The 57,671-nt window shown below is 27.8% G+C and carries 48 protein-coding genes, 1 tRNA gene and 1 riboswitch; of the genes, 11 read left to right on the forward strand and 38 right to left on the reverse strand.

The genetic code is table 11. The features are described from left to right. The 5 genes from EGD97_RS07900 to EGD97_RS07920 all read left to right on the forward strand — a co-directional run. A partial coding sequence (locus EGD97_RS07900) for an N-6 DNA methylase (protein ID WP_164850180.1) occupies positions 1–350 on the forward strand: 350 nt, incomplete at its 5' end. Continuing rightward, positions 347–1,540, forward strand: coding sequence for a restriction endonuclease subunit S (locus EGD97_RS07905; protein WP_127836995.1), 1,194 nt, complete (start codon positions 347–349; stop codon positions 1,538–1,540). The genes EGD97_RS07900 and EGD97_RS07905, both read left to right, overlap by 4 nt. Then, on the forward strand, positions 1,537–4,638 hold the full coding sequence (locus EGD97_RS07910) for a type I restriction endonuclease subunit R (protein WP_127836996.1): 3,102 nt from the start codon (positions 1,537–1,539) through the stop codon (positions 4,636–4,638). The genes EGD97_RS07905 and EGD97_RS07910 overlap by 4 nt, the downstream gene beginning before the upstream one ends. 73 nt (positions 4,639–4,711) lie before the next feature. After that, the gene (locus EGD97_RS07915) at positions 4,712–5,170 is read left to right on the forward strand and encodes a RipA family octameric membrane protein (RefSeq protein ID WP_101303879.1); all 459 of its coding nucleotides are present in this window, start codon (positions 4,712–4,714) and stop codon (positions 5,168–5,170) included. A gap of 78 nt (positions 5,171–5,248) precedes the next feature. Next, a complete protein-coding gene (locus tag EGD97_RS07920; protein WP_127836997.1) occupies positions 5,249–5,647 on the forward strand; it encodes a TIR domain-containing protein in 399 nt (132 codons plus the stop codon). Positions 5,648–5,777: 130 nt separating this feature from the next. On the opposite strand, the gene EGD97_RS07925 is transcribed toward EGD97_RS07920, so the two are convergent. From EGD97_RS07925 to groES, 17 genes are all read right to left on the reverse strand, one after another. Beyond that, positions 5,778–8,114 carry a YhgE/Pip domain-containing protein gene (locus tag EGD97_RS07925; RefSeq protein ID WP_127836998.1) on the reverse strand — a complete coding sequence of 779 codons (2,337 nt, stop codon included), beginning with the start codon at positions 8,112–8,114 and terminating at the stop codon, positions 5,778–5,780. Between the two features lie 195 nt (positions 8,115–8,309). Beyond that, complete coding sequence (locus EGD97_RS07930) at positions 8,310–8,876, reverse strand: TetR/AcrR family transcriptional regulator (RefSeq protein ID WP_127837035.1); 567 nt, start codon at positions 8,874–8,876, stop codon at positions 8,310–8,312. 632 nt (positions 8,877–9,508) lie between these two features. Continuing rightward, complete coding sequence (gene guaA / locus EGD97_RS07935) at positions 9,509–11,041, reverse strand: glutamine-hydrolyzing GMP synthase (protein WP_127836999.1); 1,533 nt, start codon at positions 11,039–11,041, stop codon at positions 9,509–9,511. Between the two features lie 87 nt (positions 11,042–11,128). After that, a complete protein-coding gene (gene guaB / locus EGD97_RS07940) occupies positions 11,129–12,577 on the reverse strand; it encodes an IMP dehydrogenase (RefSeq protein WP_078682032.1) in 1,449 nt (482 codons plus the stop codon). Positions 12,578–12,731: 154 nt separating this feature from the next. Beyond that, a riboswitch (purine riboswitch) is annotated at positions 12,732–12,829 on the reverse strand. Positions 12,830–12,862: 33 nt separating this feature from the next. Continuing rightward, a complete protein-coding gene (locus tag EGD97_RS07945) occupies positions 12,863–13,624 on the reverse strand; it encodes a prepilin peptidase (protein ID WP_078682033.1) in 762 nt (253 codons plus the stop codon). Positions 13,625–13,760: 136 nt separating this feature from the next. Further along, positions 13,761–16,727, reverse strand: a complete 2,967-nt coding sequence (locus tag EGD97_RS07950) for a vWA domain-containing protein (RefSeq protein ID WP_127837000.1) — start codon at positions 16,725–16,727, stop codon at positions 13,761–13,763. Positions 16,728–16,756: 29 nt separating this feature from the next. Then, positions 16,757–17,302 (reverse strand): PilW family protein, encoded by a 546-nt coding sequence (locus tag EGD97_RS07955; protein ID WP_164850181.1) that lies wholly within the window; start codon positions 17,300–17,302, stop codon positions 16,757–16,759. Positions 17,303–17,319: 17 nt separating this feature from the next. Beyond that, on the reverse strand, positions 17,320–19,698 hold the full coding sequence (locus EGD97_RS07960) for a hypothetical protein (protein ID WP_127837001.1): 2,379 nt from the start codon (positions 19,696–19,698) through the stop codon (positions 17,320–17,322). A gap of 23 nt (positions 19,699–19,721) precedes the next feature. Beyond that, the gene (locus tag EGD97_RS07965) at positions 19,722–20,546 is read right to left on the reverse strand and encodes a prepilin-type N-terminal cleavage/methylation domain-containing protein (RefSeq protein WP_127837002.1); all 825 of its coding nucleotides are present in this window, start codon (positions 20,544–20,546) and stop codon (positions 19,722–19,724) included. Positions 20,547–20,573: 27 nt separating this feature from the next. Further along, complete coding sequence (locus tag EGD97_RS07970; RefSeq protein ID WP_127837003.1) at positions 20,574–21,815, reverse strand: hypothetical protein; 1,242 nt, start codon at positions 21,813–21,815, stop codon at positions 20,574–20,576. Beyond that, the gene (locus tag EGD97_RS07975) at positions 21,802–22,368 is read right to left on the reverse strand and encodes a PilN domain-containing protein (RefSeq protein ID WP_127837004.1); all 567 of its coding nucleotides are present in this window, start codon (positions 22,366–22,368) and stop codon (positions 21,802–21,804) included. Before EGD97_RS07975 ends, EGD97_RS07970 begins: the two co-directional genes overlap by 14 nt. Before the next feature lie 14 nt (positions 22,369–22,382). Next, positions 22,383–23,576, reverse strand: coding sequence for a type IV pilus assembly protein PilM (gene pilM, locus EGD97_RS07980; protein ID WP_164850182.1), 1,194 nt, complete (start codon positions 23,574–23,576; stop codon positions 22,383–22,385). A 244-nt stretch (positions 23,577–23,820) separates the two neighbouring features. Continuing rightward, positions 23,821–24,252, reverse strand: a complete 432-nt coding sequence (locus EGD97_RS12760) for a type II secretion system protein (protein ID WP_127837006.1) — start codon at positions 24,250–24,252, stop codon at positions 23,821–23,823. 30 nt (positions 24,253–24,282) lie between these two features. Continuing rightward, on the reverse strand, positions 24,283–25,488 hold the full coding sequence (locus tag EGD97_RS07990; RefSeq protein WP_127837007.1) for a type II secretion system F family protein: 1,206 nt from the start codon (positions 25,486–25,488) through the stop codon (positions 24,283–24,285). Between the two features lie 20 nt (positions 25,489–25,508). Beyond that, positions 25,509–27,203: a GspE/PulE family protein gene (locus EGD97_RS07995; protein WP_127837008.1), complete on the reverse strand. Its 1,695-nt coding sequence runs from the start codon at positions 27,201–27,203 to the stop codon at positions 25,509–25,511. A gap of 318 nt (positions 27,204–27,521) precedes the next feature. Beyond that, a complete protein-coding gene (gene groL / locus EGD97_RS08000) occupies positions 27,522–29,150 on the reverse strand; it encodes a chaperonin GroEL (protein WP_078682044.1) in 1,629 nt (542 codons plus the stop codon). Positions 29,151–29,175: 25 nt separating this feature from the next. Beyond that, the gene (gene groES, locus EGD97_RS08005) at positions 29,176–29,460 is read right to left on the reverse strand and encodes a co-chaperone GroES (protein ID WP_078682045.1); all 285 of its coding nucleotides are present in this window, start codon (positions 29,458–29,460) and stop codon (positions 29,176–29,178) included. Positions 29,461–29,893: 433 nt separating this feature from the next. Between groES and EGD97_RS08010 the strand changes: the two genes are divergently transcribed. Further along, positions 29,894–30,553, forward strand: a complete 660-nt coding sequence (locus EGD97_RS08010; protein WP_127837009.1) for a TIGR01906 family membrane protein — start codon at positions 29,894–29,896, stop codon at positions 30,551–30,553. 20 nt (positions 30,554–30,573) lie between these two features. Here EGD97_RS08010 and EGD97_RS08015 read toward each other — a convergent pair whose 3' ends face one another. The 6 genes from EGD97_RS08015 to EGD97_RS08040 form a co-directional block, all read right to left on the reverse strand. Further along, positions 30,574–31,290, reverse strand: a complete 717-nt coding sequence (locus tag EGD97_RS08015) for a TVP38/TMEM64 family protein (RefSeq protein ID WP_078682183.1) — start codon at positions 31,288–31,290, stop codon at positions 30,574–30,576. A 22-nt stretch (positions 31,291–31,312) separates the two neighbouring features. After that, the gene (locus tag EGD97_RS08020; protein ID WP_078682047.1) at positions 31,313–32,215 is read right to left on the reverse strand and encodes a DNA-3-methyladenine glycosylase family protein; all 903 of its coding nucleotides are present in this window, start codon (positions 32,213–32,215) and stop codon (positions 31,313–31,315) included. Positions 32,216–32,567: 352 nt separating this feature from the next. Then, positions 32,568–33,956: an NADPH-dependent glutamate synthase gene (gltA, locus tag EGD97_RS08025; protein ID WP_078682048.1), complete on the reverse strand. Its 1,389-nt coding sequence runs from the start codon at positions 33,954–33,956 to the stop codon at positions 32,568–32,570. 23 nt (positions 33,957–33,979) lie between these two features. Next, positions 33,980–34,861 (reverse strand): sulfide/dihydroorotate dehydrogenase-like FAD/NAD-binding protein, encoded by an 882-nt coding sequence (locus EGD97_RS08030; RefSeq protein WP_078682049.1) that lies wholly within the window; start codon positions 34,859–34,861, stop codon positions 33,980–33,982. 311 nt (positions 34,862–35,172) lie between these two features. Further along, positions 35,173–36,339, reverse strand: a complete 1,167-nt coding sequence (locus tag EGD97_RS08035) for an iron-containing alcohol dehydrogenase (RefSeq protein ID WP_078682050.1) — start codon at positions 36,337–36,339, stop codon at positions 35,173–35,175. Between the two features lie 231 nt (positions 36,340–36,570). Next, positions 36,571–37,212, reverse strand: coding sequence for a redox-sensing transcriptional repressor Rex (locus EGD97_RS08040; protein WP_078682051.1), 642 nt, complete (start codon positions 37,210–37,212; stop codon positions 36,571–36,573). Positions 37,213–37,641: 429 nt separating this feature from the next. Between EGD97_RS08040 and EGD97_RS08045 the strand changes: the two genes are divergently transcribed. After that, on the forward strand, positions 37,642–39,555 hold the full coding sequence (locus tag EGD97_RS08045) for an ABC-F family ATP-binding cassette domain-containing protein (RefSeq protein ID WP_127837010.1): 1,914 nt from the start codon (positions 37,642–37,644) through the stop codon (positions 39,553–39,555). Positions 39,556–39,607: 52 nt separating this feature from the next. Here the strand turns inward: EGD97_RS08045 and EGD97_RS08050 are convergent, their stop codons facing one another. The 3 genes from EGD97_RS08050 to EGD97_RS08060 form a co-directional block, all read right to left on the reverse strand. After that, entirely contained in the window at positions 39,608–40,282 is a 675-nt protein-coding gene (locus EGD97_RS08050; RefSeq protein ID WP_078682053.1) for a DUF554 domain-containing protein, read from the reverse strand. Between the two features lie 73 nt (positions 40,283–40,355). Beyond that, positions 40,356–41,465 carry a Ger(x)C family spore germination protein gene (locus EGD97_RS08055; RefSeq protein ID WP_164850183.1) on the reverse strand — a complete coding sequence of 370 codons (1,110 nt, stop codon included), beginning with the start codon at positions 41,463–41,465 and terminating at the stop codon, positions 40,356–40,358. Further along, positions 41,449–42,864, reverse strand: coding sequence for a spore germination protein (locus EGD97_RS08060; protein WP_127837012.1), 1,416 nt, complete (start codon positions 42,862–42,864; stop codon positions 41,449–41,451). The genes EGD97_RS08055 and EGD97_RS08060 overlap by 17 nt, the downstream gene beginning before the upstream one ends. A gap of 97 nt (positions 42,865–42,961) precedes the next feature. Here EGD97_RS08060 and EGD97_RS08065 point away from each other — a divergent pair, with 97 nt between their 5' ends. Beyond that, on the forward strand, positions 42,962–44,038 hold the full coding sequence (locus EGD97_RS08065; protein WP_127837013.1) for a GerAB/ArcD/ProY family transporter: 1,077 nt from the start codon (positions 42,962–42,964) through the stop codon (positions 44,036–44,038). Between the two features lie 187 nt (positions 44,039–44,225). After that, a complete protein-coding gene (locus EGD97_RS08070) occupies positions 44,226–44,396 on the forward strand; it encodes a zinc-ribbon domain-containing protein (protein WP_078682057.1) in 171 nt (56 codons plus the stop codon). Positions 44,397–44,429: 33 nt separating this feature from the next. Here EGD97_RS08070 and EGD97_RS08075 read toward each other — a convergent pair whose 3' ends face one another. Continuing rightward, positions 44,430–44,990, reverse strand: a complete 561-nt coding sequence (locus EGD97_RS08075) for an ECF transporter S component (protein ID WP_127837014.1) — start codon at positions 44,988–44,990, stop codon at positions 44,430–44,432. Positions 44,991–45,327: 337 nt separating this feature from the next. Here EGD97_RS08075 and EGD97_RS12400 point away from each other — a divergent pair, with 337 nt between their 5' ends. Next, entirely contained in the window at positions 45,328–45,483 is a 156-nt protein-coding gene (locus EGD97_RS12400) for a DUF5670 family protein (protein ID WP_164850184.1), read from the forward strand. Between the two features lie 397 nt (positions 45,484–45,880). Here EGD97_RS12400 and EGD97_RS08080 read toward each other — a convergent pair whose 3' ends face one another. Then, entirely contained in the window at positions 45,881–47,476 is a 1,596-nt protein-coding gene (locus tag EGD97_RS08080; protein WP_127837015.1) for a peptide chain release factor 3, read from the reverse strand. Between the two features lie 276 nt (positions 47,477–47,752). Between EGD97_RS08080 and yidA the strand changes: the two genes are divergently transcribed. Continuing rightward, positions 47,753–48,571: a sugar-phosphatase gene (yidA, locus tag EGD97_RS08085; protein WP_078682060.1), complete on the forward strand. Its 819-nt coding sequence runs from the start codon at positions 47,753–47,755 to the stop codon at positions 48,569–48,571. A gap of 97 nt (positions 48,572–48,668) precedes the next feature. Here yidA and EGD97_RS08090 read toward each other — a convergent pair. The 10 genes from EGD97_RS08090 to EGD97_RS08135 form a co-directional block, all read right to left on the reverse strand. Beyond that, positions 48,669–48,743, reverse strand: a tRNA-Glu gene (locus EGD97_RS08090). A gap of 167 nt (positions 48,744–48,910) precedes the next feature. Next, positions 48,911–49,102: an alpha/beta-type small acid-soluble spore protein gene (locus EGD97_RS08095; protein WP_078682061.1), complete on the reverse strand. Its 192-nt coding sequence runs from the start codon at positions 49,100–49,102 to the stop codon at positions 48,911–48,913. Between the two features lie 292 nt (positions 49,103–49,394). Continuing rightward, positions 49,395–50,045, reverse strand: a complete 651-nt coding sequence (gene deoC / locus EGD97_RS08100) for a deoxyribose-phosphate aldolase (protein WP_078682062.1) — start codon at positions 50,043–50,045, stop codon at positions 49,395–49,397. A gap of 98 nt (positions 50,046–50,143) precedes the next feature. Next, a complete protein-coding gene (locus tag EGD97_RS08105; RefSeq protein ID WP_078682063.1) occupies positions 50,144–51,064 on the reverse strand; it encodes an ABC transporter permease in 921 nt (306 codons plus the stop codon). Next, a complete protein-coding gene (locus tag EGD97_RS08110) occupies positions 51,054–52,181 on the reverse strand; it encodes an ABC transporter permease (protein ID WP_078682064.1) in 1,128 nt (375 codons plus the stop codon). The genes EGD97_RS08105 and EGD97_RS08110 overlap by 11 nt, the downstream gene beginning before the upstream one ends. Then, a complete protein-coding gene (locus tag EGD97_RS08115; RefSeq protein WP_078682065.1) occupies positions 52,165–53,706 on the reverse strand; it encodes an ABC transporter ATP-binding protein in 1,542 nt (513 codons plus the stop codon). Before EGD97_RS08115 ends, EGD97_RS08110 begins: the two co-directional genes overlap by 17 nt. Positions 53,707–53,822: 116 nt before the next feature. Continuing rightward, positions 53,823–54,872 (reverse strand): BMP family ABC transporter substrate-binding protein, encoded by a 1,050-nt coding sequence (locus EGD97_RS08120; RefSeq protein WP_078682066.1) that lies wholly within the window; start codon positions 54,870–54,872, stop codon positions 53,823–53,825. A 27-nt stretch (positions 54,873–54,899) separates the two neighbouring features. Next, the gene (gene deoD, locus EGD97_RS08125) at positions 54,900–55,610 is read right to left on the reverse strand and encodes a purine-nucleoside phosphorylase (protein WP_078682067.1); all 711 of its coding nucleotides are present in this window, start codon (positions 55,608–55,610) and stop codon (positions 54,900–54,902) included. 12 nt (positions 55,611–55,622) lie between these two features. After that, on the reverse strand, positions 55,623–56,297 hold the full coding sequence (locus EGD97_RS08130) for a YczE/YyaS/YitT family protein (RefSeq protein ID WP_127837016.1): 675 nt from the start codon (positions 56,295–56,297) through the stop codon (positions 55,623–55,625). Positions 56,298–56,317: 20 nt separating this feature from the next. Continuing rightward, positions 56,318–57,508, reverse strand: coding sequence for a phosphopentomutase (locus EGD97_RS08135; protein ID WP_078682069.1), 1,191 nt, complete (start codon positions 57,506–57,508; stop codon positions 56,318–56,320). Between the last annotated feature and the right edge of the window lie 163 nt (positions 57,509–57,671).

Below are 57,671 nucleotides of genomic sequence, written 5' to 3' on the forward strand. Positions count from 1 at the left end.
TGGTGCTGAAGAAGTCTAAATCAGAAAATAGCACCTTATTTATCGATGCATCAAAGGAATTTGTCAAAGTTACGAATAACAACAAGCTGACACAAGAAAATATTGAGACCATTCTTAATGCATTCAAAGAAAGAAAGGATATTGAGCATTTTGCTAGGCTTGTTCCAAACAGTGAAATAGCTGAAGAGGACTATATCCTGTCTGTTTCAACATATGTGGAACAAGAGGATACGAGAGAAAAGATTGATATTGTTGCCCTCAATGCTGAGATAGAAAAGATTGTGGCGAGAGAGCAGGTTTTGAGGGAAGAAATAGATAAGATTATTGCAGAAATTGAGGTGGGCAAATGAGTAAATTGGATGAGTTAATTACTGAACTTTGCCCGGAAGGGGTGAAATATAAAAAAATAAAACAAGTCTATAAAAGACTCAAGGGTACCCCTATTACTGCAGGAAAAATGAAAGAAATTGATAATCCCAATGGTGAAATCAGAATCTTTGCAGGTGGAAAAACTGTAATTAACGCAATGGAAAAAGATATTCCAAACGCAAATATTACAAGAGTTCCAGCAGTGTTGGTACAATCCAGAGGTGTAATCGATGCTGTTTATTATGATAAGCCATTTACATTTAAGAATGAAATGTGGGCGTATACAGCCGATAATGAAGTAGCTGTGAAATATTTATATTATGTACTTAAAAGCAACCTTTCATATTTTAGAAAAGCTGCGTCAGGTATGGGTTCATTGCCGCAGATTTCTCTTCGGGTTACAGAAGAATTTGTTATCCCCGTTCCCCCTCTACCTGTGCAGCAGGAAATTGTCCGTATTCTGGACAATTTCACAGAGCTTACAGCAGAGCTTACAGCAGAGCTTACAGCAAGAAGAAAGCAGTATGAGTATTATAGGGATTTGCTATTGACTGATCTTAACGAAGATACTGTTAAATGGATTTCGCTTAAAGAATGCACCCTACCAACATCAAATATAAAATGGTCTTTGGAAGATGAAGCAACAACTTACAAATATATTGATTTAACGTCAGTTGATAGAGAACTACATTATATTACTGAAACACAGGAAATCAATAAAAACAATGCACCAAGTAGGGCACAACAAATCGTAAAGGCAGGCGATATTTTGTTCGCTACTACAAGACCTTTATTAAAAAGATATTGTTTAATTGATAGTGAGTATGATGGACAAATATGTAGCACTGGATTTTGTGTTTTAAGGGCAAATACAGATATTGTTCTACAAAAATGGGTTTTATATCACATTGCATCTTCTTCTTTTTATTATCATGTTGAAAAGTATCAACAAGGTGCAAGTTATCCAGCAATATCCGACGCAAATGTTAAGGATTATCGGATTCCTGTCCCTCCCATTGAGGAACAAGAGTGCATCGTAGCTATCCTAGATCGCTTTGACGCTCTCTGCAACGACTTAACCAGCGGCATTCCTGCCGAAATCGAAACACGGCAAAAGCAATATGAATATTACAGAGATAAACTGTTATCTTTCAAGGAGGTGACGGCATGAGTATATACAACATCGTTGCAAGTACTGACGAAGCAACGGTTGTTGCTGAATATGCAGCTGAATACAATGTCCGTCCTGAAAAGTATCAAAGCGAGGCGGAACTTGAGCGGGAGTTTATTCGCCAGTTGACTTCCCAAGGATATGAATATATTTCAGTGCACAATGAAGCTGCATTGACAGCAAATCTCCGAAAGCAACTTGAACTGCTTAATGACTTCACTTTTACTGATAGCGAATGGGATAGGTTTTTCACAGAGTGTATTGCCAATACAAATGAAGGGATTGTTGAGAAAACTAGAAAGATTCAAGATGACCATATCCAGATTCTAAAACGTGAAGATGGAACAACAAAGAACATATACCTTTTGGATAAAAAGAATATCCATAACAATCGCCTGCAGGTTATTAATCAATACGAAGAAGCAGGTGGCAAGCATGAAACCCGATATGATGTGACTATACTTGTCAATGGACTTCCCCTTGTTCATGTGGAGTTAAAGCGTCGTGGTGTTGCTATCCGTGAAGCTTTCAACCAGATAAAAAGATACCAGCGTGACAGCTTTTGGGCATCTTCTGGTTTATTTGAGTATGTACAAATATTCGTAATCTCCAATGGCACTCATACAAAGTATTATAGTAACACCACAAGAAATGCTCATATCAAGGAGCAAAATAGCAGTGAACGTCGAAGAAGCAAAAAAACAAGCAACAGCTTTGAGTTTACCAGCTTTTGGGCAGATGCAAATAACAAAATTATTCCTGACCTTGTGGACTTTACTAAAACATTTTTTGCCAAGCATACCCTTTTAAACATTCTAACAAAATATTGTATTTTCACATCTGAAGATCTGCTTCTTGTAATGCGTCCTTATCAAATAGCTGCTGCAGAACGTATATTATCACGTATTGTAGTATCAACCAACTACAAGAAGATGGGCACAACTGCAGCTGGAGGATATATTTGGCATACAACAGGCTCTGGTAAGACATTGACCAGTTTTAAGACAGCCCAATTAGCTTCTGCCTTGCCTTACATAGACAAGGTACTGTTTGTTGTTGACCGTAAAGACCTAGACTATCAGACTATGAAGGAATATGACCGTTTTGAAAAGGGGGCAGCTAACGGTAATACGTCCACAAGAGTTCTTCAAAGACAATTGGAGGACAGGGATGAAAAAGGAAATCCTCATGAATACAAAATCATTGTAACCACTATTCAGAAGCTGGATATATTTATTCGAAAAAACAAACAGCATGATATTTATAAGAAACATGTGGTATTGATTTTTGATGAGTGTCACCGTTCCCAATTTGGTGAAATGCATCAAGCAATTACGAAGAGCTTTAAGAACTATCATATCTTCGGCTTTACGGGAACCCCAATTTTTGCTGCCAATGCCAGTTCAAGAGGTAACCCACTGCTTCGTACAACAGAGCAGGCCTTTGGAGAAAAGCTACATACTTATACCATTGTAGATGCCATCAATGATGGGAATGTTCTGCCTTTTAGAATAGATTTTATTAACACCATCAAGATGCCTGATTACATTAATGATAAAAAAGTCTATAGCATAGATAGGGAAAAAGCCTTAGCAGATCCACAGCGAATCAGTGAAATTGTTTCATACGTTCTTGAACACTTTGATCAGAAGACGAAGCGCAATAGTTATTACACATTCTCTGCGAAATGGGAAGAAGCAGATAAGCACAACCCTAAAAAGATGATAGAAAAGCGTGAAACAAGGCGAGTTGCCGGTTTCAACTCCATATTTGCTGCTGCATCCATCCCAATGGCAATCAAATACTATAATGAGTTTAAGAAGCAGATAGAGGAAAAGAACCGTAATCTTACCATAGCAACTATTTTCAGTTTTAGTGCAAATGAGGAGGAGCCAGATGGACTGCTTCCTGAAGAGGATTTTAATATGGAAAACCTTGACCAGAGCTCCAGAGATTTTCTTGATGCGGCTATCCGAGATTACAATTCCACATTTAGCACAAATTACGATACTTCCTCGGACAAGTTCCAGAATTATTATAAAGACCTCTCTCTTCGTGTAAAGAATCGGGAGATTGATATATTGATTGTTGTTAATATGTTCCTTACTGGCTTTGATGCAACAACCCTAAATACGCTATGGGTAGATAAAAATCTGCGGCAACATGGACTTATTCAGGCTTTTTCAAGAACTAACCGCATCCTAAACAGCGTTAAGACATATGGTAATATCGTTTGCTTTAGAGATTTGAAAGAAGAAACAGACAAAGCTATTGCACTATTCGGCAATAAGGATGCAGGCGGTATTGTACTGCTAAAAACATTCGATGAATATTATAAGGGATATGATGAAAAAGGTGAACACAAGCCGGGCTATGCTGAACTGATTGCAACCCTTACAACACAGTATCCCCTTGGACAACCTATTCTCGGAGAAGAAGCTGAAAAAGACTTTATACGGCTATATGGAGCAATACTTCGGCTTAGAAACATTCTTACTTCTTTCGATGACTTTGAAGGAAATGAGATTTTATCTGAAAGGGATTTTCAGGACTATCAGAGCATTTATATTGACCTGTATCAGGAATACAGAAAAGGTGCTGATGGTGACAAAGAAACTATCAATGATGACATAGTTTTTGAGATTGAACTGGTCAAGCAGATAGAGGTAAACATTGATTACATCCTTATGCTTGTAGCTAAATATCAACAATCCAACTGTAAGGATAAAACCATTCTTACAACTATTGATAAGGCTATCAATTCAAGTATTGAACTTCGAAGTAAGAAAGAGCTTATCGAGCGTTTTATAGAGCAAGTCAATGTATCGACCAAAGTGGATGAGGATTGGCGCAAATTCCTCCATGAGCGTAAGGAAGCGGATATTTCAGCAATTATAGAAGAAGAAAAATTAAAGCCCGAAGAAACCCGCCGTTTCATCGACAATGCTTTCCGAGATGGAATGCTTAAGACGACCGGTACAGCCATTGATAAAATCATGCCACCTGTATCCCGCTTTGGCGGAGGCAGAGCCGCGAAAAAGCAAGGAATTATCGAAAAACTAATGTTATTCTTTGAGAAGTATTTAGGGTTGGTGTAGCAAAATGCATTACGATCATTAATTATAATTAGCATTATAGTTGCTATGCTAATTTTTAGGGGGAGGGATGACAGTGGAAATAGAAAACTTGAAAAGTGAAGAATATGGAGAACAATATAAGGATCATTTGCTTGAACAATGGAAAACCTGTGTTGAAATGGCTAATTGTAATAGTGAGAGACGAATCAGTACTAACAATGTATACATCACAGTCAATGCTGCTATTATTGCGTTGATTTCATTTACGTTTGATTATAAAAGCATACTTCTATCTATGGTCGGAGCAATTGTAAGTATACTGTGGTTAAATTCGATAATAAGCTATAAGAAACTTAATAGTGTTAAATATCAAATAATAAATGAAATCGAAAAAAAGTTGCCCATATCTCCATATGCCTATGAATGGTCATTGCTTGGAGATAATAAAAAGTATAGGCGATTTACACATCTGGAACGAATTCTTCCATGGCTTTTTATTATCCTCTACATAATATGCATATTTTGGCAAGTGGCAATTTGTATTTTTAAATGAATACTTACATGAGCAATAGTTGTACAGTAGTATTACGATAATACATGAAAAAAATTTTATACTAAGGAGGTTAATAAAATGTATAATTTATTTATAAGCCATTCATGGACTTATTCGGATGCATATGACAGATTGGTTGATCTATTAGATAACGCTAGCTATTTCTCGTATAGAAATTATTCTGTGCCTAAGGATGACCCTATACACAATGCCCCGACACAGTGGCAGCTAAAAGAAGCCATTAAAGCTCAAATGGCTCCTGCCGGTTGTGTTTTAATTCTTGCTGGTGTCTATTCTACGTATAGTAAGTGGATTAATATAGAAATAGACCTTGCGAAAAATGGTTTTTATACTCCAAAACGGATTATTGCAATTGAGCCTTGGGGCTCTGAACGAACTTCACAAGTTGTTAAAAATGCAGCTGATGAAATTGTTAAGTGGAATACCAGTTCAATTGTTGCAGCTATACGCAAATAATTGTATAAAAAAGAGACCAGTCACTACAAGCAATTACGCTTGAACATGACTGGTCTTTTTTGCCCCGCTTGAAGCTGTTCATTTAAGTTTTTCTTCAATCCCTAAGTGAACGCTTCTTTCGGCCGCCTCTTTATACTGATAAATTATTTTCTATAACTTTATTTATGATTTCCCCTTTTCTTATAAAAATCATGTTAATTATCATAAATATCATCCCAAATATAGTTAAAATTATAGAATCTTTTATGATTAATGAAGTATTCATACTAGCTGAGAATAAAATCTCCCTTATAGCACTTACTGAGTATGTGAATGGTAGATACATACTTATATCTTTAAAAAAGCTTGGCAAAACTTCCATTGGAAAAGTTCCTGCATCAGAGCATAACTGAAGTACTAGTAATACTATTGCAACCGCTTCACCTGCTAGTCCAAATAAACTTATAAGTGTATATACTATAGAATCAAATGAAAGTGCCATAAGTATCAGAAACAAAAATAGCAATGGTATATTTATAGGTTTGAGTCCAAGCCATAAAATAATTTCTCCAAGTAAAACTGCTTGAACTATACCTATTAATGCATAAGGAATAAACCTCCCTATTGTAAGCTTCGCATTACTTAATTTTTCATAGTCCTTAATTTTTATTTTTATAGCTAAAAGCATAAATACTGCACCAAGCCATAAAGATATAGGAATAAAGTATGGTGCAAGTCCTGATCCATAGCTATTTGCTGACCCTATGGTCATTTCTGATACCTTTACCGGCTCTCCTATAAAATCTCCAAAATCCTCACTTGTAGCTTTAACATTATCTTCAACCTTTTCTACCCCATCTTCTAAACCATTCTTTAATTTCTCCGTTCCAGACTTTAATGAAAGTATTCCATCTGTAAGCTTATTTGAACCATAAGCGAGTTTGTCTATCCCTGAAAATAATTCAGGCATTTTCAAATTCAAGACACTTACACCATCTTTTAAATTCAATGAACCACTGTATAATTTAGAAACTGTATCAGAAAAAATTGGTATGCTAGAATTTAAACTATCCATTCCTTTAGATAACTCCGATGAACCTGCATCTAAATTATTTATTCCTAAAGCTAATTTATTTGTGCTATCTACATAAGTATTAACACCTATAGTAAAATTTTTAATTCCTTGCTCCTTAAAATTATTAAGCCCATCATAGTAAATAAAAGCTGCAGATTTATTATTATTTAAGTCAAGCTCACTGGAAAGATTTTGAGTTCCTGAAACTAAACTATCCATCCCATTTTGAATATCTTTAATGTATTTACTGTTTTCTTCACTTAAAATAGCCTGACCTTTTATATCCTGCATGGTCTTTAAAAGTATCTGAATATTAGGATCTTGCATTGCAGTTGGATTTGCCTGTAAGTATGCATTTAAGCTTCCCTCAGCACAAGTTAAAGACTTTTTCATATTTTCTTGGCTCTGTAATGTAGTTCCTATAAGTAAATTTACTCCATCTCTAACCTGTAAAACACCATTATTTAGCTTATCTGCTCCATTCTTTAAAGCACCTGTTAATTGCTTATATCCAGAAATAATCTGTTTTTCATAAACACTGTTTAAATTATCTGATCCATCTTTTAAAGCTTTAGAATTAGCTGTAATTTTCTCAGCTCCTTCCTTTGCAGAAGTTATTCCATATTTTAAATTCTTTGTTCCATCCGAAAGTTTATTTATTGAATCAGATAAAATCATCATCTTAGAATTTAACTTTTCTAAACCATTATTTAACTTATCTGTTCCATTTTTAAGGTTTATAAATCCATTTTTAAGTTCTGGCACATTACTATTTAAAGTATTTAATCCATTTGCAAGCTCCTTTCCGCCTTTATAAAGCTTATCCTCACCATTTATAAGTTTTGAAGTTCCATCAGAAGCATACTTTAGACCATCTCTAAGTTCATAAATTGTATCAAAAGCTATTTTTCCGTAATTTTTAGAAATATCACTGTTTACTTCTTTTAATATTTCGTTTTTAATACTCTCTGAAATCTTTGTTCCAATATAATTTTTTTTATTATTTGAAATATAGTTAAGCTTAGGATTTTTAATATTTCCATCCTTAGCATTTACTATATTTTGAGAAAAATCTTCTGGAATTTCAATCTCAGCAAAATATTTATCGTTTTTGAGACCTTCTTCTGCTGTGTTTCTATCCACAAATTCAAAGCCTATATTGTTTTTATTTTTAATATTATCAACAATATCATTGCCGTAGTTTTTGTTTTTCCCATCTAAAACAGCTCCTTTGTCATTATTAACTATAGCAATATGATAATTTTCCAAATCACCATAAGGATCCCAATATGCTTTTAAATATAGTAAAGTATAAAGCAAAGGTATAGCAATAACAGCAATTATAGCAACTATTTTTATCTTATTTTCCACTAAAGTCTCAAGTTCACTTTTAGTTATTCGAAATAAACTCATGTTTTTACCTCCTTTATAAATTTTATAACTGACTGGTCAGTACAAAAATATTTATACCACTTTTTTTAAAATAAATCAAGAGAACTATATAGTATTAAAAATTTTTACGTTTATTAATAAGATTTCTACCGAATTCTTAATTTTTAACAATAAAAAACTCAGGTTTCTTTTAATTTGAAGCCTGAGTTTTCAGTCTTAAACCTGAATTCCATTCAATATATACATCATTAAATTTTCTGTAACCTCATCTATATTACTTCTTCCTTTATTTATAAGTTCATATACAGCTGCAGAACACAAAAGACCAAAAAATATATAAGCCATAAAATAAGGATCACCCTTTTTTATTACACCTTCATCCATAGCATCTTTTATATATTTTTCTATACTGTTTATATACTTACCTATAACTTCCCTAAGCTCCAACTGTCTAAGCTCTTGCCCCCAAAGCTGACTCATTATTACCTTAAAAAAATCTTTCTTTTCATAAACCAAGTTAAGCTGAAGCCTACACAAAGCTTTTAGCTTAGATAAAGCATTCTTTTCTTTTTCTGTAACCTCTGCAATCTGCTCTTTTATAACTTCTATACCTTCAGTTATAACATATTTAAATATTTCTTCTTTGCTTTTAAAATGATAGTATAGAGTTCCCTTAGCTACACCTGCTTCCTGAGCCATGTCATCCATAGTAGCCCCTTCATATCCGTTAATTGAAAAAATCTTTATTGCAGCATCAAATATAGCCTTCTTTGTTTTACTCATCATATGATATCACTCCATAATTGTTTATAGATTTATATTTTTATTATCATCATATTTGCTATAATTAGTTTAATTTTATGCAATTTTCTGTAATATGTCAAATTAGTGTTACTGTTATTAAAAGTTTAGCACAAAAATCCCAGTGAAAATTTTATTTTTAAATTAGTTTTTACCAACAGTGGGTTATTCCAATTATCTTCTATAGTAAACCTTTTATCTCTTATGTATTATCTTTCATAAAGTTTCTGCTGATGTAAATTTATTTGTTGTTATAATCCAGATTTCTTTAATTTCCGATTTATCTCAATTATAAATTTCTTCTATAAATTTTATAAATCTTACTTTTATTTATGAATGAGCCATTTCAAAATTATCTTCAGCCCAAGCTTGTATTTTTATATAGCTTTTATTTCCATTCTTGTCCTAAAATAATAGTGGCATTTTAGTTTTTTAGGTAGTACTTTTTTAATCCTATGTTCTAATCTATTCAAATTTCTTATCTAAATCATAAATGCAATAACACCACAAAAGTAATTGTTGAAATTTTTATTGTTGATTTTACTTTTTTATTTTTTAATGTTTTTAAAAAAGGTCTGCAAGCCCTTTTTATAAGGCTTACAGACCTTTTTTCTTTATTCCCATTCAATAGTAGCTGGTGGCTTACTAGTTATATCATAAACAATTCTGTTTACTCCTTTAACTTCATTAACAATTCTTCTAGAAACTATATCTAAAACTTCATATGGTATTTTTGCCCAATCTGATGTCATACCGTCTGAACTTGTAACAGCTCTTAATGCTACTGTATGGCAATAAGTTCTTTCGTCTCCCATAACTCCTACAGATTGAATATTAGGAAGGCATGCAAAATACTGCCATATTTTACCTTCAAGACCGTTATTAGCAATTTCTTCTCTAAAAATCGCATCTGCTTCTCTTACAATATGAAGTTTTTCTTCTGTTACTTCTCCTAAAACTCTAATTGCAAGTCCTGGTCCTGGGAAAGGCTGTCTCCATACTAAATCATGAGGTATACCAAGTTCTTCTCCTACTTTTCTTACTTCATCTTTAAACAATTCTCTTAAAGGTTCTATAAGAGATAAATTCATATCTTCAGGAAGACCTCCAACATTATGATGGCTTTTTATTACTGCAGAGGTTCCAGTGCCACTTTCTACTACATCTGGATAAATTGTTCCTTGAACTAAAAAATCTATTTTCCCAAGTTTATTAGCTTCTTCTTCAAAAACTCTTATAAATTCTTCTCCAATTATTTTTCTCTTTTTTTCAGGATCACTAACTCCTTTTAGCTTTCCTAAAAATCTTTCCTTTGCATTTACTCTTATTAAATTCATATCAAATTGTTTTCTAAATATATTTTCAACCTGATCTCCTTCATCTTTTCTAAGAAGGCCATGATCTACAAATATACATGTAAGCTGCTTCCCTATTGCTTTATGAACTAAAACTGCTGCTACGGAAGAATCAACTCCTCCTGATAATGCGCAAATAACTTTTCTATCTCCAACTAATTCTCTAATAGCCTTTATCTTATCTTCTACAAAAGAAGTCATAGACCAATCACCTTTAAGCTCACATACATTATAAAGAAAATTCTTAATCATTTTTAATCCAAAAGGAGTATGTTCTACTTCAGGATGAAACTGTACTCCATAAAATTTTGCTTTACTATTTTCCATAGCTGCTATATCACATACATTAGTACTAGCAATTACATTAAATCCTTCTGGAACTTTAGCTACATAATCCGTATGGCTCATCCAGCAACTATTGTTATTATCTATTCCTTTAAAAATAGGAGAAGTTTTATTTAATATTACATTTGTTTTACCATATTCTCTTGTATTTGCACTTTTAACTTCTCCACCTAAAGTATAAGTCATAAGCTGATGTCCATAACATATTCCAAGTATAGGTATTCCTAATTCAAAAATTTTTTTATCTATTTTAGGTGCTCCTTCTTCATAAACACTATTAGGGCCGCCTGTAAATATTATGCCTTTAGGATCTTTTTCTCTTATTTTATCTATGGAATATGTATAGGGTACAATTTCACAATAAACTCCACATTCTCTTACTCTCCTTGCTATAAGCTGATTATATTGTCCTCCAAAATCAATTATTAAAACTAATTCTCTATCCATTTAACTTGTTACCCTCCTATATTCCTTATGAGAACGCAAAAACAACTGGTTATTGCGTTCTCATATATTCTTTAAAATCTAATTTATTTATATACTATAATTTGGAGCTTCTTTAGTTATTGTTACATCATGTGGATGACTTTCTCTAAGTCCTGAAGCAGTTTGCACAACAAAAGTAGCTGTTTTATATAATGTATTTAAATCTTTAGCTCCTAAATATCCCATACCCGAACGAAGTCCACCTATTATTTGGAAAATTGTATCTGCAACATAACCTTTATAAGGAACCCTTCCTTCGATACCTTCTGGAACAAGTTTTTTATTTCCTTCTTGAAAATATCTATCTTTACTTCCTGCTGCCATAGCTGAAAGTGAGCCCATACCTCTATAAACTTTATAACTTCTTCCTTGATAAACTTCACTTTCTCCTGGGGATTCTTCACAACCTGCAAAAAGAGAACCTAGCATAACTACCTTTGCTCCAGCCGCAAGTGCTTTTACCACATCTCCTGAATACTTAATGCCTCCATCTGCTATTATAGGAATGCCATACTTTTCAGCTTCTTCAACGCAATCCATAATTGCAGTAAGCTGAGGTACACCTACACCTGCTACAACTCTTGTAGTACAAATAGAACCAGGTCCTATACCAACTTTAACACAATCAGCACCAGCTTCAATAAGATCGTGTGTTGCTTCAGCTGTTGCTACATTACCTGCTATAACTTGAAGTTCTGGATAAACTTTTTTGATATTTTTAACTGCCTCTAATACACCTTTTGAATGCCCATGGGCTGTATCTAAAACTATTACATCTACAGAAGCTTTCACTAAAGCCTCAACTCTATCCATCATGTCATTTGTAACTCCTACAGCTGCACCACAAAGCAATCTTCCTTTTTCATCTTTTGCAGCATTTGGAAATCTTTTGGTTTTTTCAATGTCTTTTATAGTAATTAATCCTCTTAAATTATTTTCTTTATCTACTAAAGGAAGTTTTTCGACTTTATGTTTCTTTAATATTTCTTTAGCTTCATCTACACTAGTGCCTTCAGGAGCAGTAATAAGATTTTCAGATGTCATAACTTCTTTAATAGGTTTTTCATAATTTTTTTCAAATACTATATCTCTATTAGTTATAATCCCCACTAATTTCCCTTTTTCTGTAATTGGAACGCCAGATATTCTATATTTGCTCATAAGATCTAAAGCATCTTGTATAGTATTTTCTGGAGAAAGTGAAAAAGGATCTGTTATTACCCCGTTCTCCTGTCTTTTTACTCTATCAACTTCATAAGCTTGTCTTTCTATGCTCATGTTTTTATGAATTATACCTATACCACCTTCTCTTGCAATTGCTATTGCCATTTTAGATTCCGTTACTGTATCCATACCAGCACTCATAATTGGAATATTTAAAGATATTTTTTTAGTTAAATTTGTAGATAAGTTTACATCTCTTGGAAGTATTTCTGATTTATTTGGTACCAACAAAACATCATCAAAAGTATAAGCCTGTTTAATAATTTTTGCCATAAATGTACTCCTTTCAAATATATAATATAAAATAATTTGATATTTAAAGTTTAATGTAATATCTAAGATGTGAAAATTTTTAAATTAATAAAAAACTGTACAAAAAAAGCATACTAATCGCACAAAACTATAAGTGAAATTAGTATGCCAAAAAAACATATTAATATTCACTCATAGTCGGAAATTTACGGCTTCCGGTAGAAACTCCCTGCCATATTCAGGGGATATATGAGTTAATTCTTCAATATTTGATTTATTCTATTTTAATGAAATATTTAAATTTTGTCAATGAATAAACCCTAAATACCACAAAATAATTTTATCTGCAAAAAGAATAGAAATTATACTACCTAAAACTATATACGGACCAAAAGGAATATAATCTTTTTTTGTTTTTTTCTTACTAATTATTAATAAAATTCCTATAATCCCTCCTAGTATAAATGATACCATAAGCATAACAATGGATTTAGAAAAGCCTAAATATAATCCACTCATAATACATATTTCAAAGTCTCCCCACCCCATTCCTTTAGTTAAAATTATAATTAATGCTATTACTAATCCTGCTAAAATTCCTCCATATAAATATGTATAAATCTGTGATTTTGTTAAATATTCTATAAGGATAAATATTATTCCAACTATAATTCCAGTATAAGTAATTATTGAATAAACATCCATAGTATAATAATCAATCATACCTATTATTATTAAAAAGCTGGAAAGTATCATATATTTTGTTGCTTCAATTGTAAATCCATATTTTAAATATATACATAAAAATAATATTCCTGTAAAAAGTTCAATTGCAGCATATCTAATAGAAATTTTTTCATTGCAATATCTGCATTTCCCTTTTAAAAAAATATAACTTAAAACCGGAATTAAATCCATATATCTTAACTTTTCACCACAACTTGTACAATGAGATGGAGGATAAACTATTGATTCACCTCTAGGTATCCTATATATACAAACATTAAAAAAACTTCCAAGCATAAGCCCTATAGTAAATATAAAAATCCCATATATAATATTTAACATTGAAATTCTCCTTATAAATTTATTCTTTCTTATTAATTATAATATAATTATCTCCCAAAAAGTCTTTTTATTAAATATTCCATCCACGCTGAACATATAATATAAATAAAAAGTGCAATATTACTGCACTTTTTACTTAAAATAAATCTGGTAAACCAACAGCATTTAATATTAAAGTATTATTTTTTTGAGTTTCCTCTATTAATGCTGTACAATTAACTTTATATCCTTTTTCAATATCTCCTTTGGCTTTAAAATTGTAATTAATTATATAATAATTATAATTTAAATCAGTACTTTCTGGTATATTAATAATAATCTCATTATAATTATTTCCATAACTTCTTATGTCGCAGATTCCATTTATTTCATTTAAGCTATTGTTTATAGGATTAACCTTATATACTCTACAAGTCAAATTATCTATATTTTTTATATTATTATTTAAATCTTTATTAATAGATATTTTTAGTGTAGTTTTTTGACCTGAAGTTTTTAAATATGCAGCTACTTGAGTTATAAAATTATCTGCAATATTGGTGGCATTTAAATCAGTATTTAAATAACTTTCTCCTATAAGAGTATTATCTGAAGGTCTTATATTAAATAAACCTTGTTTTAATACATAGTCATCTTTTATCTTTAAATTAAAATCTGGGAATTTTTTATTTATATTATTACCTTCAATATCTTTATATTGAAATACAGCATCATTTGTTAAAATATAATTTCCTAAAGATGTACCTTTTATAGTTAAATCTATACTAAAAGCTTCTGCTGTATATTGTTTTAATAAACTATTGTATACATAAACTATTTTAGGTATATTAATTTGCACATATTTATTAGAATCACTAAATTGAAGTCCCTCTGGCAGACTTTCAGTTAATATGGAATTTCTTATAATAAATTCAGATCTTACTATATCTGCGATATCTTCCATATTATTCAAAAATAAGTTTTTATCATTTGATGCACAATTTATAAAATTACCATTAGATACACTAGAAAGAGTATTTAAAAGATTTACATCAGCTTTATTCCCTAAAGCTATAAAATAAGGCTTAACAACTTGATCAAAGTTATTTTTCATAGTTTCCGCCATAATTTTACTATATTTTTCTCCTTTTGTTGCACCATCAGATTCTGCTTGAATTCCTTCAGCATAAGCTAATTTACCTCCAGACTCTGATTCATTATCTACATTTATATAAAAACTACTACTATCATTTTTATTATATGAATAATAATCAGCATTCCCATCACTAATAACTACTATATATTTAGTTTTATTATTATTAGAAGATAATAACCACAATGCTTTTCTTATTCCATCTCCTATGTTAGAACCATCATTGGAATCGGGAGATAATGTAATGCTATTTATTTTATTTTTAATAATATCTTCATTAGAACTTGGAATTAAATATTGAGAGTTACCAAAATCACATACAGATGCTCCTTTATTAAATGTTACTATACCAACATTTACATTTGAGTTCCCTTTTAAATTATCTATAAATAATGAGGCAGTATCTTTCATAATAGAAAGCTTTTTTTCATTAATTAAATTAGTATCTTCTCCATTTAAATTTTGCCCCATACTTTTTGATGTATCCATCACTAATATAACTTCTTTCCCTTTAATTGAAGCACTTGTACTTATTGGTGTTGGTGTTATATTATACTCCATTTTAAATTCTTTATTTATATTTATTAAATTATCATTAACTCCAAGAATTTTCCTATTTAGACTAAATCCTAAATTAATTGAACTTATAGCTATACTTACATTTGGAATTACTTCATTTACAATTGTTCCATTGACACTTTTATAGGTTATATTCCAACCATCACTAGAACCTAAGTTATATGTTCCGCTTTTTAAAGCCTTTAAATTTATTACTATATCAAATGGCTGTGCTTCATAATAAGTTTTAGTACTATTTAATATATAAGTAATATTAGGAAGTTTTTTGGAATAAGATGATCCATTAACAGTTAAATTTAGCTGTGATCCAGCATAAGTAATATTTCCCGGTAAATTAAAATTGAAGTTAACTTGTTCAACCATATAATCTGCTTTAATTTGATCTGCTATATCTGAATATACTTTATCAATTGCAAAAGCATCTTTAGCATCAAGATATATTCCTCCAGCACTGGCTGATATCTGGGATAATTTATTTGAATTACTTTCATTGCTAAAGCCTATAAAATAACTTGTATATCCAGCTTTTTTTATTTCTTCAGCCATTATTTTGCTATATTTTAAAAATAATCCAGGATCTGTATCTGTTGAAGGAATAACTCCATATTTTTGAGAATAATTACTAAGTGAAGTATAGTAATTCCAAAAATCTGTATTTTCTTGAAATTTACTTGACCACCACCATACATTATTTGAACTATCATGAATTGTTTCTTCAATACTATAATATTTACCCCACATCCAACTCGTCATATAATATCCAGCTTTACCTGTATAAGTTAAAGCAGTAGGTTCACCATCAGACATTACAATAATATATTTTTTCCTATTATTATTTCTATTAAGAATATTTAATGCTGTTCTTATGCCATCTCCAATATTTGTACCACCTTCAGCATCTAACTTATTATCAATTAAATTTTTTATAGTACTTATATTATTTGTACTTGCACTTATAAAACCATCAGAATAACTTGTTTTAGTTATTACTTTAGAATAAGTATCATAATCTACAATTCCTAAATATACTTTATCATTTCCAGCAAATTTATCTACGAAATTTTTAGCTGCTGTTTTTAATGCTGATATTCTAGTATTTTTTGAATCAAGTGAAGAAGCCATACTTCCTGAAGTATCAATTACAAGAACTATTTCTTTTTCCGTCTGTGGGCTTATTTTATCTAGCGGTATTGGCTGGGGTTGCACATGATAAGTTATTGAAAATTCTTCATTTACTCCTGCAGTAATAGTACTTTGACTAGTAGTAATATTTAATATTGGAACTTTTGCCTCATTAGATTTAACTTTATTTGAAAAAATGAATAAACTAGATGTAAATATAAGCAATGTAAAAATAGTAATTTTATAAATAAATTTATTTTTATATATCATTTAACATCCACCCCCTTTTTAATAACTTGCTAGTTAGCATTTCTAAAATATAAATTAGTTGTAACTACATAATCTATAATATCTTTATACGGTCCATTTTTAGCTAAAGTTACAGATAATTTTAGTGAATCACATTCTTTATAAGTAGTTCCTGATTCCCCATTTATAATACTTACTTTAATATTGTGAACATTTTCTATTACATCACTTTTATTAAATTGACCTCCATCATAGCTATAAAATAATTTATGTGTATTTTTATCAAGATTAAAAGTAAAAGTTTCTCCATCATCATTTTTTAAAACAATATTATCTATAATTAAATTTTCAGATGTTGAATTAATAAAATTTACATTATTATTACTTATTGAATATATATATCCTGCCTGCATAGTTCTATTTATACATTCCAATAATTTTTTTGCATTAAGTTGCAATTCTGATTTTATTTCCGTTTTTTTTATATTCTTTTGAGTTGATATAAATATAGAAAAAATAACTGATAATAAGATTGATAAAATAGCTGTAGAAACCATTATTTCTATTAAAGTAAATCCTTTACTTTTAAATTTCATAAAAATGTACCTCTTAATTATTTTATTAATTTCCATGATTTTTTAGTTATTAACTTATCTGTTATAATACTATTACTTCCTAAATTTTTTGCAGTATCAGTCTGTGAAAAAACTTCTATTTTCTGTGAATATATATAATCATTAGTATTAAATATTTTATTAAAGTATTTATCATGATTATATGCTATTAATTTATCAACATAATTAGAATTATAAATTATTCTTTTTTTATATCCATCTCCATATAAAGTTAAATCTCCCGCTGCTATAATTGTACCTGTAAAATTTAATTCACCTTTTATTGTAACATTCCCTCCTGTTATAATAATTCCATTTGCAATTCCAGATGGTATATTTATTATTATTTCATCAGAACTTCCAACATAATCAGGAGAATTTTTCCCAACTATAACTACATTTTTATTTTTACTTAATATTATTTTATCTTCATCATTTTCTAAAGGTATATTTTCATTTATTAAACTAAAATTAACCTGATTAGTTACAGTTTTTTTTACATCACCTTCTAAATATTCATCTAATAATTCATCTTCGTTTATGTTAGAAGGATTGCCCATTTCAAATACTTGTGAAGCATAATTTTTTCTAAATTTTCTAACTTCCTCCTCCTTTTCAGGTGTATAAGATGGGCTTTTAACTATAAATGAATCTCCTTTTTCAGTAATAAACGCCCCTATACTTACTGTATTATCAGGCAGTTTTATTCCTTTTCCCTTTAAATTTAAATTATTATTTTCTTTTGAGTAATATTTAAAATACTTACTCTTTTCTTCTACCGTCATAAATTTTATATTCTCTTTTCCCAAATCTTTTGAATCATTAAAACTATCTACTAATTGCAAAGGATTATAATATTTAAAATATACTTTACTGCTATCTAAATTAAAATCTTTTGCTGTTTTACCATAAAGTTCATTATAGCTATTTATCCCATCAGATTCATATAAAGCGCTATCCCCTGTAAGCTGACTTGCATAAGCTATGTAGTTCCCCTTTACTGCTACAGATTCTCCAGTTTGATAACTATCTGGCTGAGTTTTAATATACGCAGTTCCCATAATATATGCTTCATCATTTATAGTAATTGAAGATCCTTCTCCTATATCATCTGTATTAATAAGTATACTGCTTGATATCATTTCTCTATCATATAATGATCTACTTCCGCTTGTATTGCTAGGTTTAGTTAAATCTCCAATACCATAATAATTATCAATTTCAATTTTACTATTTTTTGCATTTAAAGCTAAATCATTATCAGTATATACATTTCCTTTAACTATTAAGCTGCTATTTATTGTATTACTTTCACTACTTGAACTTTTCCCCACATATACATTACCAGCATAAAGATTAAATTTTTTATTAATATCATTTGGATCTTGTATTTTAACATTATTTGTATCTTTAACGTGAAAGCTTTTAGAAGTTACTATATCTCCTGTTAATATTGTATCTCCTTTGCCTCCATTATTACCTTGAATAATTATACCACCTTTATATTTATCGTATACTTTATCTATTATACTATCATCAGTTCTACCTTTAGCAAAAATATCCCCTGTTATTTCTGTATTCCCATTTAAAATTAAATTTCCATCTATTGAAATGGCTTTTTTCCATACCGGATTTACCTTAATATCAAGCATATTTGTTTCTACATAATAATTATCTTTATAATCTGGAACATGTATTATAAATTTAGCACTAACAATACGTTCAAAAGGTTTTTGAGTTAAACTTCCAAAAATATCTTTTAAAGTTGAAAATTTCGATTGAACTTCCAGTTCTAAATTATCGCCGTTAAAAGCTACTATTTTACCATTACTTTCATTTTTATCAATGTTTATTACTGATATTGCTGGCTTTTGTGAATTATAAAAATTTATTATATTACCAGAATTATCATAATATATACTGTTTTCTATTGCATATATTATCTTTGAAGTATTATTAGTATATAAAGACGCCTCAGTTAACCATTTTTTAAACATATCTTTAAATATTATATTTTTTTCTTTATTTATATTTTCTTCATTTAAGCTCCCATCTAAATTAACATATTTTAAATCGTCATTTTTACCATTTTTTATCATATTTATTTCTTTTTCAATTTGGGAATTTAAGTTTTGCATAAAATCATCAACAGAATTGTTACTTTTAGTAATTGACGTTTCTATCATCTTTTCTATAACTCCATAAGTTATATCCAATCCTGATTCTGAATAATATAAATTTTTAATACGATTGCCTTCTGCAATTCTAGATTGATAGTCTGTTGCTGTTAAGCTTAAAGCTGCTGTTCCAAAAGTAATTAATATAGAAAATATTACAACTACAGTGATTAAAGAAGCTCCCCTTTTTTTCTTGCTCATACCTTTCCCCCTTTATGAACAATTTAATATATTACCTTATTAGCTATTGCTTTATAAATTTGCTTATTATTTTTAGATATAGAAACTTCGATATCATAAATTTTATTTGCAAAAGAAGATTTTTCTGAATTTACGATATTAAAATACTTTCTGATTTTTCCTAAGTTATTATCCATTGAATAGTTTACATGTGCATTTGAATCAACTTCAATATAAATTTCAAATGGTTCTAAATTATAATTTGAAGCTTTAAAAATAAAATTATTATTTATATTTGTATTTGCTCCAAAGCTTACCCTTACTTTTCCAAAAGAATTATTATTTTTTTCAAATGTATTAGTTCCATTGATACCATAGGTTATTTTTATATTTGAAATATTATTATCAATTATAAGTTCACCTGATTTAATAGCATAATTTACATTTACGTCATTTACCTTCTTTATTCTTATATCGTTATCTGTACCTTCAATAAATATATCTACATCATAAACTACATTTGAATCTATTTTATTATAAAAAGACAAATCATTTATTGGTTTAATATGTATATCTACAATATATCCTTCATCTAAAACTTTATTTCCATAAAATTCATCTTTACCTTGAGCTACTTCATTTAAAGTAATCCCATAAGTTGAAAATGAATTAAAATCAGGTATCCCCTTAATTTCTTCAATTATTTGCTGAGCAATTGTAACAGCTTGTTGCTTTTCTTCTCCACTTTTACTCATTTTAGTTGAAGATATTATAAGATTACTTAAAGGAATAATTATAATGAAAAGTATTGAAATGCTTATCAATATTTCAATTAGTGTAAAACCTTTTTTTATTATATATTTTTTCAATTAATTATCCCCTCTCAAATTAATTACCTAATTTTTTTTAACATTTATGCTGCTGCCTTCACCAGATATATTAATTCTAGGATTTAATGTATCATCACTTTCTATTTCAACATTTATTATTTTATCAGTTTTATTTATTATTTTTATATTTGCTCCAGCATTATCATCATTATTAAGCCTTTTATTTGAATATATTTTAAGTGAAATATATTCATTTAGAGGTTGAAATTTTACTCCATTACCATTATATTGAATAGGAAAACTCCCCCTGCTTGTCTTATATTTATAATAGTAATTATTATTTTCTTTTGTAATAACAATTTCAACATTTTCTTTTGAATTACTATCTGCATATACATATGTATTTTTAGAATTATCATTTGCTTTCCCAAGCATTATTGTCGGTAGATCTGAATTCATACTTCTAACACTCATAACAAAATCATAAGAAGTTTTTTTAATAACACTAGACTCTTCGATTGTATTATTAATATTTGTAGAATTACCTCCATCAAATGGATTAACTTTCCCATAATTTTCACTGTAATTCCAATTTATATATTCTTCATCCTCTACATAATTATCAATTTTAGGTATAGCATAAAACTCCAATTGACATGATCCACTAATTTCATTTTTATCACTTTGATTTAAATTTATATTTGTAATAAATATTTTTTTAGAATTGCTCTCTATATTTTTTATAAGATTAATAATACTATTGTAATTTCCTCTAAAAGAAAGAGTTGCCTGCATTTGTTCTATATTTAAATCATTATTTGAATATGTTTTATTTTCATCTTCATTCTTGTTGTTTCCTATATTTTTCTTAGTATTGTCTGTTATATTATTGTATTCATCTACAGTAGGCTGCAAAAAACTTTCCTTTGTTTTTTTATCTTCTTCTTTATTGTTATTTTTTATTGGCTGAACTGAAACTTCTGAAAAATTAAAAGCACCAATAATCTTAGAATTAGTTATAATTTTATCTAATTCTGTAATTATTTTTTCTTGGGAAATATATGGATATAAATTTTTTGATGTGTCTTGAATTTTAGAATTTAATATTTTAAAATTACTTTCATTTTTATCTAAATCTGCTATCATATTATTTAAAAAATTTAATTTGTTTTCTAGTGTAACCTTTTGTGTTTTAAGCTCGTTAATTTTTGAAATTTGTTTTTTATAAATATTCTCATAATAACCATATATAATAATTAGTAAAGTTAAAACAATTATCAATACTTTTTCCCTTTTACTCATTTTCATTTTGCTCAACATCCTTTAACACACATTTTAATGTGAATGAATATTCACCATCGCTTCCATCAGTAATACTGTTTACTTGAACATCTGAAATAAATTCAAGTTGTTTTAAATTATATTGAAGTTCTGCTATAGAAACTCTATTTTTAGAGGATCCTTGTATATGTATAAATTGTTCATCAAATACAATAGATTTAAAAGAAACATCTTTAGGTAAAGTTGAAGCTATGTCTATAAGCAATTCACTTTTTACTAAATCTTTTTTGTTTATTTCTTTAACTATCAATTTAACTCCATCATAATATTTATTTAAAATTTTTTGTTTATTAGAAATATCTTCTGCTTTTTTTAATTTTTCAGCTTTTTCAGGATTTTTTAATTGAGCATTTATTTCATTTATGTCTTTGTTTAATTTTATTATACTTATACTATTCCATAAGAAAGTACCACCTATAAAAACAATTAGTATTATTGCTGAAATTGCAACATATAAATTTGTATTTTTATTGCTTTTATTTTTATTTAAATATGGGAGAAAAAAATTAAAATCATTCATATAAATTCACCAACCTAAAATCTTATAATTGAACCAATAGCATTTATATATAAATTTAAATCATTTTTTTCAATATTATTGTCTAAAACTATATTATTAAAAGTTGTTACTTTTTCTACTGGTATGTTTAACTTTGAATTTAAATATATATCTATACCGTTTAAATTTGAACTTCCTCCATAAATATATATCTTGTCTATTTTGTTTCCTACTTTTTTGTTTTTATAAAATTGTATGATTCTATTTAATTCATCAATCCATTCATCAGTTATTTCTTTTATTATTTTATTTATTAAGAATTCTTCTGTATTTTCTTTAAATAACCCATTTAAATTACAATATTTTATTTTCTTTTCTTCTCCTTCTTTTATAGTAACTCCAGTATTTTTAGCAATTTCATTATCAATAAACTTTCCTCCAGATTTTACTATTCTAGTAAAATCCATCTGTCCATTAGCATATATATTTATATTAAGAGTATTGGCTCCCATATCTATAAAAGCAATAGTATCTTTAATGTTATAATCATTTTCATTAATCATAGTTGTATTATATAATAATTTTTTTAAAGAATTAAAAGAAACATCTAAAGTATAAGGAATAAGTTTAGCATTTAATAAAGCTTCATAATACTGTTTTGCTAATTTATCAGGATAAGTAACTACCAATACTTTAAATTTGTTAATTTCATCTTGTTTAATTTCTTCAATTAAATTATATTGTAATATATAATCTTCTAAATTTATTGGAAGATACTGGGCTATTTCATATTTTACTAATGTATCTAATTCATCTTCTTCAGCAGCTGGAATTAATATCTCTCTGTTTATTATAGAAGTACTATTAATAATACAAATAACATTTTTGGTTTTTGTTTTTATTCTGGATAAATCATATATATTTTGTAACGTTTCAGCCATAAGAATATTATTTAATATATTTCCATCATTAATTATTCCCTTTGGAGTATTTACCAAAAAAACATCTTTTATAATAATTTTATTTTTTGAGTATTTGCCTACCACTACTTTTATTTTATTAGTTCCTATATCTAAAGATATTACATATTTTGTATTTTTAGGTTTAATTTTCGAATCAATTTGTACTGTTTTTGATTTTTTATTTATATTTTTTAAAGAAGATATATCAGAATTTAGAATTTTTTTTAAATTGTTAAAATCTAAGGTTTTAATTTTTTTTAAATCCAAAAAGCTCACCTCTTATTTAATTAAAAATATGATTAAATCACAGTAAACTGTAAATAAATTTCTATATATGGTATATATAGTTATATTTATATTAGTTATTAATTTGTTATAAATATTAGTAATCAATTATAGTAAATATTTTTATTAATTCGATATACATTTAATATATATTAAAGTGTAAAGTTTTAATAAACTTTACACTTTTTTCTTATTTAAATTATTGTCATTTTTAATAAATTAATTTTTATGGTGTAACTGTTGAAGCTTCTCCAGTAGCAGTTCTAGATGCAGTGTATTTTATATTATTTATTTTTTCTTTAAATGTAAATGATCCATTTTTACCAATTGTTAATTCAGTTATTCTCACTTCTGTATCTCCTGATTTAGCAATACCTGCAAGCTGAACTGCTTTATTGGCTATTATATTTGCAGCAGTTTTTTCTCTTGTAAGTTGAACATCAGTAGGTACTTTTCCATCTGCTGTTTCAGCTACAATTGAGTCAATAGCTGTAGCTAATTGTCTTGCATCATTTACAACCTGAGTTCTTCTAGCTTTGTCTTGAAATCCTGTAAGCCTTGGAACCATAATTGCTGCTAATATTCCTATTATTGCAATAACAACAATAAGTTCAATAAGAGTGAATCCTTTCTTTTTTGTGTTTCTTCTTTTTTCCATTGTTAAATCCTCCTTAGATTCTAATTAATTTTATTGTATGGTACTATACATACCAAACATAGGCTGAATAATAGATATTATTAAAAATCCTACTATCACTCCCATTACTACTATCATTATTGGTTCAAGCATGGAAGTAAAAGTGGTTATTGCACTGTCTAATTCTTCGTCATAAAAATCTGCTGTTTTATTTAAGATTTCATCAAGAGCACCTGATTCTTCACCTATACCTATCATTGATGATAGCATTGGAGGAAATAGTCCCGTTTCTTTAATAGGCAAAGCTAATCCTTCCCCTTTTATTACCTTTTCTCTTACAGTATTTAATGCATCTTCAACTAATTTATTTCCTATTACTTGTCCAACTATTTGAAGACTTTGAATTAAAGGGAGTCCACTACTAAGCATAGTAGATAGTGTTCTTGTAAATCTTGAAACAATTATCTTTTGATTTAATTCTTTTATTATAGGTAATGAAAGTTTCATTTTATTAATCCACAGTAATCCATTATAAGTTTTTAAATAATATCTTACTAAAGTAATAATAATTGATATTAATAAAAATATTATTATTATATTTTCCCTTATACCATTACTTATTCCAAGAAGTATTTTAGTTGTTAACGGAAGCTCTACTCCACTATTTGTAAACATATCTACAAAAACAGGCATTACAAAAATAAGAATTACAGATATAACAGTTATTGATATTATAGATAATATAATTGGATATATCATAGCATTTTTAACTTTATTATTAATTTTATTTTCTTTTTCATAATGATTAGACATTCTAAGCATAATTTGGTCTAAATTACCACTTAATTCTCCTGTTTCTATCATATTTATAAGTAAATCAGGGAATATATTATTATGTAATTTCATAGCTTCCGATAATGTAGAACCTTTTCTTACTTCTTCTTCTATATTACTAATTGTTTCTTTAAATTTTTTATTAGTAAGCTGCTCTGATAATATATGAAGTGCATTATTTATAGAAAGTCCCGCATCAAGCATAGTATAAAATTGTCTGCAAAAAACAGCTATATCTTTTATTGTTACTCTATTAAAAATTTCAAAATTGATTTTCCCTCTTTCATTTATTTCTTCTATTTTAAGGGGATAATAATTATTAGTACTTATCATAGAAATAACGTCATCTTTAGATGTACCATTATAAGTTCCTTCAATTTTTTCTCCTTTTTCATTCACTGCTTTATATTTATAAAGAGGCATAATTATTAATCACCTCATTTCTATTCTTTTAAAAATGTAATTTTAACTAATTCTTCAACTGTAGTAATACCTTTTAAGACTAAGTCTCTGCAATACGTTTTTAAAGTTTTCATGCCTTTTTTTATTGATAGCTCCCTTAATGCTTCAGAGTTTATATTTTTCATTATATAATCTTTATGTTCTTTATCTATTTTCATTATTTCATAGACTCCGGTTCTTCCTAAATATCCAGAGTTATTACAAAAAGCACATCCTTTTCCTTTACTTAAAATTATATGCTCATTTTCATTACATGAAAGAATAGATTTTTCATATGAATTAGCCTCATATAATGTTTTACATCTAGGACATATTTTTCTTACAAGCCTTTGAGCTATAATTCCTTCAATAGAACTTGCTAATAAATAAGGTTCTATTCCCATATCTATTAGTCTTGCTATAGAAGAAGGTGCATCATTTGTATGAAGGGTGCTTAATACCAAGTGCCCTGTTATAGCTGCTCTAACAGCTATTTGAGCTGTTTCTTCATCTCTTATTTCTCCTATCATAATTATATCAGGATCCTGCCTTAAAATAGACCTTAGTCCATTAGCAAAAGTAAGACCTGATTTAACATTAACATTAACTTGATTTATTCCTTCAAGCATATATTCAACTGGATCTTCTATAGTAATTATATTTTTATCTTCATTATTTAATTCATTTAATATAGTATATAGTGTAGTAGACTTTCCAGAGCCTGTAGGCCCTGTTATAAGTATTATTCCATGAGGGCTTTTTATAATATTTTTAATTTTTTTAATATCTTCATCTTCCATTCCAAGTTTATCTATCCCAACTTGATAATTATCTCTATCGAGAATTCTTATAACTACTTTTTCTCCAAAAACAGTTGGAAGTATTGATACTCTTAGATCAACTTCTTTTTCTCCAACTTTTGTAATAATTCGTCCATCTTGTGGAATTCTTTTTTCTGCTATATTTAAATTAGCAAGTATTTTTAACCTTGTAACTAAAGCAGCTTGAGAATCAATTCCTACCGTTGAAACCTGAACAAGTTGTCCATCTATTCTATATCTTATTCTTACATACTTTTCAAAAGGTTCAATATGTATATCGCTAGCTCTAGTTTCTAATGCATTTTTTATAAGATAATCTACCATTTTAACAACAGGAGCATTTTTTATATTATTAAATTCTTCTTCTTCAATTTGATTTTGAAGCTTACTTACTCCCAACTTTTCTTTTGATAGTTCCTCTGCAGCTTTAAGTACTTGCTGATCAGAATAATATCTTTCTATGTATTTTTTTATTTCACTTTTAAGTGCTATATAAGTTTCAACTTCAAATCCTGACGCTATAGAAACATCATCAATTGCAAATATATTTAAAGGATCCCACATAGCTATTTTTATTTTGTTTTCATTAAATCCAAATGGAATTAGATCATGTTTTAAACATATGCTTTCTGGAACTGATTTTATTGCTTTTTTGTCTATTGTTATACTATCTATATTTATCCTTTGAATTCCAGTCTGTTTTTCTAGTACCTCTATAATATCTTCTTCTGTAACTAATCCATCATCTATTAAAATTTCTCCAAGCTTTTTCCCTAAAGTTCTTTGTTTCATTAATGATTCTCTAAGCTGGAGCATTGAGATTTTACCTTCTTGAACTAATAAATCTCCTAGCCTTCTTTTAACCTTAAATTCCATAGGATAATACTCCTTAAATGAATTTTTTAATATAATTAATGCAATATTTTATATACTTTGTTAATTTTTTAATTATTGTAATTATTTTAATTTTATATAAATTATATTTAAATTATATAATATTTTATGTAATTTAATAATTTTTATTTATGTTATTATTATACATTTAATCATAAGTATACACAATATATAAAATGGTATAAATTTACATATTTTTATTTATTTTTTTATATTTTATCATAATTGGGGTTTTCGCGATATTCTTTTTTCAAAAAAATAAAAAATTCCCCAATATTGGGGAATTTTTTATTTTTTATTTTAATACATTCCGTCCATTCCCATTCCGCCAGCAGGCATTGCTGGTGCTGGGTTCTTTTCTGGTATATCAGCAACCACACTTTCAGTTGTTAAGAAAGTAGCTGCTACTGAAGCTGCATTTTGAAGTGCACTTCTTGTAACTTTAGTTGGATCAACTATACCAGCTTTGATCATATTTACATAAGTTTCATGTAAAGCGTCAAATCCTGTTCCTGGTTCGCTGTTTCTAATTTTTTCTATTATTACAGAACCTTCAAGTCCAGCATTGAATGCTATTTGTCTTACTGGCTCTTCTAATGCTCTCTTTATAATGTTTATACCAACTTGAACATCTGGTTCATCTGAAGTAAGTTTAGCAACTTCATTTATTACATTAATATATGCAGTTCCACCACCTGGTACTATACCTTCTTCAACAGCTGCTTTTGTAGCTGCTAGTGCATCTTCTATTCTAAGTTTTCTTTCTTTAAGTTCTGTTTCAGTAGCTGCACCAACTTTTATAACTGCAACTCCTCCAGCAAGTTTAGCTAATCTTTCTTGTAATTTTTCTCTATCAAAATCTGAAGTAGTTTCTTCTATTTGAGCTTTTATTTGATTAACTCTATTATGAATTTCGTTTGCGTCGCCTTTTCCGTTAACTATTGTAGTATTTTCTTTAGAAACTTTTACGCTTTCAGCTCTTCCAAGCATATCAATAGTAACTTCTTTTAAATCTCTTCCTAATTCTTCAGATATAACTTCTCCACCAGTAAGTATTGCTATATCTTGAAGCATTTCTTTTCTTCTATCTCCAAATCCTGGTGCTTTAACTCCTACGCAAGTGAATGTTCCTCTTAATTTATTAACAACTAATGTAGCTAATGCTTCTCCTTCTATATCATCAGCTATTATTAAAAGTTTCTTTCCTTGTTGAACTATTTGTTCAAGTATTGGAAGGATTTCTTGTATGTTAGAAATCTTTTTATCAGTTATAAGTATATATGGATCGTCTAGAACAGCTTCCATTTTTTCAGTATCAGTAACCATATATGGGCTTACATATCCTCTATCAAACTGCATTCCTTCAACAACATCTAATTCAGTGCCCATAGATTTTGATTCTTCAACTGTTATAACACCTTCATTACCTACTTTTTCCATAGCATCAGCTATAAGCTTTCCTATTTCTTCGTCAGCAGCTGATATTGAAGCAACTCTAGCTATGTCTTCTTTTCCATCAACTGGTCTTGAAATCTTTTTGATTTCTTCAACAGCTTTTTCTACGGCTTTATTGATACCAGTTCTTATAAGCATTGGATTAGCTCCAGCTGTAACATTTTTTAATCCTTCTCTTATTATTGCTTGAGCAAGAAGTGTTGCTGTAGTAGTTCCATCTCCTGCTACATCATTAGTTTTTGTAGCAACTTCTTTAACAAGTTGTGCTCCCATATTTTCAAAAGGATCTTCTAATTCAATTTCTCTTGCTATTGTAACTCCATCATTAGTTATAAGAGGAGCACCAAATTTTTTATCTAAAACTACATTTCTTCCTTTTGGTCCAAGTGTTATTTTTACAGTGTCAGCTAAAGCATCCACACCTCTTTGCATTGCTCTTCTAGCTTCTTCACCATATAATATCTTTTTAGCCATTTTACATCCCTCCAAACTTAATTAATTATTCAACAATTGCTAAAATATCATCTTGTTTTATAATAGTATATTCTTCGCCGTCAACTTTAACTTCAGTACCGGCATACTTAGAAAATAATACTTTATCTCCTACTTTAACTTCCATCTTTACTTCTTTTCCATCAACTAATCCACCAGGTCCTACTGCTACAACCTCAGCTTCTTGTGGTTTTTCTTTAGCAGTACCTGTTAATACTATACCGCTTTTTGTTTTTTCCTCAGCTTCCAATCTTTTAATAACAACTCTGTCACCAAGTGGTCTAATTCTCATTTAAACCCCTCCTTAAACTTTTTTATAATTTATGATTAATAATATTATAAACTTAAATTCATTATTGTTAGCACTCAACATTAATGAGTGCTAACACAATTATTATAATAATTAATACTTAGAATAATAGCAAATGTCATATTTTAACTTATTTGCTCATTTAACCTTGAAAATATAATTTTATTATAAAATATTTTAATAATTTGCCTTTTTACTCTTTTTTTTATTATATTTCTAAATTTATAATGAATTAATTAATTTTGATTAAAATTTCAATTTGATAATTTTATCCAAAATAAAACTCAAACAATAAATATTATTATCTTATAAATTTAAATTTATACATGAAAAAATCTAATTAAAATATAATAGTTGACTAAATATATACTGTTTTATAAAATAAATAGTATATTTTATAATCGGAGGATTTTTAATGAATAAATCAAATAATTTTTTTTATAAATTTACAAATTTTTTATTATCTATAACTATTGCATTATTTTTAATATCTTTATCTGTTAATATTACTTTATCATTTAAAAAATTATATTATTTAGATATTGATTATTTAAATATATCTGAAAATTATGGAATGCAAAAGGAAGAAATTATTAAAAATTATGATATATTAATAGATTATCTTAAAAATAAAAATATAACTAAACTTAATATGCCTTCTTTTAAAACTTCTAAAGAAGGTGAAATACATTTTGCTGAAGTAAAAAATATATTTATTAAATTTAATACTATTATGTATATTACTTTCTTTTTAAGTTTATTTGGAATATTTTATAAAATAAAAAAAAGAAATTTTAAATTTTTAAAACTAAGTTCTATATTTCTTATATCTATTCCTATATTGCTTTCTGTACCTTTTGCTATAAACTTTGATAAAAGTTTCACTATTTTCCATAAAATATTTTTTAATAACGATTATTGGGAATTTGATCCTGAACTTGATCCTATTATAAATGTTCTTCCTGAAGAATTTTTCTTTCATTGTGCAATTTTTATTTTAGCTATATTATCAATATTCAGCATAATTTTATATTTATCTTACATAAAAATAAAAAGACATCATAATGAAATATAAAATTCATTATGATGTCTTTTTTATTCCTTTCTAATTAAAGATTTTATAATTTTTTCACCTTTAAAAATTCCAACTATAAATAAAATAGATGCAGTTATTGCAATAATAATAAGCATATTTTTATTGCCTGAATACATTTTAAAACCAAAAAATGCTGATAAAAATATACCTGGAATTCTGCCTGCTGTAGAATAAATCATAAAATTTTTAAATTTTATATTTGAAATACCACATATATAAGCTAAAACATCTTTAGGTATGCCAGGAATTAAATATAATAAAAAAATTGCAAAATTAATATTTCCAAGTTTTAAAATTTTATCAAAAAATTTTATATGTTTCTTTGATATTATTTTTTCTATAAAAGGCTTACCATAAAATCTAGATATAGAATATACAATAGCACTTCCTATAGTTATGCCTAATAACGAAAGAAATCCTCCCTCAAAAGTTGTATATATATATCCTCCTGCAATTTGTATAACTTCACCAGGTATAAAAAATGCTATTACTTGTATAATTTGTAATGCTAAAAAGGCAAAAATACTATAATCACCATAAGATAATATAATATTTTTTATCTTTTGTGGATTTCTAAATATATTAAAATAATGACCATAATATTCATATGCCATGATAAATATAAAAAGTGCAATTAATATTATCATAATATATGCTCTATTATCATACATTGATTTAAATAAGTTTTTACAAAATGCTTTAATTTTTATTAACATAGTTTCACCTTTAAAATTTATATTAAACATGTATATTGTTTTCTCTTGCATAATAAAAAAGATATTGCTGAGCAAATCCAGAAAATCCTCCAAATTTATTTCTTGCAAATTCTCTTATTTTTTTTAAAGATACATCTGGTGCAAGATAAAAATGCTGCATAGCTCTCTTTACCCATACATCTACAGGAAAAGCTGAAAGCTTATTCATAGAAAAAAGCATAATACAGTCTGCAACTTTAGGACCTATTCCGCTGAAATTTTGGAGCATACTATGGCATATATCATCTTCTTGATTTTTTATAAAATCTAAATCGTAATTTTTATTATATTCATATTTTTGACTTTTGTATATTTTATCTACTGTATCATATATATATTTAGCTCTAAAACCTGCACCACAAGCTTCTATGTCCTCCATAGAAGCTTTATGAAGTTCTTCTATAGATGGAAAAGTATAATAAGTTTTACCTTTATAATCTATTGCATTCCCTAAGTTTTTGCTAATATTTTCGATTGTCTTTTTTATCATTGGTATTCTGTTATTGGCAGAAATTATAAAAGATACTACAATCTCAAAAGGATCTTGTTTAAGAATTCTTATACCATACCCATACTCTACTGCAATTTTTAGTAATGGATCTTTACTTAAAATTTTTTTTATTTTACCATAGTCTCTATTAAGATCAAAATACTCTACCCAAATTTTATTAAATTCATCTTCATTTGTATTATATATAATTATATCATTATCTTTTTTTTCTATTTCTAATACTTTATTAAAAGCTACTCCAATATAGTTTCCATTTTCTTCTTTATGCCATCTAAAACATTGTCCACAATCAAAAATATGATTGAGTTCAAAATTTTTGACATTTTTAATTATTATACCTTTATCAAATTCTTTTACACTGTCAAAATCAGCCATTATTTTTCTCCTCTAGACATATTATAGTTTAATTTTTATCTTTTGTTTTTAATATATACTATAAATTTAGCATTTTCAATATAAATTAAATTATTTTGTTTAACATATAATTAATAAAAATTTTATATTACAATTCACTTTACATAATGATAATATAGTTTTTATGTTAAATGTATAACATATACTTAACATAAATATTTATGTAATTATAAACCTATAATCTAGTGCTGTAAAATATTACATTACTTAATATGAATTTATTATTTATGTGCTATGTGATTACATTTATTTAATAAAAATATACCGATACATAAATTTTTAAACTTATATATCGGTATATTTTATATAATTATTAATTGTTATTTGATAAAAATTCATTTATAGCTTTTGCAGCTTTTTTACCTGCTCCCATAGCAAGTATTACTGTAGCTGCACCAGTTACTGCATCTCCACCTGCATATACTCTTTCTCTTGTAGTAAGTCCTGTTTCCTCTTGAGCTATTATGCATTTTCTATTGTTTATTTTTAATCCTTTAGTCGTTGAAGCTATAAGTGGATTTGGAGAAGTACCAAGTGACATTATTACAGTATCTACATCCATAATAAATTCTGATCCTTTTACCTCTACAGGTTTTCTTCTTCCTGAAGCATCTGGTTCACCTAGCTCCATTTTGATGCATTTCATACCTTTAACCCAGCCTTTTTCATCTGATAATATTTCTACTGGATTAGTAAGAAGATCAAATATAACTCCTTCTTCTTTAGCATGATGTACTTCTTCAACTCTTGCTGGAAGTTCTGATTCTGAACGTCTATATACTATATGAACCTCAGCCCCTAATCTTAAAGCCGTTCTTGCTGCATCCATAGCAACATTCCCTCCGCCTACTACGGCTACTTTTTTACCAATTTTTATTGGTGTATCATAATCTTCTCTAAAAGCTTTCATAAGGTTTGTTCTTGTTAAAAACTCATTAGCTGAAAACACTCCATTAGAATTTTCTCCTGGTATTCCCATAAACTTTGGAAGCCCTGCTCCAGAACCTATAAATACAGCATCAAATCCTTCTTCTTCCAAAAGTTCGTCTATAGTAATTGTTTTTCCTACAATTACATTTGTCTCTATTTTTACTCCAAGCTTTTTAACATTATCTATTTCATGTTTAACCACAGTATCCTTTGGAAGCCTAAACTCTGGTATTCCATAAACTAAAACTCCTCCTGGTTCATGAAGTGCTTCAAATATAGTTACATCATAACCCATTTTTGCTAAATCCCCTGCACATGTAAGTCCTGCAGGTCCACTTCCTATGACTGCAACTTTTTTGCCTTTCTTAGGTTCAGTTTCAGTTAAATCTATATTGTTTTCTCTTGACCAATCAGCTACAAATCTTTCAAGTTTTCCTATTGCAACAGGTTCTCCTTTAATTCCAAGTATACACTTTCCTTCGCATTGAGTTTCCTGAGGACATACTCTCCCACATACTGCAGGAAGAGAACTTTGTCTTGCTATAACTTTAGCCGCTTCTTCAAATTCTCCATTTTTAACATGTTGTATAAATTTAGGTATTTCTATAGTTACAGGGCACTGTGTTACACACATAGGATTTTTACAATTTAAACATCTTGCTGCTTCTTCCATAGCTTCTTCTTTAGTATATCCTAAACAAACTTCTTCAAAATTTTTAACTCTAACCTTTGGGTCTTGTTCTTTAATTGGTACTCTTTTCATTCTGTTCATTTATACTTCCCCCTCTAAGTCTGTTAATCACAGCATCCACAGCCAGCATTTCCATTTTTATGATGCTCTTTTTTAAATTCTACCTGTAATTCTTCATTTTTATACATAGTCTGTCTTCTAATAGCTTCATCAAAATCTATAAGATGACCATCAAATTCTGGTCCATCAACACATGCAAATTTAGTTTCACCACCAACAGTAACCCTGCAAGCTCCACACATTCCAGTTCCATCTACCATTATTGTGTTTAAACTTACAACAGTTTTTATTCCTAATTCTTTTGTAAGTTTAGCTACAAACTTCATCATTATCATAGGTCCTATAGCTACAACTAAATCATAATGTTTTCCTTCATTTTGTATTAAATTTTTAAGAAGATCTGTAACCATACCTTTAAAACCGTAAGAACCATCATCAGTTGCTACATAAACATTTCCTGCCACATTTTTCATTTCATCTTCTAATATTAAAAATTCTTTAGATTTACATCCTATAATAACATCTGCTTTTATTCCTCTTTCATTAAGCCACTTAACCTGAGGATATACTGGAGCCGTTCCAACTCCACCAGCAATAAATATAATATTTTTATTTTTTAAAGTATCCAAGTCTTCATGCACTAATTCTGAAGGCTGTCCAAGAGGACCAACAACATCTGAAAAACTATCTCCTACTTCATACTTAGCCATTTCTTTAGTAGATTTCCCAATGCTTTGAAAAACTATAGTTACTGTCCCTTTTCTATCATCATAATCACATATTGTAAGAGGAATTCTTTCTCCCTTTTCGGTCATTTTAACTATTAAAAATTGTCCTGGTTTAGCAGATTTAGCTAATCTTTCAGCTTCTACATCCATAAGATATATATTGGGCGCTAATATTCTTTTGTTTACAATTTTGTACATTATTAATCCTCCTGTATATAATTTTTAAAAAATTTTTTGAATAAATGTAGTATTTAATTTTTAAAAAATTTTAATAAATAATATAAACAAATTCTCAAATTTCATTTAGTTACTCTATTAAATATATAACAAAATTTAATTATTAATTATTATATCATATTATCAAAATATTTCATTAATAATTATAAAAAAAGTATAAAAATTAATAATTTTGTATAATTATTAATTTTTATATCATTATATTTATATAAGCTTTTAAAATTAAAACTCTCAAGCATTACTATGCAAGAGAGCTTTTTATTAAAATTATTTTAAAAATTTACTTTTTTCCCTTCAAATGTACAAATAAAAAGTTCTTTCATTTCTTCATTTGATATTTCTCTTGGATTTGATCCTGTACATGCGTCCTTAACAGCATTTTCAGCTATTCTATCTACATTTGCATAAAAATCTTTTTCACTTATTCCATATTCTTTTAAAGTTTGAGGAATGCTCATTTCTTTATTCATTTCTCTAATCATATTAGTTAAAGAATCTACTAATTCATCTTCTGTGTTACCAGAAAGTCCAATATTTTTAGCTATTTGTGCATATCTATCTTTACAAACTTTTTTATTAAAGTCTATAACATAAGGAAGATATATAGCATTTGCACATCCATGAGGAATATGAAATACAGCTCCACTTTTATGTGCCATACTATGAGTTATTCCAAGTAATGCATTAGAAAAAGCCATACCAGCTAAGCATTGAGCAATATGCATTTCTTCTCTAGATTTTTTATCACCATAAAATGATTTTATTAAATTTTCCTTAATCATAGTAATAGCCTGCATTGCAAGTGGATCTGAAAAGGCAGATTTTAATGAAGCAACATAAGCTTCAATAGCATGAGTTAATGCGTCCATTCCAGTATGTGCTGTAAGCTTTGCTGGCATTGTTTCTGCCAAAGATGGATCTACTATAGCTACATCTGGAGTTAAATTAAAATCAGCCAACGGATATTTTATTTCAGTTTTATAATCGGTTATAACTGAAAAAGCTGTAACTTCTGTTGCTGTACCACTTGTAGATGGTATAGCAGCAAATTTTGCTTTTTGCCTTAATTCTGGAATTCCAAAAGGAACTACTGCTTGTTCAAAAGTAAAATCTGGATATTCATAAAATATCCACATAGCTTTAGCTGCATCTATTGGAGAACCTCCACCTATTGCTACTATCCAATCAGGCTCAAATTCTCTCATAATCTTTGCACCTTTCATAACTGTTTCAACAGACGGATCAGGTTCAACTCCCTCTATAAGTTTAATTTCAAATCCACCTTCTTTTAAATAAGATATGGTTTTATCTAAAAACCCAAATTTTCTCATAGAACTTCCGCCGGTAACTACAACTGCCTTTTTACCTTTTAATGTTTTTAAAGCTTCTAGAGAATTTTTCCCAAAATAAATATCTCTTGGTAAAGTAAATCTATTCATCTAGCATTCCTCCTGTTTTTTATATTTGATTGATATTTTTTTAACATTTTTATTCTAACACATTTTACTTTTTTATAAAAGTACTATTTATGAAATATTTGTTAAAAGTATAAAAAAATCAAAAGCCATAGATAAAATTAGAAAAAATCTTTTTATATATATGGCTTTTGATTTATTAAATTATACAAATATTGGTTTTAAACAATTAATTAAATGACATTATATTAACAATTATTTATCACTTTTATCTTTTAGTAAATAAGTAAGAGTCATAAGATGTTCGCTTAAATGAACATTTTCAACTACAACATTTTCTGGAACTACTAAATCAGTTGGTGCAAAATTCCAAATTCCTTTAACTCCACCTTCTACAAGAGTATCACATATTTTTTGTGCACTTGCTTTAGGTACACATATTATTCCTATATCTATTTTGTTATTTTTAAGAAAATCAGGTAAATTATCTATATCATCAATTTCTACGTCTCTTATTTTAATACCTATTAATTTTGGATTTGCATCAAAAATTCCTTTTAAAGAAAATCCTAATTTTTCAAATCTTGTATAATTTGCAATAGCTTGACCTATATTACCTGCCCCTATAATAACTGTGTTGTAAGATCTAGTAAGTCCTAATATATCACTTATTTCATTATATAAATCTTTTACATTATATCCATATCCCTGCTGGCCAAAATCTCCAAAACAATTTAGATCTTGTCTTATTTGGGACGCTGTAAATCCTATTTTTTCACCAAGTTCTTTAGATGATATTCTATCAACATCATTTTTCATCAATTCTTGCAAATATCTATGATACTTTGGCAACCTTTTAATAACTGCCATTGATATATTGCTTTTTTTCTTTTCCATAACCGCACCTCTCTTTTTATCTATACATTAATAGTATGACTTAAATTATATTTACTGTCAATATTTTAACATATTTCTAAAGTTTAAAACATCTTTGTTATAATTAATACTACAAAAAAATTTACATTCATAGTAGAATATAAATTATGTATATTATGTATACATACAAATTTGTTATTAAATATTATTTTTAAATATAAAATATATTTAAAATACATTTTGATTATATTCTTTTACATTATCACAATATTCAAATTCATTTTTAATATTTATTAATGCTTGGTTTCACAAATCAAGTATTTTATCATTTAATATTATACTTATTTTTTAAAGATATAAATATCAAAGCCTTTAAATTTTATGAAAATATATTTTTTAGAAATAAAATATAACATTAAATTTAACAAAACATTTTAGGAAGGTGAAAAAATGATAGTTTTAAGTTGTAAAGATATTCATAAAAGTTATGGTATAAATGTAATTATAGATAAAGTTACTTTTAATATAAATGAAGGAGAAAAAGTAGGTTTAATAGGAGCTAATGGTGCAGGTAAAACTACTCTTTTTAAAATTTTAGCAGGTGAACTTGAAGCAGATAGCGGAGAAATTTTTATAGATAAAAATAAAAAAATTGGCTACCTTTCTCAACACCTTTCTCTTGAAAATAACAATACCATATATGAAGAATTATTAAAAGTATTTAAAGATTTGATAGAATTGGAAAATAGAATTAAAGAACTTGAGATAAAACTAAATGAACCTTACGATAGGTCTAAAGAAGAATATCATAAAAAAATAATAGAACAATATACAACATTATCTGATATTTATAATAATCGTGGAGGTTACACATATAAGGGAGAAATTAGCAAAATATTAAAAGGTTTGGGGTTTAATGAAGAAGATTTTAATAAAAACATAAATATATTAAGTGGAGGTCAAAAGACAAGAGTTGCTCTTTGCAAACTTCTTCTTGAGAGTCCTGATATACTTTTTCTTGATGAACCTACTAATCATCTTGATTTAGATGCTATTGAATGGCTAGAAGAATATCTAAAATCTTATAAAGGTACAATTATAATAATATCTCATGATAGATTTTTCTTAGACTCTATAACTACAAAAACTCTGGAAATGATAAATGGACATATAAATACTTATAATGGTAATTATACTTTCTTTGTAGAACAGAAAAAGAAAAATTATGAAATTCAGTTAAAGGCATATTCTCTGCAGCAAGCTGAAATTAAAAGGCAAGAAGAAATAATAGAAAAATATCGTTCATTCAACAGAGAAAAAAGCATAAAAGCGGCTGAAAGCAGAGAAAAAGCTTTAGAAAAAATGGAAAAAATAGCTCCTCCTGCTGCTATTTTAAAAGCCTCTAAAATTAAATTTGAAACTCAGATTAAATCTGGTAATGATGTTCTTCATATTGAAAATTTGAGCAAAAGTTATGGTGATAAAAAACTTTTTTATAATTTAAATATGGATATAAAAAGAGGAGAAAAGACAGCTCTTATTGGTGAAAACGGTCGTGGAAAAACTACTCTTTTTAAAATAATAATGGATAAAGTTTCACAAGATAATGGTGTAAAAGTTCTTGGTAAAAATGTAAATATAGGTTATTACGATCAGGAACAATCAGATTTACATGAAGAAAAATCTATTTTAGATGAAGTATGGGATGAATTTCCAGAAATGACTACAACACAAATTAGAAATGCTTTAGCTGCTTTTTTATTTACTGGAGATGATGTATTTAAAACAATCTCTACTTTAAGCGGCGGAGAAAAATGTAGAATAAATCTTTTAAAGCTTATGCTTTCAAAATCAAATTTTCTTCTTTTAGATGAACCTACAAATCATCTTGATATAATATCGCGTGAAGCTTTAGAGGATGCTATTTTAAATTATGATGGAACAGTTCTTGTAATATCTCATGACAGATATTTCTTAAATAAAGTTGTGAATAAAATATATGAACTTAAGGAAGATGGTATTAAAGAATATCTTGGTAATTATAACTATTTTATAGAGAAAAAGAAAAATCCATTAAGATATGAAGAAGAATCTATTAATGAAGGAAAAACTAAAACTCAAATTCAAGAAGAGAGGAAAAAGAAAAGAGAATTAGAAAAGCAGCTTAAAGAAAAGCAGCTTAAAATAAAAGAAATTGAAATTTCTATTGAAAATAATGAAAATAAACTTTTAAAGCTTCAAGAAAAACTTTGTCTTGAAGAAGTATATTCTAATCCTAAAAAAAGTGAAGAAATAAATAAGGAAATACTTTCTATAGAAAATTCGTTAAAAATACTTTATTCAAAATGGGAAGAATTAATATAAGTTTAGAAAGGCCTTTGTAAACTATTTTATATTTTACAAAGGCCTTTTATTTTTAAAAAATTATATAATATAATAGAGGTATAAATATAGCTGGGAGCATGTTTGCTACCTTTATCTTATATGTTCCAAGCATATTAAGTCCAAGACCCATAATTAAAATACTTCCTACTGCGGAAACTTCTACTATAATGTACTCTAGAAGCCACCCTTGAAGAAAAGATGCTGTTAAAGTTATAATCCCTTGATATATAAATACAGTAATTGCTGAAAAAACTACTCCTATTCCTAAAGTAGATGTAAACATTATTGATGATATTCCATCTAATATAGCCTTTGTAAAAAGAATACTATAATCCCCTTTAAGTCCACTATTTAATGAACCAACTATAGACATAGCACCTACACAAAACACCAAGCTTGCAGTTACAAATCCTTCTGAAATCTTTCCCCCTTTTCCTTTAAATTTAGCTTCTATATTATCTCCTAAATTTTTAAGAGCTTTATCTATATCTATAAATTCTCCAATAAGTGTACCTAAGATTAATGAACATATTATTAAAATCATGTTTTTAGACTTAATTGCTCCATTAATTCCAATTACTAAAACACATAAAGCTAAAGCTTTCATTATACTCTCATTAATTTTTTTAGGTATTCCCCCTTTTAATAAAAAGCCTATTAAACTCCCTATAATAATAGCTAATGTGTTAACTACTGTCCCTAACAAATTTATGCCTCCTTTCACAATTAACTATTATTATAACTTGCATATCATTATTTTTAAATACATATTTATAAAATTAATTCCAAAAATCTTGAGTATCTGGTGAACCTTCAAGATTTTCGTTAACTATAATTTCAAGTTCTGTAATACCTATAACATTATCAATTTTTACTTTAGGATACTTTCTTTCAAACATTTCTTGTACTTGAAATATATCTAAATTTTCATCTTTATATTTTTTAAACACTCTCATACAAGCTTTTTTTATATTATCTTCAGATTTTTTCTTAAGTTCAATTATAGTTTTATCATTTAAAAATGCATTCTTTTGAATTTCTTCTATATTAGTTTTTACTTCTATATCTTTTATTAATTTTACTCTTTTCCCATCATATTCTATGTAGGTTTTAGTATTATTTTTTAATATATTAAGGGATATAAATTTATCCTTATTATTAGGATTACTTACCTCAAGGCTTCCTGTTTTTAAAGTATTCATTAAAAAATTATAGCCTTCACCATCTACTCTAGGAAGAACTGTTTCAAATTTGTCATTTTTAATTATTGCTCCACCTAATATCTCCATTCTTTGATCTAATTGATCTTTTTTTATTCCAATAAGAGTAACAACTTCTGTTTTACTCCCAATAAGTCTCAAATTTAAATAGTCATTAAGAGAAAGTCTTACAGATCTAGTAGAAGCTCCTTCATTACTAATAAGATCTTTTAAAAGAATACCTAAATATTCTTCTTCTGAAACACCTAAATTCAATAAATTTTCAGGACTTTCTTCTGTCATTACTAAATATGGTCTTATTATAAACTCTTGATTTCTATCAAAAATATCAATCCAATTATCTATACCTTCTTTTGCTGCCCTAATTGTAAACATAACTATTTTATTTTGAGTATAATTAAGCTTATAGCTTGTTGCTAAATTTATATCTCTAAGAGCTTCATAAGCTGTTTTTCCAGTACCTTGAATTAATATTCTCTGCCCTTTTTCAGATCCTGAGCTTGAACTTCTAAAAGGCTTAAATGCCTCAACATAAATTATAGGTCTTTTATCTTTGTCTATATCTATTATAACTGAAGTTACAAACAAAATTTTATTTATATCACTATAACTAAAACAACCAGAAAAAAATAGGCTCATTATAATTATTAAGCTAACTATTTTTTTCATCTTTTTCACCTTCATCAAAAATATTATTACTCATATTTCTTAAATAATTGGTAGTTATAATATCTTTATGTTTATATTTTCTAAGTGTTCCAACGGGGAATAAATAAGGATATCCGCAAGTATTTAATCCTGCAAGATGTGATACAAAAATACAAAAACCTATATAAAAACCTGGAAGTCCTAAAATTGAAGAAAATAATATTATTACAAGATTCCAAATAGCTATAGCTGTATATACTTTAGGAACTAAAAAAGAACAAATAGAACTTACTGCTACTATTATAAGTGTTGTTTGAGATGCAAGTCCAGAACCTACAGTAGCATCACCTAATATAAGAGCTCCAACTAAACTCATAGTCAATCCAATAGGTTGAGGTAGTCTAATACCTGCCTCTCTTGAAAGCTGAAAAAAGAAATTCATAAGAAGAACTTCTATTACAGTTGGAAACGGTACTCCTGCTCTTGAAATTGCAAGCCTGAAAGTAAACATATAAGGTATTAAAGAAAAATGATGCGTTACAACTGCAATATAAAATCCTGTAAGAAAAGTTGCAAGCCAAAAAGCTATCCATCTAAGTATTCTTGTAAAATTTGAAAAGAAAATATTTGAATAATAATCGTCTCCTGTTTGAAAATTTTCAATAAAAAAATATGGAGCTACAGCAACAAAAGGGGTTCCATCAAGCAATATAGCTATTCTTCCTTCACATAACTTAGAAGCTATTACATCAGGCTTTTCTGTATATCCTATAGTATCAAAAGCAGTATTTTTACATTTTAATTTTTCTTCTATATAGTTAATATCTAATACAGCCTCAGTTTTAATGCTTTTAATCTGATTTCTTATATATTCAATAAGTTTTTCAGGTGCTGATTTTTCTATATACGCTATAACGACCAATGTATTTGTTTTATCTCCAACTATCATATTTTCAAATTTTAAATTTGAGTCTTTTATTCTTCTTCTAATAAGTGATAAATTATCATTTAATACTTCATTAAATCCTTCTCTAGAACCTTTTATCTGAGTCTCCGTTGGTGGTGTTGTTATAGCTCTTTTAGTAAATCCTTTTGCATCACAATATAAAATTTCTTTAATAAAGCTAAATATTAAAATAACATCACCTGAAAGCAAATGAAGCAAAAGATCATCCTTAGTTTTTACAACTTCTAATGAACTTACAGATAAGATCCCCTTTTTTATATCAAGTATATTACCTATATTGTTTCTATACTTTGAAAGCGGGAATATAATAAATTCACTTATAAACTTTGAATCACACATACTATCTATATATATTACATTTATAATGCCCCTATCTGTAATTATTTCTCTATATTTTATATCAAAACTACTTTTAAATATATCTTTTATATATAAAAGTACATTTTCATTCATTACACTCACCCAATTTATTATTTGCTTTTTTATAGATTAATATCCCTAATTTTAGTCAAAAATAAAAATATAATTTTTTATTAAGGAGTGTTCGTTTTTGGATAAATTTACATCAAAACATTTAATATTTTTAATTTTAGGAACCACTATAGTGTCTTTAAAAACTTACCCCACTGTTTTTATGAAAAATGGTGGAAGAGATAGCTGGATTGCAATAATAATATCTTCAATACTAATTCTTATATATTTTATTTATATAATTAAAATCTGCCAAAAGACTAATACATATAGTCTTTATAAAATATACTGCAGTGCTTTAGGAAAAATTTTAGGTACTATTTTTATTTTTTTATTTATAATATCACTTTTTATAACTTTAATAGAATGCTCTTCTATTGAAGCTAATTCTATGCATACAAATATGCTTTTAAATACACCTCAATGGTTTTTGCTTATTTTTTTTATAGTTCCAGCTATATATACTGTAAAAAAAGGAAAAGTAGCCGTAATTACTGTATCTTGTATAGGATTAATTTTTATAATGATAGCAGGAATAAATTTAGCTATTCTTTCAGCAAAATATAAAAATTATAGATATCTGTTTCCAATTTTTAAAGATGGAATAACAACTAACTTTATTATTTCAATATTAAAGTCTTTAGGATTGTACGGTTCTATTTCTATAACTCTTCCTTATCTTTGTGAAATTAAAAATAAAAAAACTATTATAAAAGACAGTCTAATAGGACTTTTTATAGTTATTCAAATGCAAATTATATCAGTTACAGGAGTTATTATGACTTTTGGAATAAATAGATCCAATTTAATATCTTATCCTAAATTAATTCAAACTCAGCGTATAAGTATTTTAGATTTTCTTGAAATGGGAGAACTTTTTGTAATGCTTCAAATGGTAGGAGGATGGTTTATAAAATATATTCTTACTTTTTTTGCTATATTTTTACTTTTAAAAGAACTAAATATAAATAATAAATATATACACTATTTTATAAGTATATTAGTTTTTATATTTGCATATTGGGTTTCCTCTAATTTATTCAGGCTATTTAGACTTTTAGAATATTATTCATATTTTTCTTTAATAAGCCTTATTATAATTCCTTTTATAATATTTACAATTCATTATTTAAAAAACAAAAATTCTTTAACATAAATTTAAAATAATTTTATGTATAATTTAAAATACTATTGTTTTTTTTTTTATATATGCTATAATAATAATCGAGAAGTATCTCAATTATATATTCGGGTCAATTTTTCAAGGAACTCTTATCCCCTTTAATCATAAAAGGGAAGTTACCAAGAACAATTAGTCCCTATGATTAAGGAGGATTTTTATAATGTCAGACAAGAACATCGTATGCAAAGATTGCGGAAAAGAATTTATATTTACTGAAGGTGAACAAGCTTTCTATAAAGAAAAAGGATTTGAAAATGATCCAGTTAGATGCCCAGAATGCAGAAAAGCTAGAAAAGTTCAAAAGAACAGCCAAAGAGAAAGAAGATATTAAAAAAAGAGAGGTTATTCCTCTCTTTTTTTAATTTTAAATTTTATCTTTTATTCCTGATTTAGAAAGTGCTATATAAAGAGGAAGTGCAATAACTATTCCTATTATTGCTTGTGCTATATTAGTTGGAACATCTTTTAATGATATTATTAAACTTTCAGTAAACGCTTTTTTTTCTGGATTTAAAAAAGTTAATATAATAGCTCCTGAAAAATAATAAGCTGCTATCATCCAAATACCACCTATAATAAAGGCTAAAATATTATTCCATATATTTTCTCCTTTGTAGTTACCTCTATAAGCAATTTCTGCAGTAATATAAGCCATTAATGCTTTAATTACAAAAGTAAAAGGCGCCCAAGTTATATATCCTAAAGTAATATCAAAAAGAGACATTCCTATAGCTGAAGCTGCCGCTGCTTTTTTCTTTCCTAATAATAGTGCAGCTAAAAATACCATGCTATCTCCTGCATGCATTACTCCCATAAAAGTTTTTATTGGAACAATATAAGCTGCTACAAAAATTACAGCTGCCATTAATCCAACTTTGACAATAGCATTAACACTAAAACTATTATTCATTTCATTTCTTTCCATTTAATTCTCCTCACTTCTATTGATAAATAATACCTATAAATTTAAATATGAAAATTTTTAAATTTAAAATATATATTTTAAATTTAATTTTTAAATAGCAAGCTTGCTTATTTATAAATTAGTGCACTAATATTTATATTATAATTATATTACTGTGAGTATAATATTAAAAGTGTATGGATACTCTATGTGAATATATAAATTGATATTTTTATAATAATTTATAAAAATATAGTCAATAATAAACATTGCTAAATTATTTTTATGTAATTTAAAATTTTTATTGTTGAAATACAGTTTATTTAAAATATAAAATAAATTAGAGGAGGAAGCCTATATGACATTCTTACGTTGGATTGGCGGATTTATAGTTTTATTTTGGCTTATTACCCTTATATTTAAAATTGGAGGAAATATAATAAATATACTTATTATAGCATCTGCTGCAGTTTTTATTTTAGATATACTTTTTACAAAGAAAAAAGCAATATAATCTTTTTAAGTAAATATATTATAAATAATAAATATATTTATATTTCTAAATTTATATATAATTTTAAAAACATTATTATTAAAATAAATAAAAAATCATACATAAAAAATTTTTTTATGTATGATTTTTTTATTTAATAACATGATTATCTCACAAAAAATCTTTTTATTAAGTATTGATCTCTGTATAATAGATTTAATAAATTTAGAAGTACTATAAATTGTATAGTAAAAATTAATTTACAGCTTCTATAGAAAGTACTGTAAAAAGTTATTTATTACAATTTGTAATAGATAAAAATTTATATTTTGATTTTATATTTTGATATTGTAGGTTAATCATAATATATGTTTTTATTTACTTTATAATATAATATTTTCATTTACAACAAATTTTATTATTCATTGTTTTTACCGATGTCAGATAAAACTAATCCTTTATTATGCTCTAATGCCCAGCTTATAGCCCAGTCACTTTGGAATATCAAAAGATTCCTATCTTTTAAGTCTTTAACTTTTTTTGTATCACTGGTTAAGTTTAGTTCATTTACATCAGTTTCTGTACTTTCAATCCATCTAATATATTTAAATGGAAGTCTATCCATTTTAATATCTACACCATATTCATGTTTAAGTCTATATTCAAGTACTTCAAATTGAAGTACTCCAACAACACCAACTATTATTTCTTCAATTCCTATATTAAATTCTTTAAAAATTTGTATAGCTCCTTCTTGAGCAATTTGTGTAATACCCTTTATAAACTGTTTTCTTTTCATAGTATCTACAGTTCTTACTTTTGCAAAATATTCTGGAGCAAATGTAGGAATACCTTCAAATTTAAATTTTTTAGTGCTTTCACATAATGTATCTCCTATGCTGAATATTCCTGGATCAAAAACTCCAATTATATCTCCAGCATAAGCCTCTTCAACAATCTCTCTATCTTGTGCTAAAAATTGCTGTGGTTGAGAAAGTTTTATTTTGTTCCCAGTTTGAACATGATAAACTTCCATACCTTTTTTAAACTTTCCAGAACAAATTCTCATAAAAGCTATTCTATCTCTATGTGCTGGATTCATATTGGCTTGTATTTTAAATACAAAAGCAGAAAATTCTGGACTAAAAACATCTATCTCTCCAATATCTGATTGCCTTGGAAGTGGAGCTGTTGTAAGATCTAAAAAAGCTTTTAAAAAAGGTTCTACACCAAAATTTGTAAGAGCACTTCCGAAAAAAACTGGAGTAAGCTCTCCACGCCTTACCTTTTCTATATCAAATTTATCACCGGCTATGTCTAAAAGTTCTATATCTTCCATAAGTTTTTTATGGAGACTTTCTCCAATTAAATCTTCAAATACTTTATCTTTAATATTACCTTCAATGGACTGAACTAAAGTTTGACCATGATTTCCACCATTAAAAGCCTGTATAATATTTTTATTTCTATCATATACTCCTTTAAAATCGACTCCTGATCCAATTGGCCAATTCATAGGATAAGATTTTATGCCAAGTTCTTGTTCTATATCTTCTAAAAGCTCAAAGGGATCTTTAGTTTCTCTATCCATTTTATTTATAAAAGTAAATATTGGAATTCCTCTTATGCTACATACATGAAAAAGCTTTCTAGTCTGTTCCTCAACCCCTTTGGCTCCATCTATTACCATAACTGCACTATCAGCAGCCATAAGTGTTCTATAAGTATCTTCACTAAAATCCTGATGACCAGGAGTATCCAAAATATTTATGCAATAACCTTCATAATTAAATTGCATAACAGAAGATGTAACAGAAATTCCTCTTTGTTTTTCTATTTCCATCCAATCTGAAACTGCATGTTTAGAAGCTTTTCTTGCTTTTACTGAACCTGCAAGCCTTATCGCTCCTCCATATAAAAGAAGTTTTTCAGTTAAAGTAGTTTTACCTGCATCTGGGTGAGATATTATAGCAAAAGTTCTTCTTTTTTCTATCTCATTTATTAAATTTTCCAAAATTGTTTTCTCCTTTCAATAATTTATATCTATAAAAGCATTATTATCTACATTGGATTATACTTCTTTTTAATTTTAACATTTATATTAAATTTTTATATATAATTTAAAAACTCTATAGATTATAACAATTTACATAAATTTTTTCAATTATTTTTTTAAAACGCATTTGATAACATTTACATACTATTTGCTACTATTCATTTTATTTTTTATTTTGTTATAATAATATTATGATAAAAATCTTTCTGAAATATTTATTTAGGGGGGAATTCTATGTATAAATTAATAGCAGTTGATATGGACGGTACACTTTTAAAGGAAGATAGGTCTATATCAAAAGAGACCTATAAAGCTATTCAAAATGCAAAAGCTAAAGGTGTAAAAGTTGTTTTAACTACTGGAAGACCTATGGATGGAATAACATCATATCTTAATAAATTAAATTTAATAAGTGAAAATGATTATGCAATAGCATACAATGGTGCTCTTATACAAAATACTAAAACAAAAGAGGTTATAGCTAAAACCACTATGTCAATAGATGATATTAATTACTTATATAAATTAAGTCAAGATTTACAAGTTAATATACATGCATTAACTGATAAAATTTGCATAACACCTAAATGGAATAAATACAGCCAATTAGAATCTGATATGAATGATATTCCATTAAATATTATAGATTTTAATAACATTGATAAAGATACAACTATAGTAAAAATAATGTTCATAGATGAACCTGAAATTCTTGAAAAAGCTATAAATAATCTTCCAAAAGAAGTATATGATAAATATACAGTACTTAGGAGTGCTCCTTATTTCTTAGAATTTTTGGATAAAAATGTAAACAAAGGACAAGGAGTCAAAACTCTTTCTGAAATTTTAGGTATAAAACAAGAAGAAGTTATTTGTATAGGAGATGCAGGAAATGATCTTCATATGATACAATTTGCTGGATTAGGAGTAGCAATGGGCAATGCATTTCCAGAAGTAAAAGAAATAGCTGATTATATAACTTTAAGCAATGAAGATGATGGTGTAGCTCATGTTATAAATAAATTCATACTTAACGATGAAAAGGCAAGTTAATGAGAGTCATTTGACTCTCATATTTTTCTCTCATATTTTTATAAATAATTATAAAATAATACCAGAATTTTTAATTAAAAATTCTGGTATTAAAATTTGGTGACTCCTAGGGGAATCGAACCCCTGTTTTCACCGTGAGAGGGTGACGTCTTAACCGCTTGACCAAGGAGCCATATAATAAGTAAACTGACAAATTATATTTTAACTCCATAATAGCATATTGTCAATGGAAATTAAAAATAAAATGCAGCCTCATCAATAAATTATTTTAATTGAGAGGCTGCATATTTTTATATTTAATAAATTTAATTAGTTTTTAAAATTTATAATTAGAAGTAATTATAAATTTTTTTCATAAGCTTCAATCATTTTTTTAACCATTTGGCCACCTACTGACCCTACTTCTCTAGAAGTTAAATCTCCATTATAACCTTCTTTAAGATTAACTCCTACTTCTCTTGCTGCTTCCATTTTAAATCTATCTAAACCTGCTTTTGCTTGTGGTACTAAAACTTTATTGCTTCTAGCCATGATAAAATCCTCCTTTTAAATTAAATTTTAAATTTATATTGGTGTTGCTTTGTACTATTAATTTGCTCAAATTTTAGATTAATATCCTATAAAAATAAATACAATTTAGCCTAATTTATCCATAGTAAAAAATAAAATAAAGATAATTTAATTTAAAAAACGGATGGTTAAGCACCATCCGTTTTTATATTTAAAATAATAAAATATTTAAAATTTTTATAAAACTAAGTAAAAATATAGAAAACTCTATATGCTGTTTATATAATAATTTTAATTTATATAAAAATCAAAATTATCTGCTTTGGTTAACAATAGCAATACTATTACTACATCCAATCCTGCTTGCTCCTGCATTTATCATGTCCATAGCAGTTTTATAATCTCTAATTCCGCCTGAAGCTTTTACTCCTAAATCTTCACCTACAACTTTTCTCATTAACGCAATATCTTCTACAGTAGCTCCACCTGTTGAAAACCCTGTTGAAGTTTTAACGAAATCAGCTTTAGCTTCTTTAGCTATTTCACAAGCTTTTATTTTTTCTTCTTCTGTTAATAAACAAGTTTCTATAATAACCTTTACTATAGCCTTTCCTTTTGCTGCATTAACTACTTCTTCTATATCTTCTTTTACTAAAGTATAATTTTTATCTTTTAATGCTCCAATATTTATAACCATATCTATTTCATTTGCACCATTTTTTATAGCATCAATTGTTTCAAATGCTTTAGCTTCTTTACTCATTGCACCTAATGGGAATCCAACTACTGTACAAGTCTTTACACCACTTCCAAAAAGTTCAGTACTTACTAATTTAGTATAACATCCATTTACACAAACAGATGCAAAATTATATTCTAAAGCTTCTTTGCAAAGTTTCTTTACATCTTCTGCTGTCGCTTCAGGTTTTAGTAAAGTATGATCTATATACTTAGCTATATCCATATTAATCTCTCCTTAAATTTAACTTTATTTTAAATTTTATTAAGTCTGTTCTAATATATATGCTTGTATATTATATATATTTTAACTTTTATATATAATTAACGTGATCCCTTTTCATAAGGTACTCCATCTGCCTTAGGTGCTACTGATCTTCCAACAAAAAGAATTAATACTATAATTGTTAAAATATATGGAAGCATTGCAAGAATTTCTGAAGGTATAGCAAAACGTCCTCCACCCAATATAACAGTTAAAGCTTGTGAAAATCCAAATAGTAAGCAGGCTCCATAAGCTCCATGAGGCGTCCATTTACCAAATATAACTGCAGCTAAAGCTATAAATCCTTGCCCACTAATAGCTGTTTGACTAAATTGAGGAATAATAGCTAGTGTCATTGCTGCACCACCAAAACCTGCTAAAATTCCTGAAATTATAACACATACATATCTAACCTTAGTTACACTAATTCCCATAGTATCTGCTGCTGCTGGGTTTTCTCCAACTGAACGGATATGAAGTCCCCATTTCGTCCTATAAAGTATAAACCATAAAAGTACTGTTAAAATTAAAGCTATAAGAACTGTACTATCTACATTTAAACTTTTAAGTATATTATTCGATACATTTTCTCCGAATATTTTAGGTAATTTTTTTGGTACTGGTGGTGTCATAGTTGCTCCAGCAAAAAATAATCTACATAAAAATAATGCAAACCCTGGTCCGATCAAATTTATTGCAATACCAGAAATTGTTTGGTCTGCTTTAAAACTAACAGCTGCTACTGCATGCATTAAAGCAATTAATCCTCCTGAAATACCTGCTAAAAAAAATCCAAGCCAAGGGTTCCCTGAATAATATCCAACTGCTGCACCTGTAAAAGCACCCATTACCATCATGCCTTCAATGCCGATATTTACAACTCCAGCACGTTCAGAAAGTACACCTCCAAGTGCTCCAAAAATTAATGGTGCTGAATACATTAAGGTAATTCCTATTAATAGTAGAATGCTATTTAACATTTATCTCACCTCTTTTTAAAAGTTTATCGGCTAAAACAGGCACGATTTTTGTTAAAGCTACAAAGAATACAATAGTACCCATCATAATATTAATTATTTCAGATGGAGCTCCTATAGCAGATTGTATAGCTTGACCTCCATAAATTAATCCTCCAAAAAGTAATCCTGAAAAGATACATCCTATAGGCGAACTACCTGCAATTAATGCAACTGACATACCATTAAACCCATTATTTTCAAAAGCTGCCATAGTTGATATTTTATGTGGTGCAACTCCAGTAATAGATAAAGCTCCTGCTAATCCTGAAAGTGCTCCAGCAATAAGCATTGCCTGAATTATATTCTTGTTAACATTTATACCTGCAAATTCTGCTGCATATTTATTTGATCCAACTGCACGAAGCTCATAACCTTTAGAAGATTTATATAATAATAGCCATATTACAATAGCTGCTATTATTGCAACTATAATTCCAATATTCATATCAGTTTTTAACAACATATCAGAAAGCCATTTATGCTTTGATAACGTTTCTATTCCTGCGTCTGAATTTTTCCAATTTTCAAGAATTGTCGTAAATCCAGATTTATTTATCATATAAGTTGCAGTTGAACTTGGTTGGTGAAATTCTTTAAGTCCTACAACAAAATTTGATAAATAAAGAGCAATCCAGTTTAGCATTATGCTTGTTATAACTTCATGTATTCCAAACTTAGCTTTTAATAATCCTACAATTCCTCCATATAAAGCTCCTGCTATTACACCTGCAAGAATTATTATAGGAATTTGTAAAACTGGTGGTAAATCTAATTTTATACCAACTATTGTAGTTACAATTGTTCCTACAATATATTGCCCTTCAGCACCAATATTGAACAATCCAGTTTTAAAAGCAAAAGCAACACTTAACCCTGTTAATATAATTGGTGTGGATTTAATAATAGTATTTGATATATATTTAGGCTTTGAAAAAATTCCTTTAAAAAGTGCACTAAAGGCTTCAAAAGGATTATAACCTGCAGCACTAAGTACTATAGCAGCTACTATAAATCCAAAAAAGATTGCAATAAATGTTGAAGTAATCGGCTTTTTAAGTATATTAACTACTTTTTTCATTTAGTTTACCTCCTGCCATTAGTAACCCAATCGTATTTTCATCTACTTCTCCTTGTTTAAATGTTTCCACAATAGTTCCATCGTAAATAACAGCTATTGTATCCGATACATTCATGACTTCATCAAGCTCTAAAGAAATTAAAAGAACTGCCTTTCCTTTATCCCTTTCATTTATTAAAGTCTTATGCACATATTCAATTGCTCCTACATCCATACCACGAGTTGGTTGTACTGCAATTAATAAATCAGGGTTATTAGCTACTTCTCTTGCTATTATAAGCTTTTGCTGATTTCCTCCTGATAAACCTCTAACTGGCATCAATTCACAGTTTTCAGGTCTAACATCATAATCTTTTATAAGCTTTTTTGTATGCTCAACAATTTTTTCTTTATCTAAAAATCCTTTTTTACAAAATGGTTCTTTATTGTATTTTTCAATTATTGCATTTTCAGAAACAGTAAAATCTAATACTAATCCACGTTTTTGTCTATCTTCATGAATTGTTGAAATTTTATGTTTAATTACATTTTGTGGAGTTGTATTTTGTATTTCTTCCCCATTTATTTTAATAGTACCACTTTCAACTTTTGTAAGACATGTTATAGCTTCTACTAATTCTTTTTGTCCATTGCCATCAATACCAGCGATACCAACAATTTCTCCCCTATGAACTTTAAGTGATAAATTTTTAACAGCATCTAACTTTCTTTCATTTTTTACAGTTAAGTTATTTATTTCAAATACAACTTCTTTAGGTTTTGCAGGTGTTTTATTAACAACTAAGTTAACCTCATGCCCTACCATCATAGTTGCAAGTTCTTCTTTACTAACCTCATTAACCTTAACTGTATCTACATACTTTCCTCTACGTATAATTGTACAAACATCAGATGATTCCTTTATTTCTTTTAATTTATGTGTAATTATAATAATTGTCTTTCCATCTTCTATAAGATTATGCATAATTTTAATTAGCTCTCGTATTTCCTGTGGAGTTAACACTGCTGTAGGCTCATCAAGTATTAATAAATCTGCTCCACGATACAATGCTTTTAATATTTCAACACGTTGCTGCATACCAACAGAAATGTTTTCAATCTTTGCATCAGGATCTACTTCAAGCCCATATTTCTTAACAATATTCAATATTTCATTACGTGCCTTTTTCATATTTGTTACGCCAAATTTATTAGTAATTTCGCTTCCTAGAACAATATTTTCTGTAACAGTAAAATTATCAACTAACATAAAATGCTGATGAACCATTCCAATACCATTTTTAATTGCTATTCCAGGATTTTTAATATTTACTTTCTTACCATTAAGATATATTTCCCCTTTATCAGCTTTATATAATCCATAAAGAACATTCATAAGTGTACTTTTCCCCGCCCCATTTTCTCCCAATAATGCATGAATAGTTCCCTTTTTGACATCTAAATTGATATCATCTAATGCACAAAATGTACCAAACATCTTTGTAATCCCACGCATTTGAACTGCATATTGTTCACTGATTTCCATCCTAATTCCTCCTTTCGTCATATGCTTTGCCAGCAATACATTTTTATACTGCTGGCAAAGATCTGACTTTAAATATAAGTTACTAAATTTTTAGGCTCATAAGTTTAAGTTGAATTTTATAATTTATTTTTAAATTCGTTATAAGTTTTTTCATCAAATGGAACAACTATTGAACCGTCTTTAATTTTTTCTTCTAATTTTATTGTTGCTTCATAAACTTCTGGTTTTACATTTTTATTTTCCTTAGGAATACCAACAGCACCTTCTTTTAATCCATAAGTATAAGTTTTTCCGCCAATTTTGTTACCATTCATAGCTTCTTCAGAAACTTTTGCAACTGCTACATTTACTAACTTTAATGCAGAAGTTAAGACATTATCAGGAGCTAAATAGGACTGATCACGGTCAACACCTATTGCAAACTTACCAGCTTCTTTAGCTGCATCAATTACTCCTACTCCTGTACCGCCAGCTGCATGGAAAACAATGTCACATCCAGCAGAGAACATTTTATTTGCTATAGCTTTACCTTTTGAAGCATCTGAAAAGCTTTCAGCATATTGAACATCTACATTAATAGGCTTTCCTAATTCTTTTGATGCATAAAGTACACCAGCTTGATATCCATATTGGAATTGATCTATTACAGGGCTTTTTATACCTCCTACAAATCCTACTCTACCTGTCTTTGTAGTTTTTCCTGCTATATATCCAACAAGGAATGAAGGTTCTTCTGCTCTAAATGTAACTCCTGTAACATTTTCTGGTGTATTATCTCCATAGGAATTATCTACAATAGCATAATTTACATCCTTATTTATTTTTGCAGCATTTAATATTGCATCTGCCATAGCAAATCCAATACCCCAAATTAAGTTATTTCCTGAATCAACAAGTTTGTCCAAGTTGGTACTGTAATCTGTTTCTTGCTTTGATTCTAGATAACTTACTTTTGCTCCAGTTTTTCTTGAAAATTCTTGTAAGCCTTCCCAAGAAGATTGATTGAAAGATTGGTCGCTAACACCGCCAGTATCTGTTACCATTGCAACACTAAAATTTTTAGTTTCCTTTTTTTCTTCATTTGTCTTAGGCTGGCTGCTTCCACATCCTGCTAATGTACCCATAATAACTGTAGCTGACATTACTAATGCAATAATTTTTTTCATAAGTTTTTCCTCCTTAAAATTAATATATTATTTTGCTATTTCAAGTGCAATTTCCATCATGTCAGTAAAACTAAGCTGTCTTTCTTCTGCTGAAAGCGACTCTCCAGTCAGCAGACTGTCTGAAATTGTAAGTAGACATAGTGCATTTTTTCTAGCTTGAGCAGCATTCATATAAAGTGCCGCTGCTTCCATTTCTACTGCTAAAATACCCATACTTCTCCACTTTTCTGTTGCAGTTTTATCGGCACAGTAAAAAGTATCAGAAGATAAAATATTCCCTACAACGGTATTTATATTTTTTTCTTTAGCTGCTTTAACTGCAGCACTTACTAACTCATAACTTGCAATTGGTGCAAATGTTCCTGGAAGACAGTACTGTGCTGCATAATTTGAATTAGTAGATGCTCCTAATGCTATTACTACATCTCTTACCTTAACATTTTCATTCATACTTCCTGCAGTTCCAATACGTATTATATTATCTACATTGTAAAAATTAAATAGTTCATAAGAATAAATCCCTATAGATGGCATTCCCATACCTCCGCCCATAACAGAGACACGTTTACCTTTATAAGTTCCTGTATATCCAAACATATTTCTAATTGAGTTAAACTGAAAAACATCTTCTAAAAAATTATCTGCAATAAATTTTGCTCTTAATGGATCTCCAGGCATTAATACTGTTTTTGCAATCTCTCCTAATTTTGCTCCAATATGCGGTGTTGGTGTTTGCATAACAATTCCTCCTTAGTTACTATAATTATTTAAATTCATTTTTTTAAGAATTTTTTTATCAAAAGTTTCTGATATTTTCTGAATAACAGGTCCAGCTGTAAAGGCTGTAATAATTGTAACAACGCCTGCTTTCCCTCCAAGAGAAAATCCTATTATAAGTGAAGTTAAATCACAAATTATTTTAGCTGTCTTATATTGAAGTTTTGTTTTATCTTTTACTAACATATTTACACCAGTAACAGGGTCAACTCCAATATTTATTGCTATGAATATTCCTATTCCTATAAAAAGCATCGAACATCCTAAAAAAGAAGTTAATATTCTTCCTCCTATAGTAGTCCTAATATTAAGTATTCCATGTATTTTAAAACCAATACTTATTAAGCTTCCTAGAGGCAATGCATAAATAAAAGTCCCTATATTTATATACTTACGATCAAATAACAATACTATTGTTAGAAAAACTATATTTACTAAATTTGTAACTAACCCAAGCTTTTCTATAGGAAGACCAAATGCATTCCTAATTCCATCATATAAAACTGCAACAGAATCATTTCCCAACATACCTGCTGAATTAAAAGCTAATCCAAATCCTACTAATGAAACTCCTATTAATGCTATTATAAACTTTTTTAAAAATATTTTATATGATTTATTATTAGTATTACTAATTGCACTGTCCATTAATTCATACCTTTCTTTTATTAAACTAATTTTTCTAATACAGATTCACCAATTGTATTTTCTGGCATTTCTACTTCAAAATTATCTGCTATAGTAGCTCCAACAGCTGCAAAACTATTACTTGTTTCCATTAAACCATTTTTAACCATAGATGGTGAATATGCAAGGAAAGGAACAAATTCTCTAGTATGGTCAGTACCTTTATACGTAGGATCATTACCATGATCTGCAGTAATTATTAAAAGATCATCTTCTTTTAATTTTTCAAGCACTTTACCTAAATTAACATCAAACTTCTCTAATTCTTCAGCATAACCTATAGGATTTCTTCTATGTCCCCATAATGCATCAAAATCTACTAAATTAACAAAGCATAATCCTTTAAAGTCTTTATTCATTAATTCTAAAGTCTGCTCCATACCATGAACAGAACTTTTTGATTTATATGCTTCTGTTATACCCTCTCCATCATATATATCTCTTATTTTTCCAACAGATATTACATCAAAACCATTATCTTTTAATGCATTTAAAACTGTTCTTCCATATGGCTTTAAAGCATAATCATGTCTATTACTTGTACGCTTAAATTCTCCTTTTTTATTGCCAATATATGGTCTTGCAATAACTCTTCCAACCTTCCACTCATCTTTAAGTGTTAATTCTCTTGCAATTTCACAGCAGCGATAAAGTTCTTCAAGTCCAAAAGTTTCTTCATGACCGCAAATTTGAAGCACAGAATCAGCTGAAGTATAAACAATCATATCTCCTGTTTTCATCTGATGTTCTCCAAATTCATCTAAAATTTCAGTACCGCTTGCACTCTTATTTCCTACTATATGATGTCCTGTTCTTTTTTCTAGTTCATTAATAAGTTCTTTTGGAAAACCTGTTTCCGTAAAAGTTTTAAATGGAGTTTCAATTTTTAAACCCATCATCTCCCAATGTCCTGTCATTGTGTCTTTACCTACACTTGCTTCTTTCATTTTCATAAAATGAGCTAAAGGTTTATCTACTGGCTTTACATGATTTATTGAATGCAGATTTGCAATTCCTAATTTTTGAAGATTAGGAATTTTAAAACTTTCTACTGACTCTGATATATGTCTAAGAGTATCTACTCCTATATCTCCATATTCTTTTGAATCATCCATTTCTCCAATTCCAAGAGAATCTATTACTATTGTAAAAATTCTTTTATATTTTTTCATATTTACTCCTTTCATTGTTACTGTTTAAAAGTATTAATACTTAAATAAATTTAATTTATATATAAAAAGAAGCTTTAGTTATAAATAATCTTCTTTATCAAATATAAAATGTATTTTACATTAAATTATTATTTTATTAAACTATATTTTTTATATATAAAAA

The organism is Clostridium prolinivorans (assembly GCF_004011155.1).
In the GTDB taxonomy this organism is placed as follows: domain Bacteria; phylum Bacillota; class Clostridia; order Clostridiales; family Clostridiaceae; genus Clostridium_AT; species Clostridium_AT prolinivorans.

What these genes read in the sequence shown, in the direction of transcription:
- EGD97_RS07950 (WP_127837000.1), bottom strand. Translation starts at nt 16,727, where the DNA reads ATGATATATAAAAATAAATTTATTTATAAAATTACTATTTTTACATTG.
- EGD97_RS08030 (WP_078682049.1), bottom strand. Translation starts at nt 34,861, where the DNA reads ATGTACAAAATTGTAAACAAAAGAATATTAGCGCCCAATATATATCTT.
- yidA (WP_078682060.1), top strand. Translation starts at nt 47,753, where the DNA reads ATGTATAAATTAATAGCAGTTGATATGGACGGTACACTTTTAAAGGAA.
- EGD97_RS07905 (WP_127836995.1), top strand. Translation starts at nt 347, where the DNA reads ATGAGTAAATTGGATGAGTTAATTACTGAACTTTGCCCGGAAGGGGTG.
- EGD97_RS08015 (WP_078682183.1), bottom strand. Translation starts at nt 31,290, where the DNA reads ATGTTAATAAAAATTAAAGCATTTTGTAAAAACTTATTTAAATCAATG.
- EGD97_RS08040 (WP_078682051.1), bottom strand. Translation starts at nt 37,212, where the DNA reads ATGGAAAAGAAAAAAAGCAATATATCAATGGCAGTTATTAAAAGGTTG.
- deoC (WP_078682062.1), bottom strand. Translation starts at nt 50,045, where the DNA reads ATGGATATAGCTAAGTATATAGATCATACTTTACTAAAACCTGAAGCG.
- EGD97_RS08135 (WP_078682069.1), bottom strand. Translation starts at nt 57,508, where the DNA reads ATGAAAAAATATAAAAGAATTTTTACAATAGTAATAGATTCTCTTGGA.
- EGD97_RS07945 (WP_078682033.1), bottom strand. Translation starts at nt 13,624, where the DNA reads ATGTTAAATATTATATATGGGATTTTTATATTTACTATAGGGCTTATG.
- EGD97_RS08095 (WP_078682061.1), bottom strand. Translation starts at nt 49,102, where the DNA reads ATGGCTAGAAGCAATAAAGTTTTAGTACCACAAGCAAAAGCAGGTTTA.
- groL (WP_078682044.1), bottom strand. Translation starts at nt 29,150, where the DNA reads ATGGCTAAAAAGATATTATATGGTGAAGAAGCTAGAAGAGCAATGCAA.
- EGD97_RS07910 (WP_127836996.1), top strand. Translation starts at nt 1,537, where the DNA reads ATGAGTATATACAACATCGTTGCAAGTACTGACGAAGCAACGGTTGTT.
- EGD97_RS08045 (WP_127837010.1), top strand. Translation starts at nt 37,642, where the DNA reads ATGATAGTTTTAAGTTGTAAAGATATTCATAAAAGTTATGGTATAAAT.
- EGD97_RS07970 (WP_127837003.1), bottom strand. Translation starts at nt 21,815, where the DNA reads ATGAAAATGAGTAAAAGGGAAAAAGTATTGATAATTGTTTTAACTTTA.
- guaB (WP_078682032.1), bottom strand. Translation starts at nt 12,577, where the DNA reads ATGGCAAAAATTATTAAACAGGCTTATACTTTTGATGATGTTTTGTTG.
- EGD97_RS12760 (WP_127837006.1), bottom strand. Translation starts at nt 24,252, where the DNA reads ATGGAAAAAAGAAGAAACACAAAAAAGAAAGGATTCACTCTTATTGAA.
- EGD97_RS08075 (WP_127837014.1), bottom strand. Translation starts at nt 44,990, where the DNA reads ATGGAAAGAAATGAAATGAATAATAGTTTTAGTGTTAATGCTATTGTC.
- EGD97_RS07995 (WP_127837008.1), bottom strand. Translation starts at nt 27,203, where the DNA reads ATGGAATTTAAGGTTAAAAGAAGGCTAGGAGATTTATTAGTTCAAGAA.
- EGD97_RS08010 (WP_127837009.1), top strand. Translation starts at nt 29,894, where the DNA reads ATGAATAAATCAAATAATTTTTTTTATAAATTTACAAATTTTTTATTA.
- EGD97_RS08035 (WP_078682050.1), bottom strand. Translation starts at nt 36,339, where the DNA reads ATGAATAGATTTACTTTACCAAGAGATATTTATTTTGGGAAAAATTCT.
- guaA (WP_127836999.1), bottom strand. Translation starts at nt 11,041, where the DNA reads ATGGATAGAGAATTAGTTTTAATAATTGATTTTGGAGGACAATATAAT.
- deoD (WP_078682067.1), bottom strand. Translation starts at nt 55,610, where the DNA reads ATGCAAACACCAACACCGCATATTGGAGCAAAATTAGGAGAGATTGCA.
- EGD97_RS08130 (WP_127837016.1), bottom strand. Translation starts at nt 56,297, where the DNA reads ATGGACAGTGCAATTAGTAATACTAATAATAAATCATATAAAATATTT.
- EGD97_RS08060 (WP_127837012.1), bottom strand. Translation starts at nt 42,864, where the DNA reads ATGAATGAAAATGTACTTTTATATATAAAAGATATATTTAAAAGTAGT.
- EGD97_RS08120 (WP_078682066.1), bottom strand. Translation starts at nt 54,872, where the DNA reads ATGAAAAAAATTATTGCATTAGTAATGTCAGCTACAGTTATTATGGGT.
- EGD97_RS07975 (WP_127837004.1), bottom strand. Translation starts at nt 22,368, where the DNA reads ATGAATGATTTTAATTTTTTTCTCCCATATTTAAATAAAAATAAAAGC.
- EGD97_RS08055 (WP_164850183.1), bottom strand. Translation starts at nt 41,465, where the DNA reads ATGAAAAAAATAGTTAGCTTAATAATTATAATGAGCCTATTTTTTTCT.
- EGD97_RS07955 (WP_164850181.1), bottom strand. Translation starts at nt 17,302, where the DNA reads ATGAAATTTAAAAGTAAAGGATTTACTTTAATAGAAATAATGGTTTCT.
- EGD97_RS07960 (WP_127837001.1), bottom strand. Translation starts at nt 19,698, where the DNA reads ATGAGCAAGAAAAAAAGGGGAGCTTCTTTAATCACTGTAGTTGTAATA.
- EGD97_RS08115 (WP_078682065.1), bottom strand. Translation starts at nt 53,706, where the DNA reads ATGGAAATCAGTGAACAATATGCAGTTCAAATGCGTGGGATTACAAAG.
- EGD97_RS08070 (WP_078682057.1), top strand. Translation starts at nt 44,226, where the DNA reads ATGTCAGACAAGAACATCGTATGCAAAGATTGCGGAAAAGAATTTATA.
- EGD97_RS12400 (WP_164850184.1), top strand. Translation starts at nt 45,328, where the DNA reads ATGACATTCTTACGTTGGATTGGCGGATTTATAGTTTTATTTTGGCTT.
- gltA (WP_078682048.1), bottom strand. Translation starts at nt 33,956, where the DNA reads ATGAACAGAATGAAAAGAGTACCAATTAAAGAACAAGACCCAAAGGTT.
- EGD97_RS07920 (WP_127836997.1), top strand. Translation starts at nt 5,249, where the DNA reads ATGTATAATTTATTTATAAGCCATTCATGGACTTATTCGGATGCATAT.
- EGD97_RS08020 (WP_078682047.1), bottom strand. Translation starts at nt 32,215, where the DNA reads ATGGCTGATTTTGACAGTGTAAAAGAATTTGATAAAGGTATAATAATT.
- EGD97_RS07990 (WP_127837007.1), bottom strand. Translation starts at nt 25,488, where the DNA reads ATGCCTCTTTATAAATATAAAGCAGTGAATGAAAAAGGAGAAAAAATT.
- EGD97_RS08105 (WP_078682063.1), bottom strand. Translation starts at nt 51,064, where the DNA reads ATGTTAAATAGCATTCTACTATTAATAGGAATTACCTTAATGTATTCA.
- EGD97_RS07930 (WP_127837035.1), bottom strand. Translation starts at nt 8,876, where the DNA reads ATGAGTAAAACAAAGAAGGCTATATTTGATGCTGCAATAAAGATTTTT.
- EGD97_RS08110 (WP_078682064.1), bottom strand. Translation starts at nt 52,181, where the DNA reads ATGAAAAAAGTAGTTAATATACTTAAAAAGCCGATTACTTCAACATTT.
- EGD97_RS07925 (WP_127836998.1), bottom strand. Translation starts at nt 8,114, where the DNA reads ATGAGTTTATTTCGAATAACTAAAAGTGAACTTGAGACTTTAGTGGAA.
- groES (WP_078682045.1), bottom strand. Translation starts at nt 29,460, where the DNA reads ATGAGAATTAGACCACTTGGTGACAGAGTTGTTATTAAAAGATTGGAA.